Genomic DNA, 56078 nt, shown 5'->3' with positions numbered 1-56078 from the left:
CCGCCGGCCGCATTTCCGCGACCAGCAGCGGCCAACAAGACGCGGCCATCGCCACCCGTATCCGCGACATCATGGATGCATTAAGCCAAGGCGAGGATATCACAGTCATGGTCGAAGACGGGGTCGTGACCCTGCGCGGCACCGTGATTTCCGCCGCCGAAATCAAACAAGCAGGCGAAGTTGCAGGCCGGATCGAAGGCGTCGTCGCCGTGCGCAACCAGATCGCAGAAACAGCCGAGCTCGGACGCAGGCTTGACCCCGCCGTGACCCGTTTCCGCACACGCATCGACCAATTCATCGCATTCCTACCAATCGCTGCGATTAGCCTCGCGATTTTCATCGGCATCCTGACACTTGGCATCGTCGTCTCGCGTAGCAAATACCCGTGGGACCGCATCGCGCCCAACAGCTTTATCGCGAACCTCTACCGGCAACTGGTGCTGCTGGTGTTTGTGATAGCCGCCATCGTGATCGCACTTGACGTCATGGACGCCACGGCGCTGCTCTCGACCATCTTGGGGGCAGCTGGGATCATCGGTCTGGCATTCGGCTTTGCGGTGCGCGACACGGTCGAAAACTACATCGCCTCGGTCATGCTCTCGCTGCGGCAACCGTTCAAGCCCAACGATACAGTGGAAATCAACGGTGACGAAGGACGCGTCATCCGCCTGACCAGCCGCGCCACGATCCTGCTGTCTTTCGACGGCAACCATATTCGCATCCCAAACGCGACCGTCTTCAAAAGCCGGATCGTGAACTACACCGAAAACGCCGCACGGCGGTTCACGTTCAACATGCTCATCGACCGCGACTCCGATCTCGCCTCGACCCGCGACCTGATGGAACAAACCGTGCAAGACCTCCCCTTTGTGCTGGCCGAGCCCGCCGCCTTGGTCTGGATCGACTGCTACGGGACGTCCGGGGTCGACATGGTCGTCACCGGCTGGGTCAACCAAAACGACACCTCGCTGGCGCTGGCGAAAGGCGAAGCAATCCGTTTGGTCAAACGCGCACTCAAGGCCGCCAATGTGACCCTGCCCGACGCAACCCAAACCGTCGAAATCAACCGCGAACAAAAAAACCAATCCATCGCGCCCGAAACTGGCACCGTCACCACCGTGACCCCCAAATCCGACGACGCCCTGACCCGCATCGTCGAGGAGAGCGCGGCGAAAAAAATGGCGAAGACTTGCTGCTTGAAAATGACAGCAAACCCTAAGCCACACCCAACGTGCCTCCCTCTGGCCGCAGGGGTGCTACCCCCGTCGGTTCTCGTCAAATGGTGAACACGCCGCCAAATTGCTTGCAGTCACCGCCAATATGCACGACCCCTGTTTCATCCCAATGAGATCACAGCACCCGTCAGGACACGCCCCATGACCCGCCTCCTCGCCCTCATCGCCCTATTAACCTTTGCCCAACCCGGCATCGCCCAAACCCGCCAAACCATCGACGCCAATTTCCAAACATGGCTGACCACCACCATCTGGCCGCGTGCACAGGCCAATGACGTCAGCGCGCAAACCTTCCAAAATGCCTTCAATAGTGTCACAATCGACTACGACCTGCCCGACCTGCGTATCCCCGACGCACGCCCGCAAACCCAAGCCGAATTTCGCCCGCCCGCTAATTACTTCGCCCCGAATGTGGTTAACGGCGCAGCCTCAACAGGTCGCAATCTTCTCACCCAATACCAAACCACACTCGACCAAATCACCCGCCAAACAGGCGTCCCCGCACGCATCATCCTCGCGATCTGGGGCCGCGAAAGCAGCTATGGTCAGGCCGCAATCCCCCACGACGCCTTCCGCATTTTAGCGACAAAAGGATTCCTCAGCACCCGCGCCGACTACTTCACCGACGAGTTAATCGCCGCCCTGCAAATCCTCGAACGCGGCCACGCCACACGCGACCAAATGAAAAGCAGTTGGGCGGGCGCACTGGGTCAACCGCAATTCATGCCCTCCAATTTCCTCGCCTATGCGGCGGACGGAAACGGCGACGGACGGGCCGACATCTGGACCTCCGCACCCGACACACTGGCCTCCATCGGCGCCTACCTGCACCATCACGGCTGGGACGGAACCCGCGATTGGGGCTTTGAAATCGCCCTGCCCCCTGCTCTCTCCTGCGCCCTTGAAGGCCCCGACAACCGAAAATCCATCGCCGACTGGACCGCCCTCGGCGTCACCCGCGCCTCCGGTCGCCCCTTTCCCGCATCCGAACTATCAAAGCCCGCATCCCTGCTCTTACCCGCCGGTCGCTACGGCCCAGCCTTCCTTGTGACACCCAACTTCTACGTCCTCAAAGACTACAACGAAAGCGACGCCTACGCGCTGTTCGTCGGCCATGTCGGCGACAAGATTCAATACGGCACAGGCCCATTTCAAGCAGGCTGGGCAAACCTTAGCGGATTGTCCCGCACCACGATTCAGACTCTACAACAGGGTTTAGTCGCTCAAGGCTTCGACGTTGGCGGCGCAGACGGGCTTATCGGATTTAAAACGCGGCGCTCTATCGGCGCATGGCAGGCACAAAACGGCATGACACCCACGTGTTACCCAGACCGATCAGTCACAGCTCGGAACTAGGCGCTGCCAAACTCTCTCGCATCACAATCGTCGCAGGCAGTTCCACGCTTTGCAACGACACACCATCCGTCACCGCTGCCACCAAAGCCAGCGCCGCCCGCCGCCCCATCTCGCGGTGCGGCACATGCACCGTCGTCAATGGCGGGTCCGAAATCTGCGCTAACTCGATATCATCAAAGCCTGTGATAGACACTGTATCAGGCACTAATAAGCCCATTTGCTTGGCGCGACGCACCGCCCCCACCGCCAAGACATCATTGCCACAAAATACCATCGTCGGGCGCGGATCCAACCGCATCAACGTCTCAAGCGCAGCAGCACCGTTATCGATCCCATAATGTGTCTCTAACAAGGCCAAATCAGCCGGGTCTAACCCACCTGCCACCATCGCAGCACATAATCCCTCATACCGCCCACGAGCACGATCATTCTCAGCCATAGGCGCAGAAATGAACGCAATTTTGCGATGCCCTAACCCGATGGCCCGCGCAGCCAGCGCCTGCATCGCCGCATAGTTGTCGAACCCCACCGACGCCCGCCCCGCTGCCGCATCAAACGCCCATGTTACCATCACAGGCACACTTTGTATCTTAAGGAAGTCATAAATTTCAGGCGCACGGTCATGCCCGATCAACAACAACGCGTCTGCCCCGCGGGCCACAAGTGCGCGAATCTGTTCCTCTTCAATTTGCGCACTATAGGACGTGCTGGCGATCAACATCGTGAACCCCTGTTCCCGCAGCGTTTCTTGAAACGCCTGCAACCCCCGCGCAAAAATCGCGTTCTCCATCGTTGGAATCACCGCGCCAATCGTATGGGTCCGTCGCGCCGCCATCGCCTTTGCCCCGAAATTTGGCGCATACCCCAAGACACCAATGGCATCGTGCACACTCATTTTGGCTTTATTAGACACTTGATCCGGAAAATTCAGACACCGCGACACCGTCGCAGTAGACACCCCAGCAAGCCGCGCCACATCCAGCAGGGTTGGCGAATTAATGCGTTTCATCATAATTGCTCCCGTCCCTTTCGGCTAAACCTAAGTGTAAACTCTTGCAAATTTCAAATGTAACGGCTTACATTGCTGCATAGTCCCTGATTAGAGCTGGTTACACATGACGCGCTACTACCTCAAGACCGCACAACTTTCCGCGCATTCAGGCGCGCCAGAGTTGCATGGTATAGTCGCTGACATCTTGGCCGACATAGAGGCGGGTGGTGACGCCGCGGCGCGGAAATATGGGGTGCAGCTCGATGGTTATCACGGAAATATAGTGCTGACCGAGGCCGAGATCATCGCGGCCTGTGCGCGGGTGCCGCAGCGCATCAAAGACGACATCGACTTTGCCCATGACAATATCAAACGCTTTGCGACGGCCCAAAAGGCGACGCAGACTGACGTCACATACGAGGTCGCTACAGGCTTTGTATTGGGGCAGAAATCCATCCCCGTGGCTATCGCTGGCTGTTATATTCCGGGGGGCCGTTACAGCCATATTGCCAGCGCGATAATGACCGTGACCACGGCAAAGGTGGCCGGTTGCAAACATATCATCGCCACCACGCCGCCGCGCGAAGGCGGGGTGCCGGACGCGCTTGTTTATGCGGCGCATATTGGTGGGGCCGATCACATCATGGCGCTTGGTGGAGTGCAGGGCATTGCGGCGATGACCTTTGGGCTGTTTGGCCTGCCCCGCGCAAATATCCTTGTGGGACCGGGAAATCAGTATGTCGCAGAGGCCAAACGGATCCTGTTCGGACGTGTTGGCATCGACATGGTTGCAGGGCCGACGGATAGCTTGGTTTTGGCCGATAAGACCGCAGATCCGCATATCATTGCCACCGATTTGGTCAGTCAAATGGAGCACGGATATAACTCACCGGTTTGGCTGGTCACTGACGACCGCGCCTTGGCGCGTAATGTCGTGGCGCGCGTGCCTGATTTGATCGACGCCCTGCCCGCCCTGAACCGTGAAAACGCCGTTGCCGCATGGCGCGATTATGCCGAAGTTATAGTCTGTAATGACCGTGCCGCGATGGCCGCTTGTTCGGATGAGTACGCCCCCGAACACCTGACGGTGCAGGCCGCTGATCTTGATTGGTGGCTTGAGAACCTGACCAACTACGGCGCGTTATTCTTGGGCGAGGAAACCACCGTGGCATATGGCGATAAAGCCGCTGGGACCAACCACGTGCTGCCGACATCGGGTGCGGCGCATTACACCGGCGGGTTGTCGGTGCATAAGTTTCTAAAGGTCGTGACTTGGCAACCCGCCACCGCTGAGGGCAGCAAAAACATTGCCCGCGCCACGGCGCGCATTTCTAGGCTGGAGGGCATGGAAGGCCATGCACGGGCGGCGGATGCGCGGCTGGCAAAATACTTTCCGACCGAGACCTTTGACCTTGCATGAAAGTGAAACCCATTGAGCATTGATAAACAAATCGTGGACGACCTGGTAGCGAATGGCATCTCGTTTGTGACCACCGTGCCGTGTAAACAACTGGCTGGCGTGATCGACGAGGTCGAAAACCGGCCAGAGATTTTCCACATCCCGTCCAACAAAGAAGACGAGGGTATGGGACTATGTGCGGGTGCGTGGATGGGCGGCAAACGGCCCGCGATCATCATGCAAAACACCGCGATTGGCGTCACGATCAACACGCTGGCGACCTTGATCCAATACTACCGGATGCCATTGCCGATGCTGATTTCGTACCGTGGCGCGTTACGCGAACCTGTGGCGTGTCAGGTCGAAATGGCGGTGCATACCAAGGCGCTGCTGGCGCAGATGAACATTCCGACCTACCATTTTCACAAACAGTCGGACGCGGACGAATTGGATGCGATCCTGAAATATACCTTCATGTGCAACAAACCTGTCGCGATCCTGACCGACGCGAATTTCTGGGGAGGCTACGGCGACCAATGATCAGATCAGACATCCTGCGCGCCATAGCGCCAATCATCCGTGACCATCTGGTCGTTTGTAACATCGGCCTGCCAAGCCAAGAACTGCACATGATCGACGATCAACCGACGAATTTTTATATGCTGGGGACCATGGGTCTGGCGTCATCTATCGGGCTGGGGCTGGCATTATCGCAACCCAAGACGGTGATTTCCATTGATGGGGACGGGTCGGTTCTGACCAACCTTGGCACCCTGCCGACCATCGCCAATAACGTGGCCGACAACTATATCTTACTGATTATCGACAACGGATCCTACGGCTCCACTGGTGATCAGCCGACCTACGCGGGCAAGAAAACCTCACTTAGCGCCGTGGCGCGGGCTTGCGGTTGTGACAACGTGATCGAGGTGCAGGATGTTGATTTGGGGCCTGTGTTGCAGGGCGCGATTGATGGCAAAAAACAGACCGTGATTGTGTGCAAATGCGACAGTGGCAACATCAAACTGCCTGTAATCACCATGGATCCCGTGATTATCCGTGATCGGTTCATGAAAGCGGTTGCCAGCTAAAACTGACCTAAATGCCTGATAGACATGAAAAAATGCGGCCCATAACGGTGCCGCATTTTTTGTGTGTTTTGCAAAACCTTATCCGCGGATAAGGTTTTTAGTCCAAACCGTCGATCAAAGCCTCGATCGCGCGTTCCAGTCGTGCGCGATCCATGGTTGAAAAGTCGCGATCAAACTTGATTTCCAACCGCCCCACGGCGGCAGTGCATTTCACACGGCCCCGCGAGCTGCGCAGATCAAAGGTGGTTTTGGTCTTGGCGGGATCGGCGCCAGCACCCCCAGAACGTTTTGCGGGCTTGGCAGCCTCGGCTGGCTGGTCAAAGCTATCTGCCTTGGCAAACCGGCGCAGGACTTCCATCTCGTCCTGCAAGGAGCGGTTTTCCCATGCGTCCAGTTCAGCAATGATATGTGCGGTCAGCGACGGGTTGTCCTCTAGCTGCTTGGCCACGGCCACGCCCAAAGCGCGCGGCAGTTCGGTCGGGTAATACAGGCTAGGCCCGATCAATTCGAGCAGGCGCGCAAAGGTGCGGATATAGCTACGCTTTGAGTAGGGCGCGGATTGGAACAGCGCCTTGACCGCACCTTTCAGGTCGTCGACACCTGTTGCCGGATCAGAGGCAAAGTTGTTCGCAGCGGCGGCCATTTCGGCAAAAGACAGGTCCTTGCGGATGATGTTTTCGTCGACCATGCGCCGGTATAGCCCAGCCACATCTTCCCCGCGGGGAAGAACCAGCGCGGGAATACGCCCCCATTTGTCGTCGCCCGTTGCCGCCCGCAGATTGCGGTAGGCCGAGAGACGGCGAAATCCTTGGATCAGCTCGAAGCCGGTGCCGTCTGCGCGCGCCTCGACACGTATCGGATTTGACAGACCAACCTCGCGGATCGACGTCATCAGGTCGACCAGTTCGGCGTCATCGCCCGGAAAGCGGTCGCGCACCAGAAGGTGGGTGAACACCTCTTCCAAGGGTACGTTTTGCACCACTTGGCCGGCGTCCCGCAGCGCGACAAACTCATGCGCCAGCGCGTCGTTTTCATCGCGGATCGCTTGGGCGGCAGAGTGGCGGGCGGTCAACGCCTCGGCGTTTTCCGCGATTGCGCTGGCCATTGGGCCGCGACGTGCGGGCGCATTGGTTTTCTCAACTACCGGATCTTCGGGCATTTCGATATCAAAGATACGTTTCTTACGGCTCATTTTTCATCTCCTGTGCGGCAAAACCTTATCCGCGGATAAGGTTTTAGGAATTACGCTCGTTCATATTTTCCCATGCGGTCAGCATGGTGCCACGGAATTCACCGTAGGCTTGGTCAAAGCTAGTGCGCGCGCGGCGCCATGTTTCACGGGTCATATCGCGGTAGTCCATCTCGTAAACCGAGGCGAGGAACCGGCCTGATTGTTCCACGGCGCGGGTCATCTCGACGGGGTGTTCGGCGAGTTTGTCACCAAAAACCTTACCAAATGCATCAAACATCGCGCGGTGCAATTCGTTGCCAGGCTCGTAGCGGGTCAAAAGGAAGCGCACGTCTTCGAACACCTTGGGCAGAGAAACCTTATCCGCGGATAAGGTTTTGCCGAAACCGTGGGCGAGATCTTCGAGGGCTTCTGAGAGTTGGCCGATGAACGATGTGGTCGAATCGTATTCCCAATAACCGGGGCCAGAGGGGATATAGAGCATGTCGGCAGCGAAAACCGCGTTCATGGATTGGTAGCCGATGGCGGGCGGGCAGTCGAAGATGATCACGTCCCAGCCGTCGTCGGGGAGTTGGTCGAGGTAGCGCGACACGGCAGCAAAGAACGACCATTCGGGGTTGAGGTGGCGGTATTGCGCAGAGGCGAACTCGACGAAGGCCGCGTTGGCACAGGACGGGATGATATCGATTGTCGGCCACGCGGTCGGCTGGATGAAGTCGGCGATGCGCAGATCTTGCAAGCCCATGTCAGTGATCGAAGACGGAATCGCGCGGCGGGGAAGGGCGGTGCCTGAGGCGGCGGCGGTGGGGGCGTTATTGGCGGCTTCGGTTTCGCGGACGAGGTCGCGGGCCATGATACCCCAGACGGTTTGTTCTTCCGAGACGTCGGTCAGGCCCATTGAGTGGGAGAGCGTGGCTTGCGGATCAAAGTCGACGCAGAGCACGCGGTAGCCGTCAAGAGCGGCGGCGTGGGCGAAGTGCAGCGCGACGGTCGATTTGCCGGCACCCCCTTTGAAGTTCGCGACAGCGGTGCGGAAAGCGCGACCTTTGGGGCGCGGCGGCATCAGCGATTTACCTTTGACTTTGAGTTTGCGGCGCAGGGTGTTGACCTCTTCCAAGGTAAACCAGCGCTGGCGGCCGTCAGGTTCGACCAGTCCCGCGGGTAAGGTCGGGTCGGAAGCCAGCCGGCCCCGGAAGGTCGATTGGTTCATACCCAAGATCAGCTCGGAGACTTCCCAAGACGAGAAGCGGCGCAGGCTTTTCACATTCTCCGGAGAGAAGGTTTGCTGCCTGATCCAGCTTTGCATCTTGAGGGATTTGTTTTGCATTTCGCGTAGGTCTGCGTGAGTAAGCATGGTGCCTCGGACGTTAAATCTATGATATTTCTGATTTACGCTGAAAATGCAGGTTTTGTCTATTATTAAGTTTCAGGTATAAAACCTTATCCGCGGATAAGGTTTTGGGGGTGTGGCGGTATTGGGGTGTTGAGGGAGGGGTGATTCGAGGCTGAAGCGGGGTTTACCAGATTTGGGGGACGCGGTGAGGGGGGCTGCTACCTGTTGGGGGGACATCGTGGGGATTTGGGGGGTCGTACAGGATGTCCCCTAATACCATTAATATACCAGTTTTGATTTATTGGGAGTGAAGGGGGGGACGGTGGGGTAAGGAATCCTTGACAAGAGTTGGGGTAACAACGCTAATGAGGAAAATGTTTGGAAGAGCGTTGTGTTTTGAAGAACCGGTGCTAAAAGATCGTGATACACGGCGACTGAATGTGAGGATGTGATTCTGGGGTTCCAGAGCAGGAGTGCCGATGCAGGTTGAGAACAGGGTACAGGTGAAACGCGCGGTTGGGCAGGGCGCGCATGTTCTGAAGTATGATATTCTGTCGGCATTGCTGGTTTTGGCGGCGCAGGGTGATGCGGGCGAGGGGCGGCTGGCGTTACGGTTGTCGTTGCTGATTACGGCGAGATACGATTGGCAACGGGATCGGTTTAATGTTGGTCTGCGCGAGATTGCCCGGATGTGGGGTGTGACCGAGCGGACCGCAAAACGTGATATGGCGCAGTTGCGGGTACTGGGGTGGATTACGGTTTCGAAAGCTGCGGCGCGCGGACGGGTGACAGAGCACAAGATCAATATGGATGTGGTGCTGCGCGCGACGATGCCGTTTTGGGAGCAGATCGGGCCGGATTTTGTGGCGCGGTTGACCAAGGCACCAGAGCCCGCGTCGAGCAATATTGTGTCGTTGCATCAGGGTGCGGCCCCAGCTGAGGATGGGTCGCTGTGGGGCAGGGCGGCACAGCGGTTGCATAAGGTTGATCCCCAAACCTATCAGGCGTGGTTTGCGCGGTTGCATCAGGTCGAGCGTGAGGGTGATGTGCTGACGGTGATGGCACCGTCGGTGTTCATTGCCAATTATATCAAGACGCATTTTTCGATGTATTTGCTTGCGCATGTTGTGGCCGAGGATGCAACGGTGCGGCGCGTCCAGGTGATTGCGCATTAGATATCGGAGGTGAAGCCTTCGATGAGTTGGCGCAGACCAATGTAGGCGCCAAGTACGATAGCGGCGAGGGTCAGCGGGGCGGAGACGGACAGGACCGAGAAGGCTGAGAGACCTTGGCCGATGCTGCATCCGTTAGCGAGGACAGCGCCGACCCCCATTAAGGCGGCGCCGAGGATTTGGCGGCGTAATTCGCGCGGATCATCGCAGGCTTCCCAGCGGAAGTGACCTTTGATCAGGCTGCCGAGGAAGGCACCGAGGAGAACCCCTGTGACAGAGCCTATTCCGAAGCTCATGTTGCGAGCTGATGACGTCATGGCAAACAGCATGGTTTCGCCTAACGGGGCTGAGAATGTGTGCGAAACCACTGCAATAGAGCCGAATCCAGTGGCGGCAACATAGCTTGTGCCGACCCAACCAGAGGTAATGGCAAGCCCTGCGATGACGCCCCAGAAAATGCCTTTGTTCGAGACTATTCTGCGCCGCGATAACAGGCTGAGGAAGAGAATGGCGCTGCCGATCACCATACCTGTGAGGGGGATGCTAGCGCCGAGTGTTTGGCCCAGCATATGTGCGATGCCTGTGGGGGTGGTTTGGATCTGCGGGAACAGGGAAACGCGGAGGTATGCCAAGGGGCCGCTGAGGGTGATATAGGCTGACAGGCCCATGACCAGCACGATCAGCAGAGAGCGCAGATCGCCGCCCCCCAGACGCGCCAATGCGCCGAACCCGCAGTTGCCTGCAAGGGCCATGCCGTAGCCGAAGAGCAGGCCGCCGAGGATCGCGGCAGGGATATTGAGCGAGAGTGTCAGGTAATGAGTGGCGTTAATATTTGCGAGGCCAAGGGCCGTGGCGCCAAAAGTGGTGAGGATTGCCGTGCCGATGGCGATGCCCCACATACGCACCCGTCGGGTGCTGTCGCCGTAGAACATGTCTTCGAGAGCGCCGAGTGTGCAAAACCGCCCGAGGCGCGCAGCAAGCCCGAGCAGAATGCCGCCGCCTGCGCCAACAAGTGCGGCGAAAACGGGATCACTGATGGGGATCATGCCGGTTTGCAGAACAGGTCGTAGACGACTTCCATGATTTGTTTGGGACGGTCGTCGGCGAGGCGGTAGAATATGACCTTGCCTTCGCGGCGCGGGATTACCAGTCCTTCGAGGCGCAGGCGCGAGAGTTGTTGTGACACGGCGGCCTGGCGTGCGGAGAGCAGGTCTTCTAGCTCGGTGACGGATTTTTCGCCTGTGGTCAGGTGGCACAGGATCATCAGCCGTCCTTCATGGCTGATCGCCTTGAGGAAATTGGCGGCGGCTTGTGCGTTGTGCATCATTTTGTCGATGTCAGCTTCGCAGAGTGTTTCGTCGAAAACCGGAAGTCCCATGATAATACGCCTTGTTTCTATCTGTTTGGTCTTAGCCAACCTACGCGTAAAGGTCTACTTTAACTTGAGCTATTCATCTTTTGGCAATGTTGGTGTGCCAGCCTGTTCGAGCATCATGCCTAAAACGCCCCAGAAAAAATCTTCGCCCGGGTATCCTTCGAGGCGCGAGATCTCTGTTCCGCTGTCCATCAGGATAAAGGTGGGAGTGAAGACGGGTTTAATGTCGAAGGTCAGGTCGTCAGGCAGCGGGTCGTTGATGTCGATGCGGCGCAGCGGCGCGGCCTGTCCTTCGGAGGTTTTGGGATAGATGGGCGCGATTTCTTTGTCCCAGCGCGCGCACCAGATGCAGCCGTGTTCTTCGACCATGACGAGAGACAGCTCTGCCTGTGCGGGCAGGGCGAACAAAGTCAGGGCAAGGGCGTAAATCAGGTTGCGCATGGGAATCCGAGTTGACGTAACGTATTCATAATACATAATGTGAAAAGATTGATTACTCAAGTCTCAGGTGGTTTGCGAATGTTCGACATTTCTGTTTCGGGTGCGTTTATTGCGGGGCTGCTGTCGTTTTTGAGCCCCTGTATTTTGCCGATTGTTCCGTTTTATCTGTCGTATCTGGCGGGTGTGGGGATGAACCAGATCAGCGAGGATGCCGAGATTTCGCCTGCTGTGCGCAGGCGTGCCGTGCTGGCAGCGCTATGTTTCGCGGCGGGTGTGATCACGATTTTCATGGCGCTTGGGGCGACGGCCAGTTTGTTTGGGCAGGTCGTGCGCGAGTGGTTTGATGTGCTGCGCTGGGTGGCGGCGGCGATTATCATTGCGATGGGTCTGCATTTTCTGGGGGTTATTCGCATCGGTATTTTATACCGGCAGATGCGGGCCGATGCGGGCGATACCAGTAATATGAGTTATTTGGGGGCCTATGTGATTGGCCTCGCGTTTGCCTTTGGCTGGACGCCTTGTGTCGGGCCTGTGTTGGCGGCGATTTTGTTTATGGCGGGTGGCACGGGCACGGCGGGGCAGGGGGCATTTTTGCTGTTTTCTTACGGGCTGGGGATGACCTTGCCGTTCGTGGTGGCGGCGTTGTTTATCGGGCCGTTTATGCGCTGGATGAAGAAGTTTCGCAAACATCTAGGCACGATTGAAAAGATCATGGGTGTTTTGTTGATTGTGTTTGGCGTGTTGATCGGGACCAATTCGATCAACTACATCGCGCAGTGGATGTTGGAAGTGGCACCTGATTTATGGTTCTTATTGTGAGGGGAAGGTCGATGATGAGACGTCTGTTTGCGAGTTTGGTGATGATGGTTTTTGCGGGGGCTTTGGCGGCTGCGGAACTGGGGGATGACGGGCTGCACAAGGCGCCTTGGATGCGTGATACGTTCAAGGATCTGAGCGAGGATTTCGCGGAGGCTGCGGCTGAGGGGAAACGCTTGATGGTGATTATCGAGCAGCGCGGCTGTATTTATTGCAGCAAGATGCATGAAGAGGTTTTCCCTGATCCGACGATTGCCGCGTATATCGAAGAGCATTTCTTTGTGGTGCAGTTGAATATGTTTGGCGATGTGGAGGTTACGGATTTTGATGGCACGACTTTGCCCGAGAAAGATATGATTAGCCGTTGGAATGTTATGTTCACGCCGTCGATGATATTTTTGCCTGACGTGATGCCCGATGATTCGACGGCAATTCAGGCGGCAGCGTCGGTTGTGCCGGGTGCGTTTGGGAAATGGACCACATATAACATGCTACGCTGGATCGTTGAGAAGGGTTACGAAACGGACGAGCCGTTTCAGAAATACCATGCCCGTATGATCGAAGCGGGGGGAATGTCGGATTAAATTAACGGGATGTTAAGTTGCTGCACCGCAGAAACATGCAGATATGTGAATTTGTGTTTGCGTTGGCGGTGCATAGCAGGTTAGTTTGTTTGAATAACAAAGCGAACATGCAGGGGAGGTGTCATGAGACTCACGCTAATTCTTGCCGCGGCGTTGATCGGATCAGGGGCTGTTGTATCAGCGCAATCCGTTTCAGCAACTGACGTGGCTTTCGACGAATACGGATCAATCGCAGAGTCATTGTCCGGTGCGGCAGGTGACCCTGAAGCGGGCATCGAGGTGTTTGTCAGCCGTGGCGCTGGCAATTGCGTTGCATGTCACCAGGTCTCGAGCGTTACAGCAGAGTTCCCCGGGAATATTGGCCCTAGCCTTGATGGGGCAGGGGGTCGTTGGGACGAAGCGCAATTGCGTGGCATTGTAGCAGACGCCAAGATGACGTTTCCTGAATCAATGATGCCGAGCTTTTACAAGGTTGAAGGCTACACCCGTCCGGGTAATGCCTACACAGGGAAAGCGGCGGATGACACACTTACGACGTTGCTCACCGCCCAACAAATCGAAGATGTCGTCGCATATATTGCGACGCTCAAAGAGTAATATCTCGCAGGTCTTGTGAGATCGAAAGAATAGTGGCCGAAAGGAGTGGCGACACAATGAAGTTTACACGCAGAAATACAATGCTGATGGCATTTGGTGCGACAGCGGCGGCAATGTTACCTGCTGCTGCGATGGCCAGTGTTGAAGAAATCGTCGCGGCCTTTACCGGTGGTGCCGAGGTTGGGTCCGAAGGTCTGACGTTGACCGCGCCGGAGATTGCCGAAAACGGGAACACTGTGCCGATTGAAGTATCCGCACCGGGTGCTGTTTCGATCATGGTTCTGGCGACGGGTAACCCGACACCGGGTGCAGCCACGTTCAACTTTGGTCCGTTGGCCGGTTCGCAGATGGCGTCCACACGTATCCGCCTTGCGGGTACACAGGATATTTTGGCGATTGCAAAGATGGCTGATGGCAGCTTTGTCGAAGTCCGCCAAGAAGTGAAGGTTACCATCGGCGGCTGCGGCGGCTGATCAGGAGAATATGAAAAATGGATAACGTAAAACCAAAGGTCCGCGTCCCCAAGACAGCAACAGCTGGCGAGGCGTTCGCGATCAAGACACTGATTTCGCACCCGATGGAATCTGGTCAGCGCAAAGATGGCGATGGCAACATTGTGCCGCGCTCGATCATCAACCGCTTTACCTGTGAGTATGACGGCGAGATGGTGCTGGACATGGCGATGGAGCCAGCGATTTCAACAAATCCGTATGTCGAGTTTGAAGCTGTTGTTCAGGCGTCCGGCACGATGACGTTCACTTGGTATGACGATGACGGGTCTGTCTATACCGATACCTCGGACATCGAAGTCAGCTAAACGCTGTAAAAGCAGGGGAGGAATGAAAATGAAAAGAACCGGTCTTTTGCAAACCGCAGGGTTGATTGGTCTGGCAGCGTTCGGGTCAACAGCCTATGCGCAAGACGATAACCAGCTTGTCATCAATGGTGATATCGAGGTCATCACGGAGGCACCGGCCCCCGACAATATCGATGGCCTGAGCACGATCTATTCGGGGTGGCGTTTCCGCTCGTCCGAGTTGCAGGTCATGCAGATGGACGACTTTGAGAATCCGGCGGCGTTTGCTGTTGATGCCGGATTGGCGAGTTGGGAAGAGGTTGACGGGTCCGAGGGCAAGTCATGTGCGTCGTGTCACGACGATATCGAGACATCGATGTCTGGTGTTCGGGCGGTTTATCCAAAGTGGAACGAGGCCAAAGCCGAGGTTCGCACATTGGCCCAGCAGATCAATGATTGTCGTACCGACAACATGGGCGCCGAAGCGTGGAAGTATGACGGCGGCGATATGACTTCTATGGAAGTTGTGATTGCCATGCAGTCGCGCGGGATGCTTGTGAATGTTGCGACGGATGGTCCTGCTGCCGAGACTTGGGCCAAGGGTGAGGAAATGTATTACACCCGTTATGGTCAGCTGGAGTTGAGCTGTGCGAATTGCCATGAAGATAACTATGACAATTATATTCGCGCCGACCATTTGAGCCAAGGCCAGATCAACGGTTTCCCTGCGTTCCGTATCAAGAACGGTGGTTTGGTGCAGAGCCACAACCGTTTCAAGGGCTGTATCCGCGATACACGCGCCGAGACTTTTGCTGCTGGTAGCGAAGAGTTTGTCGCACTTGAGCTGTATGTTGCGTCACGCGGCAATGGTCTGTCGGTCGAAGCACCGTCAGTTCGTCCATAAACAATTTGTAAGGCCCGTCTTGGTACACCAAGGCGGGCCTTAACTTTCTGATAACATTCATCTATCTGCATGTGTTGCATCCAAAGGATACTCTTATGATTTCTCGTCGTCATTTTGTGCAAGCCAGTATGGCTACAACCGCGCTATATGGTGCGTCTGGTTTTGGGACGATGGGTCGTTTGGCGGCGCAGCAAGGCTTGACCCAGAATGATTTGCTGGATTTCGAGACCTCTGGCAATGTCACGTTGATTCATATCACTGATATTCACGCGCAGTTAAAGCCGGTGTATTTTCGTGAGCCGGAGATCAATATTGGTGTGGGTGGTGTGATTGGTTTGCCGCCGCATGTGACCGGTGCGGATTTCCGCAAGCTGTACGGAATCGAAGATGGCACACCGGCGGATTACGCGCTGACCTATGACGATTTCACTTCGCTTGCGCAGACCTATGGTCGCATGGGTGGCATGGACCGCATTTCGACGGTGGTGAAGTCGATCCGTGCCGATCGGCCCGATGCGTTGCTGCTGGATGGTGGTGATACGTGGCAGGGGAGTTTGACCGCGCTGCGCACCAATGGTCAGGATATGGTGAATGTTTTCAATGCGCTTGGCACGGATGCGATGACGTCGCATTGGGAGTTCACGCTGGGCATTGATCGCGTGATGGAGATTGTCGAGAACGAGTTGAATTTCCCGTTCTTGGGCGCGAATATTTTTGACACGGAATGGGATGAGCGCGCGTTTGAGCCGTACCAGATGTTCGAGCGTGGCGGTGTGCAGATTGCTGTGATTGGCCAAGCGTTTCCGTATATGCCGATTGCGAACCCGTCTTGGATGTTCCCTGATCTGTCGTTTGGTGTGCGTCAGGAGAATATGGCCGAAGTGGTTGCAGAAGTGCGTGCCGCGGGTGCGGACTGTGTCGTGTTGTTGTCGCACAATGGTTTTGATGTGGACCGCAAACTGGCGGCGAATGTTGACGGGATTGACGTGATTTTGACGGGGCATACCCATGATGCGCTGCCTGAGCCTGTATTGGTGAATAAGACGTATTTGATCGCGAGCGGCAGCCACGGTAAGTTTGTGACCCGTTTGGATCTGGATATTTCTGATGGCGAGATGAAGGGTATCAAGCATCGTCTTATTCCGATTTTCAGTGATGTGATTGCGGCTGATCCCGAGATGACGGCCTTGGTTGAGGCGCAGCGTGCGCCTTATCAGGACGAGTTGTCAGAGGTGATCGGCAAGACGGATTCGTTGTTGTATCGTCGTGGTAATTTCAACGGCACATGGGATGATCTGATTTGTAATGCGCTGATTGACGAGCGCGAGGCGGATATTGCGTTGTCGCCCGGGTTCCGTTGGGGCGCGTCGTTGTTGCCTGGTGATGACATTACCCGCGAGGATATTTTCAACGCGACGGCGATGTCGTATCCGGAGGCGTACCGGTCCGAGATGACGGGTGAGAATCTGCATCTGATTATGGAAGATGTGGCCGATAACCTGTTCAATCCTGATCCGTATTATCAGCAGGGTGGCGATATGGTTCGCGTGGGTGGCATGGGCTACCGCATTGATATTAATCAACCACAGGGCAAGCGCATTACCGAGATGACGTTGCTGAAAACCGGCGAGTTGATTGATCCTGCCAAGACCTATGTGGTTGCCGGCTGGGCCAGTGTGAACGAGGGCACCGAGGGGCCTGCGATTTGGGATGTGGTTGAAAACTACGTCAAACGCCAAGGCACCGTAACTGTAGATCCCAACACATCTGTGAAGGTTGTGGGCGCTTAAATTTACTGACGTTTCAAACGAAAGAGAAAACTGATGATAGACCAGTTTAAAGGAATGAAGCCTTCGCGTCGCGCGTTTTTGCGGGGCGCAACGGCTGCCGGTGTTGCGGCTGTTGGTACAAAGGTTGCTGCCGAGGGCGACAGTCTGATTTTGGATAAACAACCCTGGTCCCAGTTTTTGGGCGCGGGTGTGGACGAGGCGCCTTACGGGATGCCGTCGCCGTTCGAGAGCCATGTTGTGCGTCAGACCGTGCCTTGGTTGACGGCGGAATCGATCTCTTCGATCAACTTTACGCCGTTGCACGAGCTGGACGGGATTATCACGCCAAATGGTCTGTGCTTTGAGCGTCACCATGGCGGTGTTGCCGAGATCGAACCGGCGGACCACCGTATTATGATTAACGGGTTGGTGGACCGCGAGTTGGTGTTCACCATGGAGGATTTGATGCGGTTCCCCCGTGAGAACCATGTTTATTTTCTGGAATGTGCCGCCAACTCTGGCATGGAATGGCGTGGATCGCAGTTGAACGGTGCGCAGTTCACCCACGGCATGATCCATAACGTGATGTATACTGGTGTGCCGCTGCGTCTGCTTTTGGAAGAAGCTGGCGTGAAAACCGAGGGCAAATGGTTGCTTGCTGAAGGCGCTGATGCGGCGGGGATGACCCGTTCTATTCCGATGGAAAAGGCGTTGGATGACTGTCTGGTTGCGTTCAAGATGAACGGCGAAGCGTTGCGCGCCGAGCAGGGTTATCCCGTGCGCTTGGTTGTTCCCGGTTGGGAAGGCAATATGTGGATCAAGTGGTTGCGCCGTTTGGAAGTGGGCGATCAGCCTTGGCATCACCGCGAGGAAACCAGCAAATATACCGACCTTTTGGGTGACGGTCAGGCGCGTCGGTTCACTTGGGAAATGGATGCGAAGTCTGTGATTACCAGCCCAAGCCCGCAAAAGCCGATCACACATGGCAAGGGTCCACTGGTGATTACCGGTGTGGCATGGTCCGGTCGTGGCACGATTCCGCGTGTGGATGTGACGATTGATGGCGGTGTGAATTGGTTTGAGGCCCGCATGGATGGTCCGTCGATGGATAAATCGATGCACCGTTTCTATTACGAGATTGATTGGGATGGCTCGCCGATGCTGTTGCAAAGTCGTGCCCATGATAGCACCGGCTATGTGCAACCGACCAAAGATCAACTGCGTGCGGTGCGGGGCCTGAATTCTATTTACCACAACAACGGCATCCAGACCTGGGCTGTAAATTCTGACGGGGTGACTGACAATGTCGAAATTTCTTAAAACGATTGCAGGAATTGCCCTGCTGACGGCCACATCTGTGCAGGCTCAGACCGGTTTGGGTCGTGAGGCGACGTCCGAGGAAGTGGCCGCGTGGAACATTGATATTCGCCCTGACGGTCAAGGCTTGCCAGTGGGCAGTGGTGATGTCGAGACGGGTGACGAATTGTGGGTGGAGCATTGCTCTGTCTGTCACGGTGATTTTGCCGAGGGCGTTGATCGCTGGCCGGTTCTGGCGGGTGGCTTTGGGACGTTGACCAATGATCGTCCTGTGAAAACGGTCGGGTCCTATTGGCCGTATTTGTCAACGGTTTATGACTATATCAACCGTGCTATGCCGTTCGGGAATGCGCAGTCACTGACCTCGGATGAGGTTTATGCGCTGACGGCCTATCTGATGTATTCCAACGATTTGGTCGACGACGATTTTGTGTTATCAAACGAGACATTTCTTGACGTTGAAATGCCCAATGTTGATAATTTCATGGATGACGATCGTTTGGAAACCGAGTTTCCATTGTTCTCGGTCGAGGCTTGCATGGAAGGTTGTAAGGACGGTGTCGAGATCACTGGCCGCGCGGCTGCGATTGGCGTGACCCCTACGGGTGGCGGTGATCTTGAAGGTGGTGGTGCGTCTGCTGTCGAGGCAGCTCCGGTGGAGGAGGCTGCGGTTGTCGAGCCAGTTGCTACCGAGCCTGCGCTGGATATGGCGATGGTTGAGCAGGGCGAAAAAGATTTCCGTCAGTGCAAGGCCTGTCACGAAGTAGGCGAGGGCGCGACGAACCGTGTTGGTCCGATGTTGAACGGGGTTGTTGGCCGCACGGCTGGCACGGTTGAGGGGTTCCGGTATTCGAACCCGATGGCTGAAGCCGGTGAGGGTGGTCTGGTCTGGAGTGTTGAGGAGCTGACGACGTATCTGGCGGATCCTAAGGCCTATATGCCCGGCACGAAAATGACGTTCCGTGGTGTTCGAGACGAGGAAGACACGCTGGGGATCATCGAGTATCTGAAGAGCTTTCCAGAGTAATTAAGGGCGCGCGGCGGGGGACTGTTGCGCGCTGTAACATCAAGGGAGAAAGATATGAAACAGTATATAGTTGCTGCCGCGATGGTCGTTTTTGCACAGGTTGCTGTGGCTGAAAACGAGACGCATTATGTGTTTGACGGAAGTTTCGATGATGCGACGTTTAGCGTTGAAAACGCTATAATCGGGCGCGGTCTGGTGATCGATTATACCAGCCATACCGGCGAAATGTTGAACCGCACAGCTGCGGATATTCAGGGTGCGCAGCCGCTTTATGATGAAGCGGATATTTTTGTGTTCTGTTCGGCCGTGTTGTCGCGCAAAATGATGGAAGCTGACCCGCTGAATATCGCGCATTGCCCATACGGGATTTATGTGGCGGATCGCGATGGCGAAGTGACAGTGGGATACCGTCATTATCCGGAGGGTGCGATGCAAGAAGTTCAGTCGTTTCTGGACGAAATTGCACGTGAGGCTGTTGGAGAGTAATGCGTTATGAAGACTTTTTTCAGGGGCAACTGACGCGTTTGCACGAGGAAGGCAATTACCGTGTTTTTGCCGATCTGGAGCGTCATAAAGGTGCGTTTCCGAGCGCTACAAACCGTGTGGGCGAGGCTGTTCGCGAGGTGACGATTTGGTGTTCCAATGATTATTTGGGCATGGGTCAGCATCCGGATGTTTTGGCCGCAATGCATGAGGCGTTGGAGGTGAGTGGTGCGGGTGCCGGTGGCACGCGCAACATTTCTGGCACCACCCATAACCATGTTGTGTTAGAGCGCGAGTTGGCGGATTTGCATGGCAAGGAAGATGCGTTGCTGTTCACGTCCGGCTATGTGTCAAATTGGGCGGCGTTAAGCACGCTTGCGTCGCGGATGCCGGATTGTCTGGTTTTGTCGGATGCGTTGAACCATGCGTCGATGATCGAGGGTATTCGTCATTCACGTGCCAAGTGTCAGGTGTGGCGGCATAATGATGTCGCGCATTTGGAGGAATTGCTGGCCGCGCAACCGTTTGATCGCCCGAAGTTGATTGCATTCGAGAGCGTTTATTCGATGGACGGGGATATCGCGCCGATTGCCGATATTTGTGCATTGGCCGAGAAGTATAATGCGATGACCTATTTGGACGAGGTCCATGCGGTTGGCATGTATGGTCCGCGTGGTGGCGGGATAGCCGAGCGCGAGGGGCTGATGCACCGCGTCACATTGATCGAGGGGACGCTGGGAAAAGCGTTTGGCGTTGTTGGTGGATATATCACCGGCAGCCGTGCGATTTGTGATTTTGTGCGCAGTTTTGCCAGCGGTTTCATTTTTACCACCGCGTTGCCACCTGCGGTGGCGGCGGGGGCTGCGGCGTCGATCCGGCATCTCAAGCAGAGCCATATCGAGCGTCAGGATCATCAGGACCGTGTGGCCGAGGTCCGTGCGCGTTTGACTGCGGCAGGAATTCCGCATGTTGATAACCCAAGTCATATCATTCCGGTGATGGTGGGCGATCCGGTGAAATGTAAGTTTATTTCTGATACATTGATGGATGAATACGGGATTTATATTCAGCCGATTAACTATCCGACTGTGCCAAAAGGCACCGAGCGGCTGCGCATTACGCCTTCGCCGGTGCATAGTGGCGATGATGTCGATCGCTTGGTGTCGGCTTTGGCGACATTGTGGACCCGTTGTCAGTTGTCTCGCGTGCAGATGGCGGCGCAATAAGAGGCTGATCTACAGTAACGTCGCACATCCTGACATGGCGTGAGGGTGTTTGGCGAAGATGCGGTTTAATGGCCGCAGGGGCGATGTGGGTTGGCGCGATGGCCACCCACATCTTTTTGCTGCGATGCCCTGAGGCGCAGGTGGTCCGGATTTATTCGAATTCCATTGCTTCAAAGACGCGGCCTGCGTTTTTGGTCGCCAGTTCTTCGAATGTATCAAGGTGCGTGTAGGGCGTTTGGTCGACGTAATAGGCCTCTGCCAAGCTGCCGCCATCGTCCAGTAGCGTGCCGATTTGGTCGCGCAGATAGACAAGGTAGTCTTTGGTGTAGCGCCGCACTTGGTCCATATTTGTGGGATGGCCGTGGCCAGGGATCACGTAGGTGGCGCCTAGCGGTTCGAATGCGGTGTCCCATGTTTCGATCCACGCGGCGGTGTCGGTTTCGGGGAAGATGGGGAGCATCCGTTCGTGGAAGGCCACGTCGCCCGAGATCACGAGGCTTTGGTTTGGCATCCACAGGATAATGTCGCCGACGGTGTGGGATGGACCGATGTAGCGCGCCTCGATGCGGAAATCGCCAAGCTCGACGATGTATTCGTCCTCGAATGTTTCGGTTGGGCCTTGCAGGATTGTGCCTTCGGCTTTTTCGAGGTTGGTTTTTTTCATGGCTTCGAGGATGTTGTAGCCATTGCTTTCGAAATCTTCGGCGGCGTCGACGTGCGCGATGATTGGCACGCCTTGTTCTGCCCAGTAGCCATTGCCGAGCATTGCGTGCCCTTGGCCGTTTTCGTTGACGACCAGAACGACGGGTTCATCGGTGAGCGTTTTGATTTCGTCGTGCAGGGCTTTCGCCAGAATGTATGCGCCGCCTGCGTTCATAACCACCACGCCTTCACCTGTGATGATGAAGGAGAGGTTGTTGTTATGGCCTGAATTTTCGTAGGTGGCGGGGGCGGTGGCACCTGTAGCCGAGAACACATGCGGGATGAATTCGACGGGTTTGGCGTAGAGAGCCGAGGCCGGATATTGGTCCGCGATGTCCTCGCTCGCGAGGGCGGAGGTGCTAGTGAGGATCAGGGCGGTTGTGAGTTTAAGCGGCGATAAAGACATAGCCGTCTCCTTTCTTTTCTGCGCGGCCAATGCCGGGGGAGGGGAGGTGGAAGCCGATGAGGTGCATTTGCTCGGCGGCGAGTTGGTCGAGCAGCATGGTGCGGGTTTTGATGCCCATGTCGGGGTCTTGGTCCGAGCCAGCCGCCCATTCGGGTGCGGCGAAGGCTATGTGGTGGTTGCCGATGCAGTCGCCCAAGATCATCACGCTGTCAGAGCCTGATCCGACGTGCAGCGACATGTGACCCGGAGTGTGCCCGAAAGTGGCGCGCGCGGCGATGTTGGGTAGGATTTCTTCGCCGTCGTGAAAGAAGGTGATATTGTCTTCGATCAGTTCCAGCCGCCGTTTTGCGCCGACTGCGAAGGTGGTGCGCCCTGCGTCAATGGTGTCAACGGTGGCGGGATCCATCCAGTAGTCCCATTCGACCTTGCCCATCAGGTAGGTTGCATTCGCGAAAACGGGTTCGTCGAAGTCGTCCAGCAGCCCCCAGAGATGGTCGGGGTGTGAGTGGGTGAAAATCACGTGGGTGATGTCGTCGGGAGTGATGCCAAGTGCGTCGAATGCGTCGATGAGTTTGCCAGCGCTAGACATGAAATCGGGACCTGCGCCGACATCGACGAGGATGGTCCGGTCGCCGTCGCGGATGAGCGTAATGTTGCAATCGGGCGTGACCGTGGCGGCAGGGTCGATGCCGTAATTTTGCAGGATCGGGCCAAGGTCGGTGGTGTTTAATCCGTCGAACGCGACCGAGGGCGGGAGTGTCAGGTGTCCGTCGCTCAGTGTGTCGATTTGCATGGTACCGATGGTCATGGACGCATTTGCCCAGACGGTTTGCGGCAGCATCATGGCCCCCGCGCCGATGGTAGTGTTGCGGATGAAAGTTCTGCGCGTGATCATAGTGTCCTCCCTCATATTCTGTGGGTTGAATGTGAAGGAAGGTAGACATTTAAGCAAGTGGCGTTAGCTGACGGATTTGGTTGCTTCAAACTGGGTCAGGTAGACGCCGCCGGTCAGGTCGTCGAGGAAATGCGCGCATTGCAGGCGGTCCATGACGGGGCCCTTGACCTCGGAGAGGTGCAGTTTCACGTCCATTTCACCAAGGCGGGTGTTGATGGTCTCTAGGGATTCGAGGGCCGAGAGGTCGATGTCGTTGATCGCGGTGCATTGCAGGATGACGTGTTTGATCGCCTTGTCCGTTGTGACGCGGTTGAAGATGTAGTCTTCAAGGAAGCGGGCATTGGCGAAATACAGGCTTTCGTCGACGCGCAGTGTCACGATTTCGGGGGTGGTTTGCACGGTGTGGCGTAGGATGTTGCGGAAGTGTTCGGTGCCCGGCACGAGGCCTACTTCGGCGATGTGTGGTTTTGAGGATTTGTAGAGGTGTAGCAGGATCGAGAGGGTGACACCTGCAGAAACGCCTGCCTCGACGCCGAGGCCGAGGGTGAGCAGGATGGTGGCAGAGACGGCGGCGAAGTCGGCTTTGGAATACGCCCAAGCGCGTTTGAGGATTGCGAAGTCAACGAGGCTGAGGACGGCGACGATGATGGTCGCGGCCAAGGTGGCGTTGGGCAGGAAATAGATCAGCGGGGTGAGGGCGAGGGCGGCGATGGCGAGGCCCACGGCGGTATAGGCGCCTGCGGCGGGTGTTTCGGCACCTGCGTCAAAGTTCACGACAGAGCGCGAAAAGCCGCCTGTGACAGGGAAGCCGCCGGTGAAGGCCGCGCCGAGATTGGCCGCGCCAAGGCCGATCAGTTCTTGGTCGGGGTCGATGCGTTGGCGTTTTTTTGCGGCCAAGGTTTGTGCCACGGAAATCGATTCAACAAACCCGATGATCGAGATGAGGAAGGCGGGGAGGAGCAGTTGTTTGATAACTTCGGGGGAAAAAGTGGGCATGGTTAATGGCGGAAGGCTTTGCGGTACCGCGCCTACGATTTGCACGCCTTTATCTGCCAAGCCGAACAGCCAGACCGAGAGCGTGGAGAGGACGACGACGGCGACGGGGCCTGCTTTGGTGGCGATATCTGCTGTGCCTGCGCTGACGCCTTTGCGTTTGAGGAGAGGTTTCAGGCCTTTGCGGACCCAGAACAGGAATGCTGTGGCGAGAATGCCGATGGTTGCGGTGTAGGGGTTTATGGCGTGCAGGTTGCTGGCGAGCGAGATCAGCAGGTCGAGCAGGTTATGCCCGTCTGCTTTTATGCCCAAGATGTGTTTGAGTTGGCTGGCAGCGATGATCACGCCAGAGGCGGTGATGAAGCCTGCGATGACGGGATGTGAGAGGAAATTCGCGACAAAGCCGAGGCGGAAGACGCCCATGCCCACGAGCATTGCGCCTGACAAAAACGCGAGGGTGAGCGCGTAGGCGGCGTAGACGGCTGGTCCTTGGTCGCCGACGATATTTCCCAAGGCGGCGGCGGTCATCAGTGAGATTACCGCGACGGGGCCGACGGCGAGGGCGCGGCTGGTGCCGAAAATGGCGTAGAGCACAATGGGCGCGATGGAGGCGTAAAGCCCTGCTTCGGGTGGGAGGCCCGCAAGCATGGCATAGGCCAATGATTGCGGGATCAGCATGATGGTGACGATCAGCGCCGCGATCAGGTCGTTGGTTAGGTTGGATTTTTTGTAGGTCCGCCCCCAAGTCAGGATGGGGAGGTAGCGAGAGAGCGAGGTGAGCATAAGGGGCGGCCTTGGGTGTAAGGTTTAGCTGTCGACGTTGGCGGCGGTTAGAGGGTGTTGATTGGCACTTTGAGCATCGGATTGCCGTCTTTGTCCGTTGGAACATGGCCTGCGCGCATGTTGACTTGCAGCGATGGGATAATCAGTTTTGGCATGTCGAGGGTCGCGTCGCGCGCTGTGCGGAACTTGATGAAGTCTTCGCGGGTTTTGTCACCGCCGACGTGGATGTTTTCGGCTTTCTGTTCCGCAACTGTGGTTTCCCAAGCGATGGCGCGTCCGTTTGGTCCGTAGTCGTGGCACATGAACAGGCGGATATCGTCGGGGAGTGATAATACTTTTTGGATGCTATCGTAGAGCGTGCCTGCGTCGCCGCCTGGAAAGTCAGCGCGTGCGGAGCCGCCGTCGGGCATGAACAGGGTATCGCCGGTGAAGACCGCATTGCCGATTACATGGGTGTTGCAGGCGGGGGTGTGGCCCGGTGTATAGATCGCAAAGCCGTCCATTTCGCCGATTTTATAGGTGTCGCCGTCTTTGAACAGGGCGTCGAATTGCGAGCCGTCGCGTTCAAATTCGGTGCCTTCGTTGAAGACCTTGCCGAAGGTTTCTTGCACGGTCAGGATATGTTCGCCGACACCGATTTTGCCGCCAAGTTCGCGTTGCAGGTAGGGCGCCGCAGAGAGGTGGTCGGCGTGCACGTGGGTTTCGATGATCCAGTCGAGGATTAGTGCTTCGGATTTGATTTGCGCGATCAGGGCGTCGGCGTGGTCGTAGGTGATCCGGCCTGCTGCGTAGTCGATGTCCATCACGCTGTCGATGATCGCGCAATGTTTGCTGGCAGGGTCGCGCACGATGTAGGTGATTGTGTTGGTCGCCGCATCAAAGTGTGCGGTGACGTCGGGGGTGACGGTCATGTTTACGGGGTAAGTCATGTGGTGCCTCCTGATGTGATTCTGTGTTGTCGCTTGATAGTGACGAATTTAGCCGAGGAACGGTGACATTGCCACTAACATATTCCATTTCTGTTATGTATTGCATTTTGCGGAATTCGCAAGGCCGGATGGGTTATCGTTGTATTTCAGCCGCGGATTATCGCGAGGGCGTTAAAGCGGTCGGTCCGGTTTGGCGTGTTCATGCGCGCAGCTCTAGTGGGGCGATGCGGTCGAGGAGTTGCGCCTTGTTGGCCGAAATGTCGGCGATGGTCAGGTCGTCGAGGACGGCCATAAAGGCGTCTGTTGCTTCTTGGATTTTGCGAGACAGGGTGCAGATGCCACGCAGCGGGCAGGTGTTTTTGACGGGGTTGAAACACTCGACCACGTCGAGCGGTCCTTCGGTAATCCGCACCACGGCGCCCACGGAAATATCGGCAGGCTGTGCACCGAGCCGGAACCCGCCGCCGCGTCCGCGCACGGTTTCCAAAAAGCCCGCTTTGCCCAGTTCATGCACGATTTTCACGATATGGGGGCGCGATACCTGATGGATTTGCACAACGTCATCGATCCGCACCAATGCCGGCGCTTTGATCGCGGCCAGTTGCAAGGCGCGCAGCGCGTAATTGGTGTAGCTGGTCAATTTCATGCTGCGTCCTGTTGTCACAATCAAAGCTATCTTCAAACTATTGATTTCATAAAAGTGCTTCTGATATGAGTCAATAAGATATAAAGTAAATATAGGTTTTCGCGCTGTTGTGGGCCGTTGGTGTCTCTACCCTTGATCCTGACTTGCCGCGCCTTAACTGACGCATGAAAAAGAGGTTGTTGTCATATGTTTGATAGTTTCACTGCTGAAATGTTGGCGCGGATGCAGTTTGCATTTACCATTTCGTTTCACATTATCTTTCCCGCGTTTTCGATCGGGGTGGCGAGCTATCTTGCGGTGCTGAACGGGCTATGGCTGTCGACCCGCGATCAGACGTATTTGACGCTGTTCAATTACTGGAAGAAGATTTTTGCGGTGGCGTTCGGCATGGGTGTCGTGTCGGGCATTGTGATGTCGTATCAGTTTGGCACCAACTGGGCGGTGTTTTCGGATAAGACGGGGCCGATTTTAGGGCCATTGATGGCGTATGAAGTGTTGTCTGCGTTTTTCCTTGAGGCCGGTTTCCTTGGTATTATGTTGTTTGGTCGCGAGCGGGTGGGCGACAAGTTGCATATGTTTGCGACGGCGATGGTGGCCTTTGGCACCTTGATGTCGGCCACGTGGATTTTATCGGTCAATTCGTGGATGCAGACGCCTGTGGGCTATAGCATCAACGATGTGGGACAGTTTGTTCCCGAGGATTGGTGGGCGATCGTGTTTAATCCGTCGTTCCCCTACCGGTTGGTGCATATGGTTTTAGCGGCGTATTTGACCACGGCACTGGTGGTTGGTGCGGTTGGTGCCTGGCATTTGCTGCGCGATCGCGCCGACGGGCCTGCGCGCCGTATGTTCTCGATGGCGATGTGGATGTTGGTGGTTGTGGCACCGTTGCAGATTTTAGCAGGCGATTTTCATGGTCTTAATACGCTGGAGCATCAGCCAGCCAAGGTAATGGCGATGGAGGGGCATTATGAAAGTCATCCAGATGGTGCGCCGCTTATTTTGTTCGGGATCCCTAATTCTGCAGAGCAGCGGATCGATTATGCAGTGCAGATTCCGAAGCTTTCGAGCCTGATTTTGAAGCATGACCTGAATGCGCCGCTGGATGGATTGGATACTGTGCCGCGCGCGGATCAGCCGCCTGTGAGCATCGTGTTCTGGAGTTTTCGTGTGATGGTCGGTCTTGGTTTTGCCATGTTGGGCCTTGGTGTTTGGGGGCTATGGCGGCGGTTCAGGGGCGGATTGCATGATGCGCCGATGTTGCAACGTGCAGCGCTCTTGATGGGGCCGATGGGGTTTGTCGCGGTTCTAGCGGGTTGGGTCACCACGGAAGTCGGGCGGCAACCCTGGACGGTTTATGGTTTGCTGCGCACGTCTGATAGCCTGTCGCCTGTGGCGGCGCCTGCGGTGGCGGCGTCTTTGATTGCCTTTATTATTGTCTACTTTTTCGTGTTCGGCGCGGGCACGATTTATATTTTGCTGATGATGAACAAGTCTGCCGGCCATCCGAAGATGGGTCTGCGTGACGGGCCAATCCGCACGACGGGGATGGTTGAAAAAGACGATTTGGAGAGTGCGCAATGATTATGGGTATGGAATTATCGTTTGTCTGGGCAGGGATTATCGCATTTGCTGTATTGACCTATGTGGTGCTGGACGGGTTTGATTTGGGGGTCGGGATTTTGTTTCCTTTCGCCCGATCAGAGCGGGATCGCGCCACGATGATGAATTCGGTCGCACCTGTCTGGGATGGCAACGAGACGTGGTTGGTTTTAGGTGGCGGCGGGTTGTTTGCGGTGTTTCCGCTGGCCTATGCGATTATTATGCCTGCGCTATATATGCCGATTATTTTGATGTTGCTGGCGCTGGTGTTTCGTGGCGTGGCGTTTGAATACCGCTGGCGCGGGGAGCGGTGGAAGCCGTTGTGGGATGTTGCGTTTTTCGGCGGGTCGGTCACGGCGGCGTTTATGCAGGGCATTGCGCTTGGCGCATTGGTGCAGGGGATCGAGGTCGCGAACCGTGCTTATGCGGGCGGCTGGTGGGACTGGCTGTCTGTGTTTTCTGTGCTGACTGGTGTGGCCGTTGTGGTGGGTTACGGCTTGCTAGGGGCGACATGGTTGATTTTGAAAACCGAAAATGAATTGCAGCGGCAGATGCAAGGGTATGCGTGGTTTTTGGGTGTCGGCACACTGGCGTTTATCGGGGTTTTGTCGGTGCTGACGCCGTTTCAGGATGCAGTGTATTTCAGTCGCTGGTTTGAATTTCCTGGCGTTGTTTTCAGTATGATCGTGCCGGTGTTGGTGGCGGTTTGTAGTTGGCTGTTGTTCACGGGGCTAAGCGCGGGGCGCGATGCGCAGCCGTTTTTGGCGACGCTGGGGTTGTTTGTGTTGAGTTTCATTGGGATCGGGATCAGTTTTTATCCCAACATCGTTCCACCGAGTTTGACGATTGTGGAGGCGGCAGCGCCTGATTCGAGTTTGAAATTTGCGCTGGTCGGCACGGTGGTGCTGGTGCCGCTGATATTGATTTATACCGCCTACGCCTACTGGGTCTTTCGCGGCAAGGTGGACCCTGACGAGGGGTATCATTGATGCGTAAGCTATTGTGGTTTGTTGGAATTTGGCTGGCAGGGGTGGCGGTTTTAACGGTTGTCGCCTTTGCCATTCGCAGCGTTATTTATATGTAGTGACATGAAAAAACCCGCCGCGATTGGTATCGCGGCGGGTTTTTGTATCGGATTTTACTTTGTTTTGCAGGTGTTGACCCCGACGAGCCGGTAAAGCGGGCAGAAGTTCAGCAGGGCGGTCGCAATCAGGATGATGCCGAGCCAACCCCAGACACCGATTGTGCCTGTCAGTGTCAGGATGATCAAAAGCGCGCCGATGACGAGGCGGGCGATGCGGTCGAGGGAGCCAATATTTTTAATCATGGGTTTGTCTTTCGTTAGGGTTACGTTGACGTCGCCGTATCACCAACGCGTTGAGCGTCGGTGACTTAGTTATCAAAGCTTAACGCATTGCGCGCGCGATGCTTTGTTCCAGATCATAAATCAGGTCGTCGGCGTCTTCGATCCCGATGGACAGGCGCAGCAGGCGCGGATGCACGGGGAAGCCGACACCAGAGACGGTTTTGCGGTGCTCGATCAGGCTTTCCACGCCGCCAAGCGAGGTTGCGGGGTAGAAAACTTCGCAGAACCGCGCCACGTCGATAGCGTTTTGCTCGGTGCCTTTGATGACGATGGACATCATGCCGCCGAATTGGTTGTCGGTTTGTTGTTTTGCGATCTCATAGCCCGGATCGGAGGGCAGGCCGGGGTAATGTACCGCCTCGACGTGTTTGTGCCCGTGGAAATGTTTGGCGACGGCCATGGCGTTTTGGCAGGATTTGTCGACGCGCAGGAAAAGGGTGCGCATACCACGGATCAGCATCCACGCGTCGAAAGAGTGCAGGACGGTGCCTTGCAGTTTGCGGATGAGTTCGATCTGCGACCAGTAATCGCCTGTCTCGCGCACGGAGAGAACGCCCGCCGTGATGTCGGAATGGCCGTTGAGGTATTTGGTAGCGGAATGAAAGGAAATGTCGGCCCCGAAGTCGAGCGCGCGGGTGATATTGGGCGGCGTGCCTGTGCAATCTGCGATCAGTTTTGCGCCTGCGTCATGCGCGATTTTTGCGGCGGCGGCAATGTCGGTGACTTCCCAATTCGGATTGTTGGGGGTCTCGATCCAGACCAGATCGGTTTTTTGCGCGGCGACAGCGTCGGCGAGGTTCGCGTGGTCGCCAGCGGTATAGTCGGAGAGCGTGATGCGTCCGTTTTTGGCGTAGGTTTGCAGCTGGTGCAACACGCCGTGATACATGACGCGGGGGGCCACGACATGTGCGCCTGTTGGCAGATGTTCGATCACAGCGGTGGCGGCGGACATGCCAGAGGCGAACAGCAGACTGTCGGTGGCGCCTTCGAGTTCGGCGATAATCGCCTCGGCGTGACAGGTCGCTTGGTTGCCGTCGCGGCGGTAAAAGTAGGGTTTGCGAATGTCGTAATTTTCGTCGCGTGCATAGGTCGCGGCGGGTTGGATTGCGGGAACCACGGCCCCTGTGTCACCCTCGATAAAATGCAGTGCTTGGGCAACACGGGTGCGGAGCGAGGTTTTACGATTGCTGTGATCGGTCACGGTAGTATCCTTTTTTGCTTGCGCAAAAATTGGCCCGTGCTGTCAGGATTGTCCAGCGCTCTCGCGCACGGCGGCGGTTATACGTTCGATGACATAGTCCATAAATAGGCGGGTTTTGGGGTCTTGCCTGCGGCGGTGGGTATAAAGGCATGCCATTTGGATCGGCTCGGGCGGCATGTGCGTGGCGACAGGCACCAAACGCCCCGCCTTGAGGTGGTCGGCGATTTCAAAGATCGGCTTCATCGCGATGCCGTTGCCCGCTAATGCCCAATCGGTCAGCACGTCACCGTCGTCGGATTCGTAGCGGCCTGCGATTGCGATGCGTTTGGGGCCGTCAGCGGTGGTTAGCCGCCATTGAAATTCGGGCGCGCCGGGGAACCGCAGGTTGAGACATTCGTGCGCGCCGGAAGTCAGGTCAGCGGCGGTTTCGGGCATGCCGTGGGCGGTAATATAGGCGGGCGAGGCGCACAACACGCGCGGCACGTCGGCAATTTTACGGATGCGCAGGGTCGAATCCTCGGGTTGTCCAAGGAAAAACGCCAGATCAAGTCCTTCGTTTGTCAGGTCAACTTTGCGGTCGGTCAGGCGCAGGCGAATTTTAACTTCGGGGTATGTGGCGAGGAATCCGGGGATTAACGGAGCAATCAGGCGGCGACCAACGCCCAAGGGAGCGGCAACATAAAGCGACCCTTTGGGGTTTTCGGTGATATTGACCACGCGGGCTTCGGCAGTTTCAACTGCTTCGAGGATCTCAGCGGCGCCGCCATAAAACGCTTTTCCCTGTTCGGTGGGCGTTAATGAACGGGTTGTGCGTTGGAACAATCGCACGCTAAGGTGCTCTTCGAGCTGGGAAATGCGCGACGAGGTTACGGCAGGCGAAATTCGCAGATCACGCCCTGCGGCGGACATGCTGCCCAGCTCGTAGACGCGGACAAACGTACGGATGTTATCGAGATAAGACATTATTTTGTTTTTTTTGATGCTGCTTGGTATTTTCTTAACATACCAGAGTAATACTGTCTCGGCTAGTGTCATGGTCAAGAGGATTTCGGAGGGATTTCACATGTATGATATGGCGATTCTATGGGAGTGGCTGGCATTTGTTGTCCGCTGGCTTCATGTTGTTACGGCGATGGCGTGGATTGGCGCGTCGTTTTTCTTTATCGCGCTTGATCTGGGATTGAAGAAAGCACCGAACATGCCTGCGGGTGCCAGTGGCGAAGAATGGCAGGTTCATGGCGGTGGTTTCTATCATATTCAGAAATATATGGTGGCCCCAGAAAACATGCCTGAGCACCTGATCTGGCACAAATGGCAGAGCTATATCACGTGGGTGTCCGGTGCGGCTTTGCTGATGATTGTGTATTGGGTGGGGGGCGAGTTGTTCTTGCTTGATCCGTCGAAGGCCGATTTGTCGCTATGGCAGGGGATTTTGATTTCGGGTGGATCGCTGACCATTGGCTGGTTGGCATATGATTTCATGTGCAAGTCGAAGCTAAGTGAAAAACCGACGCTTTTGATGTTATTGCTGTTTGTGATTTTGGTGGTGATGGCGTGGGGGTATGACCAAATTTTCACAGGTCGTGCGGCGCTGTTGCATCTGGGGGCGTTCACTGCGTCGATCATGACGGGTAATGTGTTTTTCCAGATCATGCCGAACCAGCGCATTGTTGTGGCCGATCTGCAAGCGGGGCGTAAGCCTGATCCGAAGTACGGTAAGATTGCTAAGGTGCGGTCGACCCATAACAACTATCTGACACTTCCAGTGGTGTTTTTGATGTTGTCGAACCATTATCCGTTGGCGTTCGGCACGGAATACGCGTGGATTATTGCGTCGTTGATTTTCTTGACCGGTGTTACGATCCGTCATTATTTCAACACGATGCATGCTACCGGGTCCGGTCCGTCATGGACATGGGGGGTGACGGTTGTGTTGATGATCGTGATTGCGTGGCTGTCGACGGTGCCTGCGATGGACACATATGAAGAAGCGGAGGCGCGGATATTGACTCCATACGAGCAGAAATTCGCGTCTGCCGAGGGGTTCGAGTTGGCGATGGACACGGTGATTGGCAACTGTTCCATGTGCCATGCCCGTGAACCGGTTTGGGGAAATATGCAGTGGGCGCCAAAGGGTGTTGTGTTGGAAACCAAGGGCGATGTCGCCCGTCATGCCAAGCAGATTTATCTGCATGCGGGCGTGTCCCACGCGATGCCGCCGCCCAATGCGGTGACGATGGATGAGCAAGCGCGCGCCACTTTGGTTGCGTGGTACCGTGCCGCTAACGAGGGCTGATCCGCCTAAGAGAGTTGGCAAACGCAGGTTTCCATGTCAGACCGCGCCTAGAGTTTACTGGCCGAGGCTGACATGATCCCTGTTTCGACGGAAAATACGGCGACGGCTGGTGTGGAGATCGCGCTGGCCGATGTGTGTTTCGAGGTCGATAGTAAGCAGATTTTGCGCGGGATTACGCACAAGACCGCCGCCCACCGCATTGGTATTGTTGGGCGGAACGGGTCGGGAAAGTCCACTTTGGCGCGGGTCATTGCGGGTTTGGTTGCGCCCACGGCCGGACGTGTGCGGGTGGGTGGTCATAACCTGAGCGCGGACCGTAAACAGGCGCTGCGAGAGATCGGGATTTTGTTTCAGAACCCTGATCATCAGATTATTTTCCCCACGGTGCGTGAAGAGATCGGATTTGGTTTACGCCAATTGGGGCAGGGTAAGCAGGCGACGGAAGAGAGCGTGCAGGATACGCTTGCGTTTTTTGGGAAATCGCACTGGGCTGACGCGCATGTTCATACGTTATCGCAGGGTCAGAAACATCTGGTTTGTTTGATGGCAGTGGTGGCAATGGCGCCGAGAATGATCATTCTTGACGAGCCGTTTACCGGACTTGATATCCCCACAAAGGCGCAATTGACCCGCGCGTTGGCGCAATATCGTGGTAGTCTGTTGCATATTACGCATGACCCTGCGGACCTTGCGGAGTACGATCATGTGATCTGGATCGAGCAGGGTGAAATTGTGCAGGCGGGCGAGGCGCGCGCTGTGCTAGATGCCTACGTCAGTGCAATGGAACAGCAGGGGGCATCGGATGATATCGCTATCCTCGCCGGTTAAAACACGCGCACATGGCTGGCCTGCGGGGGTGAAGTTGGCGGCGCTATGTCTGGCCAGCGTGGGATTGTTTTTTGTGGACAGCCTGCTGGTGCAGGGTTTTATTTTTACAGCAGTGGTGGTGGTCTATGCCTTGCCAGGCGGTGTCTTTTTCAAGGCGGGGATGCGCCAGTTGCGCGTGCTTTGGCCGTTTGTTTTGGTTGTTGCTGTCTGGCATTTCTGGACGGGTGATATGGCGCTGGGGCTGGTCATTGTTTTGCGGCTTTTGTCGGCGGTGGGGTTGGCCAATCTGGTCACGATGACCACGCTGTTGTCGGATATGATTGACGTGGTGCGCGTGTTGACAAGGCCCTTGACGCGTCTAGGTCTGAACACCGCTGCGTTGGAAATGTCGATGGCGCTGGTGATCCGTCTGACACCTGTTCTGGCACAAAAGGGCGGGTATCTTTCGCAGGCGTGGCGGGCGCGGTCGCCCCGACGTCCTAGCTGGCGAATTCTATTGCCCTTCACTGTTCTGGCGCTAGACGATGCTGATCATGTGGCGGATGCGTTGCGCGCGCGTGGCGGTTTTAACCCTCTAAAGGAGATCGAATAATGGAAAAGAATGTGGCGTTAATTGCGCTGTTTGCGGCATTGATCGCGGCGTTGGGATTGATCCCCAAGATCACCTTGGGGTTCGGGGTGCCGATTACGGCGCAAACCTTGGGCGTGATGATGTGTGGCACGGTTTTAGGATCGAAACGTGGTGCGCTTGCGGTGTTGTTGTTTTTGCTTTTGGTGGCGATTGGCCTGCCGTTGTTGTCAGGCGGGCGCGGCGGTTTGGGCGCGTTTGCGACACCTGCGGCGGGGTTCTTGGTGGGCTGGCCTGTGGGCGCGTTTGTGACTGGTTTGATCATGGAAAAGTGGCGCGGCGCGCCCCTTACTTTGGTCGGGATCACGGCGGCAACGGTTGGCTGTATTATAGTGCTGTATATTTTCGGTATCGTGGGCATGGCCATCGCGCTGGATAAAACCGTGATTGAAGCGACCGCGCTGGTTGCTGCGTTTATTCCCGGTGATCTGATCAAGGCGGGCATCGCGGGTATGTTGACGGCAGCATTGGCGCGCGCGCGTCCTGCCAGTGTTTTGTCGCGCAGATCGATTTAAAGTGGTGCGCCGCGACCTGTGATTGGTCGCGGCGCGTTTTTTGTTAGTCGATCAATGCGTTGAGTGTGGCCGAGGGCCGCATTACGGCGGCGGTTTTGGCCGCATCACCATTGTAGTAGCCACCCAGATCAACGGGCTTGCCTGCGCCTGACTTCAGCTCGGACAGGATGGTGTCCGCGTTATCGGCCAAGGCTTTGGCAAGTGGTGCGAAGGTTGCGGCCAAGTCGGCATCGTCCGATTGCGCAGCCAAGGCTTCGGCCCAGTACATTGCAAAGTAGAAGTGCGAGGCGCGGTTGTCGTCTTGCCCCACTTTGCGGCCCGGGGATTTGCCGTTTGCGAGCAGTTTCTCGGTGGCCAGATCGCTGGCTTGACCCATGATCCGTGACTTTGCAGTGCCTATGAAACGCAAGCTTTCGCTAAGCGCACAGAATTCGCCAAGGCTGTCCCAACGCAGGTGGTTTTCTTCCAGCAATTGCTGCACGTGCTTGGGTGCCGAGCCGCCAGCGCCGGTTTCAAACATGCCGCCGCCCTGCATCAGTTTCACGACCGAGAGCATCTTGGCCGATGTGCCAACCTCAAGGATTGGGTACAGGTCGGTGAGGTAGTCGCGCAGCACGTTGCCGGTGATCGCGATGCAGGTTTTACCCTCGCGGATGTCCTCGAAAGAGGCGCGAGTTGCGGGGGTTGGTGCCATGATTTCGAATTTGTCAGCCACGCCTTTTTCCTGCAACGCAGCTTTGACGTATTTGATTAGTTCTGCATCGTGGGCGCGGTTGGCGTCGAGCCAGAAGATCGCGCGGCAGTTTTCAGCGGCTTGACGCTCGATTGCCAGCTCGATCCAGTTCTCGATTGGCGCTTGGCGGGCCGATGCCATGCGCCAGATGTCGCCAGCCTCGACAACGTGGGATGTCAGAACGGTATCGCCGTTCATGACGCGCATTGTGCCACCTTGGGACAGCTCGAACGTGGTCGGGTGCGAGCCGTATTCTTCGGCTTTCTGCGCCATCAGGCCGACGTTTTGCACGGTGCCTGCGGTGGCTGGATCGAGTGCGCCGGTTTCTTTGAAATAGTCGATAGTTTCGGCGTAAACACCTGCATAAGAGCTGTCGGGGATCACGCAGGTTGTGTCTGCTTCGGAGCCGTCAGGACCCCACCCTTTGCCGCCAGCGCGGATCACGGAGGGCATGGATGCGTCGATGATCACGTCGGATGGCACGTGCAGGTTGGTGATGCCTTTGTCGGAATTCACCATGTAAAGCGGTGGGCGTTTGGCGAGTGTTTCGTTGATCTCGGACACGATCGCAGCACCGTTATCCATGTCGCCGATTTTGGCGAGCATGTCGCCAAGGCCCGCGTTCGGGCTAATGCCAGCGGCGTCAAAGGCGGCGCCGTGTTTTGCGAAAACAGGAGCGAGATACTGGCGCACAGCGTGGCCGAAGATGATTGGGTCGGAGACCTTCATCATCGTGGCTTTCATGTGCAAGGAATAGAGTGTGCCTTCGGAGGCGACATCAGCGATTGTTTTGTCGAAGAAAGCGGTCAGCGCTTTGGCGGACATGAATGTCGCGTCAACGATGGTGCCTGCGGGCATTGCAAGGCCGTCCTTCATGACGGTCACGCCATTGCCGGTGTCCAATTCAATGCGCAGGGTAGCTGCTTTGGCCAGTGTTACGGATTTCTCGTTGGAGAAGAAGTCGCCGCCGTCCATTGTGGCAACGCGGGTTTTGCTGGTTTTTTCCCATTTTCCCATGCGGTGCGGGTTGGCGCGCGCGAATGCTTTTACGGCGGATGGGGCGCGGCGGTCGGAGTTGCCTTCGCGCAGGACGGGGTTCACAGCGGAGCCTTTGATCGCGTCAAAACGAGCGCGCACGTCTTTTTCTGCGTCTGTTTGCGGATCTTCGGGGTAGTCGGGCAGTTTGTAACCTTGGGATTGCAGTTCTTTCAGAGCGGCGACAAGTTGCGGCACCGAAGCCGAGATATTTGGCAGTTTAATCACGTTGGCGTCAGGGGTTTTCACCAGTTCGCCAAGTTCCGCCAGCGCGTCGGACCGGGCCTGAGCAGGGGTCAGCGCCTCTGGGAATGTTGCCAGAATACGGCCCGCCAACGAGATGTCGCGGGTTTCGATGCTTAGGTCTGCTGCGCCCAGAAATTTTTGCAGGATCGGCAGCAAAGAGGCGGACGCCAGCTGTGGTGCTTCGTCAACTTTGGTGTAGATAATATCGGCCATGATGTTTTCTCGTTTCGGTTCGGTTGATGCTAGGGACCCTTTACACTCATTGTATACCATTGTCCACAATGACAGCGGCGGGGTCCGGTCTGTCGCAAGTGTATTATCAATTTTTGCAAGCGACACCCTTTTGCGCGGGGCTGCGCGGTTTTAGTTGGAAAAATGGCGGCAAAAGGGTTGGATGGTTGCAACCAAATCCGAAAGGCTGACCTATGTCCAAGAATTCATATTACGCGCCCGCTGGCGGCTTGTTGCCCCAAACGCAGATCACCACTGATCGGGCCATGTTTACCGATGCCTATGCCGTGATTCCCAAAGGCACGTTTAGCGATATCGTTACGAGTTTGCTGCCGTTTTGGGACGGTGCGCGATTCTGGGTAATGGCGCGTCCCTTGTCCGGTTTTGCCGAGACGTTTTCGCAGTATATTGGCGAGCTTGTTCCGAATGGCGGGTCGGATAAGCCAGAGACCGATATGACTGCGGAGGCGGTGATTTTTGTGGTGCAGGGTCAGGTGACGCTGACGATTGATGATGTTGTGCATGTGATGGAGGAGGGCGGTTATGCGTATTTACCGCCGACCTGCAATTGGACCATCCGTAATAAAACCGATGCGCTGGCGAAGTTTCATTGGGTGCGCAAGGCTTATGAATTTGTCACAGGGTTGGATGCGCCAGAGGCGTTTGTCACCAATGAGAACGATATTGCGCCCACTGTGATGCCCGATACCAATGGCGCGTGGGCGACGACGCGGTTTGTGGATGTGACCGATGTTCGCCATGATATGCATGTCACGATTGTGACGTTCCAGCCCGGTGGTGTGATCCCGTTTGCCGAAACCCATGTGATGGAACACGGGTTATATGTTTTGGAAGGCAAAGCGGTGTACCGGTTGAATCAGGATTGGGTCGAGGTTGAGGCAGGCGATTTTATGTGGTTGCGAGCGTTTTGCCCGCAAGCGTGTTATGCGGGTGGTCCTGGTCCGTTCCGCTATCTGCTCTATAAAGATGTGAACCGCCAGATGAAGTTTTCCGGCGGGTTTGCCAAATAGACTGCATCAAGCACGATCAACCCAATTTCAAGGAGATAGCGATGAGTGGATTTCTGACGACACATGTTCTGGATACGGCGCATGGTTGCCCTGCGCCTGATATGAAGATCGAACTGTTCAGGATTGATGGTGAGAGCCGCACGTTACTGAAAACAATGACCACCAACGCGGACGGTCGCACGGACGCGCAGATTTTGCCTGCGGAAGAGTTCGCGACCGGCACTTACGAGTTGATTTTCCATGCCGGTGACTATCTCGATAGCTGTGGCATGGGGTTGATCGAGCCCAAGTTTCTGGATCTGATCCCGATCCGTTTTGGCATGTCGGAGATGAGCCATTATCATGTGCCATTGCTGTTATCGCCCTATTCGTTCTCGACCTATCGCGGCAGCTAATTTAAAGCGCCTCGCGTTTGTGGATTTTCCTGTCTTATAAGGAGGTCTGAGACGATGATGGTTTTGGATCGGCCTTTAAGGCATGGGTAGATTCCGTTGTTTCTGGCAAGGGAACGATGACAATGATGCGTGTTAAAAATCAGTTGCAGTGGTTTCTGATACCGTTAACATCGTGTCATTCTCATCGGGGTTTGTCCCCGTGACATCACATAAAAGGATTGCCCCGTGACCCGTAATTCCATTTTAAGCATGAGCGCGATTGTCGCCATGGCCCTGAGTGCGACTGTTGCAAATGCACAGGACGCCGATATTTCCGGCTCTGATCTGGTGGTTTATACCCCCAATGAAGAAGGCATGTTGGATAGTTTGATCCCTGTTTTCGAGGCTGAATCCGGTGTGACGGTGCAGTTGATCACCGCTGGCACGGGCGAGTTGTATCAGCGTATTCGCAGCGAGGCGGGCAATCCGCAGGGCGATATTATGTTTGGTGGCGGGGCTGCGCAGGCGAGTGCGAATAGCGAGCTTTGGGCGGAATTTGTGTCGGCCAATGACGGCGATATGGTGGAAGCTGGCAAGAACACTTCTGGAAATTTCACGCCTTATCAGGCGGATGGATCCAACTTGCTGGTGAACCTTGAGGAAGCGGAAGAGTTGGGTGTTTCAATCACCAGCTATGCCGATTTGTTGCAGCCGGAGTTGTTTGGCAAGATTGCCTTTGGTGACCCGACGGCGTCTTCGTCTGCCTTTGCCCAGTTGACCAATATGTTGAAGGCGGTTGGCGGCGATTATGAGAGCGATGCGTCGTGGGACTATGTTGCCGCGCTTGTGAAGCAATTGGATGGCGTCACGATTGGGTCGTCGACGCAGGTTGCACAGGATGTGGCCAATGGTGAGTATGTTGTTGCGTTGACCTATGAGCCGCTGTCGTTGAATTTTGTGCGCAGTGGTGCGCCTGTCGAGATTGTTTATCCGAGTGAGGGTGCGGCGTTTTTGCCAGCGACAATTCAGGTGATTAAGGACGGGCCAAATGCGCCGGCGGCCGAGGCGTTTATTGACTTTATCACGTCGGACGTGGCCCAGACGATCATTGCCGAAGATACGGCAGGGCGTCCGTTGCGTGAGGGTGTTGTGAAGCCTGGTTTGCCAGCGTTTTCCGAGTTTGCCACCATTACGGAGGACGGTGAATATGTTGCCGGGAACCGGGATGCGATTGTTGCGCGGTATAAAACTATCCTTGAGGCGCAGTTTTAATGCATCGATTTAAGACGTTGAGGTTTGCACGATGACGACGATCACGCTGCGCGATTTGCGCAAGGAATATGGCGATCAGGTTGCCATTCCGAACCTCAATTTGGACATTCGCGACGGCGAGTTTTTCACGTTACTTGGCCCTTCGGGCTGTGGGAAAACCACGCTGTTGCGGATGATTGCCGGATTCAATTCGATCGAATCCGGCACCATTTCGTTTGATGACGCGGTGGTGAATGACCGATCACCTGCCGCGCGCAATATCGGGATGGTGTTCCAGAACTATGCGCTGTTTCCGCAGATGACGGCGGGCAAGAACGTGGCGTTTGGGTTGCAGACACGAAATGTTGGCAAAGCCGAGAATACGCGCCGCGTTGGTGAGGCGTTGGATGCGGTGCATATGGCGCATTTGAAAGACCGGATGCCCGGTGCGATGTCGGGCGGGCAGCAGCAGCGTGTTGCCTTGGCGCGTGCCTTGGTCATTCAGCCTGCGGTGTTGTTGATGGACGAGCCATTGTCGAACCTTGATGCCAAGTTGAGGGTGGAGATGCGCGATGCTATTCGTGATGCACAGCGGGCTTCGCAGATCACGACGGTTTATGTGACCCATGACCAAGAGGAAGCGATGGCGGTGTCGGATCGCATTGCGGTGATTAACCTTGGTGTGGTGCAGCAGGTGGGGTCGCCTGCCGAGATTTATCGCACGCCTGCCAATACATTTGTGGCGCAGTTTATTGGCAAGACAAATTTACTGGATCGCGAGATTGTGGCGCGTGATGGGGTGAGTGTAATTGATTTGGGCGATGGTGTGTTGCGCGATGTGACGACCATGGTGCAGGACGGTTTTTTAGGGTCTGTCCAAGTGTCTGTGCGCCCTGAAGCGGTGCATGCGTCGGGTGACGGGGTGAGTGCTGAAGTGATTGACGAGACGTTTTTGGGGTCTCATTCGCAGGTGCGTGCGCGGTTGAATACCGGTGAGATCGTCGAGTTTTTGGAGTTTTCGCATCGTCCGTCGCGGTGGGCGCGCGGCGATACCGTGGCGCTAGCGCTGGATCTGGAGATGCTGACGTTTTTTGATGCCAAGACGGGTGAAACGGTGATGCGCGGACCTGTGTCGTGAAGTTGCCGGGCGAACGTTATGACGGATGGACGTCGATTGCGCTAGCGCTGACGGCGGGATATTTGCTGATGGTGATCTGGCCGTTGTGCATGGTTTTGGTCGATAGTGTGCAAAGCGAAGACCAGTTTACTTTGGAAGGTTTCGCCAAGTTTTTCTCGTCACGATTGTATTACGGCACTTTGGTCAACAGCATGATGGTGACAGTTTGCGTGACTGTGCTTGCGTTGATGATCGCGTTTCCGCTGGCGTATTTCATGACGATGTTTCGTATTCGCGGTAATCGCACGATACAGATGTTGATTTTGGCGTCGATGATGTCGCCGCCGTTTATTGGCGCTTATTCGTGGATCTTGTTGCTGGGCAATAATGGCATGATTACCAAATGGGTCGAGACGACATTCGGGATTGATGCGCCGAGTATTTACGGATTTCCGGGGATTGTATTGGTGTTGACGTTGCAGTTGGTGCCGCTGATTTTTACCTATCTGATGGGCGCGTGGCGCACGATTGATGTATCGCTTTTGGAGGCTGCCGAGAGCATGGGTGTGACCGGTTGGCGGCGTGCCTTGCAGGTGATTTCGCCGCTGTTGTTTCCGACGGTTTTGGCCGGCAGTTTGTTGGTTTTTGTACGTGCCTTTGCCGATTTTGGCACGCCTATGTTGATCGGGCAGGGGTTTCGCACAGTGCCGGTGTTGATCTACAGCTCGTTCATTGGCGAGGTCAGTATCGATAAAAACTTTGCGGCGGCCGTGTCGGTGATTGTGATTATGGTTACGCTGGCGGTGTTTTTGGTGCAAAAATATATCGTCAACCGTCGCCAGATTTCGATGACCGCGTTGCGCACGATTGAGGCGGTGCCGTTGCGCGGGTGGCGCGGTGTCGCGATGCATGCTTATGTTTACGGGTTTCTTGTGCTGGCGCTTGCGCCGCTGGTTGTGGTGGTTGTCAGTTCGTTTCGCAAGACGCTGTATGGGCAGTTTGTGGCGGGATACACGCTTGATAACTATGTGGATTCGCAGCGTGATATCATCCGTTATGCCACAAATACCTTTAGTATCGGGTTGAGTGCGCTGGCGACTTTGGTCGTGATTGCGGTATTGGTGGCCTATCTGACTGTGCGCCGCAAAGGTGCGTTGAGCAATACGCTCGATACGATGACGATGGTGCCATATGTTGTGCCCGGGTTGGTGATCGGGATTGCCTTGGTCACAACGTTTAGTCAGGGGCCGTTGGTATTGACGGGGACGTTTACCATTATGGTCTTGGCGTTGACGCTGCGCCGGTTGCCTTATGCGGTGCGGTCCACCACGGCGTTGATGTATCAGATTAGCCCGAGTATCGAGGAGGCCGCGATCAGTTTGGGGGCGTCCAAGACTCGCACATTGCTGCGTATTATTGTGCCGGCCCTTGCGCCGGGTATCTTGGCGGGTGCAGTGTTGAGTTGGGTCACGATTATCACCGAGCTAAGCACGACGTTGTTTTTGTATAATACCTCGACGCAGACCTTGTCGTTGGGGATTTATGCCGAGGTGATCCGTGGGCAATTGGGGACGGCTGCGGCGCTGTCTACGCTATTGTTGGTTCTGACAATGGCCTCTTTGTTCTTGCTGATGCGCTTGCCTGGTAGTCGCGAAAATATGGTTTGATAAAGGCTCGAAAATTTTTGCGGAAGAGATGAAAAAACTCTTGGGAACGTTCCCACGGTATGCTAGCATTCTGTAAGCGCAGATCGGGGAGGTCTCTTGTCATTATGAAAAAGCACCGCCAGCAGATCACGATACTGGATGTGGCGCGTTTGTCGGGCCTGTCGAAAAGCACCGTGTCGCGTGCATTGTCGGGTGCGACGAATATCTCGCAGGATGCGCAGGATAAGGTGGCGCAAGTTGTCGCCGAGACCGGCTATCGCCCCAATGATATCGCGCGCAGTTTGCGGTCGGGTCGCACGGGGATTGTCGGGTTATTGATCCCTGATATTGCCAACCCGTTTTGGGCCGATGTGGCACGTGGTGCGCAGGATGCGGCGGCAGAGGTCGGGATTTCGGTTTTGATTTTCAGCTCTGACTGGGATCCCGCGCGTGAAAAACAGCATTTGCAAGCGCTGGTGCAGGCCCGCGTGGACGGGGCGATTGTGAACCCTGTGCGTGATGGGTTGTCCGAGATTGCGCATTTTGATTTGCCAACGGTTTTGATTGGCTCGTCTGCCAGCCGGTTTCCCGCGTTGACGTCTGTGTCGAGTGATATTGATCAGGGTGTAGCGATTGCGTTGGACCGGATTGCCGCCAGTGGGTTGGGGGTGCCTGCGTTTTTGGTCGGCGATGAGGAGCGCAGTGCGCGTGCGCGGTTTTTAAAGGCGGTGCAGGCGTGGGCGGACCTCGCTGGCGTTGTTTGTGATGATCTGGTGCTGGCAAATGGTAAGTATAGTGTGGACGGGGGCCGGATCGCGACGGAAGCGTTGCTGGATGGCGGTGCGGTGCCGCGCGCGATTTTTGCGGCGAATGATTTGATGGCTTTGGGGGCGATGCAGGCCCTGCGAAATCGCGGAATTTCCTGCCCTGATACGGTGGCGGTTTTGGGGTTTGACGGGATTGCAGCGGGTGAGGTTACGACCCCTGCGCTGACGACTGTGGAGAAACCTTCGCGTCAGATCGGCGAGGAATCGTTCCGGTTATTGATCAAGGCGATCAAGGGCGAGCAGGGTGCGCATGTGACGCTACCGTGCCGTTTGCGTGAGCGTGGCACGTTGCCGGACCTTGCGCAGCCGCGCCGTCCTGCGTTGGTGGGATAGAAAATGGACAAAGTTTTGCGTGAAGGTGGGAACGGTCCCATGACGGCGGATCGCGGTGCGGAGCATGACAGTCGGTTTATGCGGCTGCGCGACAGTTTTGCAAAGTGGTGGCCCTATTATTTGATGATGTTGCCGGGGTTGGTATACTTTGGCGTGTTTCATTATTTGCCCGTTTGGGAAGCAAAGTTGGCGTTTGAGGATCTGCGGATTATCGGGCCGAATATCTGGGTCGGGATGAAGCATTTTGCGCAATTATTTGCGTCTCCTGCGTTTGCGCAGGTGTTGTGGAATACATTGATTATTTCGGCGATGAAGATCGTGTTTGTGTTTCCTTTGCCGATTTTTCTGGCGCTTTTGATTAACGAGGTGCGCAATCCACGGTTTCGCCAATCGGTGCAGTCAGTGATTTACCTGCCGCATTTCCTATCGTGGGTGGTGATTGCGGGGATTTTCATTGGTGCACTGTCGCCTGCGGATGGGGCGGTGAACGATTTGCGTGATGCTGTTGGCTTGGACCGTCGTAGCTATATGACCGATTACGGTGCGATCCGTTGGGTGTTGGTCTGGTCAGAGGCGTGGCGTAGTTCGGGGTGGGATTCGTTGTTGTATTTCGCGGCTATCATGTCGATCGACCCGCAACTTTACGAGGCCGCGGAGATGGACGGGGCCAGCCGTTGGCACAAGATGCGTCATATCACTTTGCCGGGTATTGTGCCGACAATTGCCACGCTGTTTATCCTGAATGTGGGCCTGTTTTTGAATGCCGGGTTTGATCAGGTGTTCAACCTGACCAATGACGCCATTCGCGACCGGATCGATATTATCGACACCTATGTTTACCGCCTTGGGATTACGGGTGGGCAGTTCAGCCTCGCCACTGCGGCGGGCCTGTTCAAGGGTGTGATTGGCATGGTGATGATGCTTGGTGCGCATTTCCTGTCCAAGCGTTTGACAGGCAAGGGGGTCTGGTAATGGCATCGCAAAACCGCACAGGGCTTGAACGGGTTGAGGGCGTGATTATTGTATCGGTGCTGCTTGCGCTGGTGGTGATCACTGTGCAGCCGATTTTGAACTTGCTGGCGATATCGCTGTCCGACCCTGCGAATGTGCCGGGTATGAGCGGACTAGCGGTGATCCCCGAGGGGTTGTCGTTTGATATCTGGACCCTGCTTGCCAATCATCCGGCGGTGCAGCGCGGGCTGGTGAATTCGCTGTTTATCACGTTGGCCGCCACGTTGTTGAACGTGACGTTTACCGCGTTGATGGCCTGGGCGTTGTCGCGTCAGCGTTTGCCGCTACGCCGTACGATTTTCATTCTGGTCTTGATTACCATTGTGTTCGAGCCGGGTATTATCCCCGACTATTTTGTGATGCGCCGCTTGGGTCTGCTGGACGAATATGCCTCTGTGATCATCTTTAAGATGGTGAATGCATGGTATCTGATTATTTTGATCCGGTTCTTTGAGGAGGTTCCCGAGGAGCTGATCGAGGCCGCCGAGTTGGATGGGGCTAACCCGTTTCAGGTGTTCTGGCGTGTGGTTTTGCCGCTGGCCAAGCCTGCGTTGGCGACGATCACCCTGTTTTACATCGTCTATCACTGGAACGACTTCCTGCGCCCGATGATCTATTTCAACGATCAGGATAAATGGCCATTGCAAGTAGTTTTGCGCCAGTTTGTTCTGGTCGGTGACAAGGCGGCGATTGTCGGGTTGGAATCTATGGGCAGCTATACGGGTGCCAGCCAGATTGATTTCAAAGCGTTCCGTGCGGGCATGATTTTGTTCACGATTTTGCCAGTGCTGATGATTTATCCGCTGATTTTGAAGTATTTCACTAAAGGCACCATGTCAGGTGCTTTAAAATAACCGCATCAAAGGGAGGACCACGATGCCTAGAATGACCACAACCCGCCGCGCCCTACTTGCTGGCGTTTCAGCCCTACCGTTTCTTGGCATGTTGCCAAGTATGGCGATGGCTGCGTCCGGCACCGTCCGGATCGTGATGAAGGATCTTTTGACGTCCAACCCCGAAGATGTGGATCACATGGCCCGCATCGAGGAAGCGCTGCGCGCGCAGGGTCATGATATCACGCTCGAGATTGTTGACCTGCCGTCCGAGGGTTATGCTGAAAAGCTGAACCTGATGCTCTTGTCGGGTGATATTCCGGATTTGATTTATTTTCAGGGCGGTGACGAGCAGATTTCCCAGCAGGGTGTTTTGCAGGATTTGAATCCGCTGATTGCGCAGACGACATACCTGAAAGATGCGCTATGGCCGCATAATGAGGCGCGTTTGGCGAACTATCCTTACCTGCTTTATGTCTATCCGCCGCGCACTAAATCGCCAGTGATGCGTGCCGATTTGCTGGCCGCGACGGGCGTGCCTGCGCCGACTGACCTGGACACGTGGGACGCGATGTTGCGTGCTATTCCAGGTGCCCAAGCGGGCGATACGACTTTCAAATACGGGATTATTGCGCCTGATAATACGGCTGAGTTGGATGCGGTGTTTGACCCTGCGTTTGGGATCGAGACCACATGGATGCAGGACGAAACAGGTGCATGGACCAATTCGCGTGTCAGCGCAGGTGAACGTGCCAAGTTGGCGTGGTATGCCAGCCTGTTTGCCGACGGCGTGCTTGACCCCGAGTTTGTGACCACGAACTGGGAAGCGAAAGAGGACAAGTTTTACACCGGTGGCGTTGGTGTTGTGATGGGCTCTGCCGGTCCTGTGATCGGGATTTACGAGAACAAGATGGCACAGGTTAATCCGGGTGCCGAGATGGTGTTGTTGGAGCCTGCAGCAGGTTTGCAGGCAGTTGACGTGTCCAAAGAAAGCCGTGGGTTTGCGGTGCCTGTGACCTCGGAAAACCCCGAGGCTGTGATGGCGTTTCTGGACTTTGTCGCCAGTCCTGACGGGCAGTTCCTTGACCGTCTGGGGTTCGAGGGCAAGCATTATACCCGTGACGGTGACACGCTGACGGCGACTGCGGAATTTGGCGCATGGTATCCGCGGTTCATCATTGCCGATCCGTCGGAATACACGCCACCGATTAATGCTTTGTCAGATCTGGCGCAGGGATCGCTGGATCAGGGTGTTACGCATTTCCGTCCTGATAATGCGTTTGTCTGGCCGTCTGAACTGGCCGCTGCTGTGGACGGCGCGGAGAGCTATTACCGCACGGCTGTGTTCCGTTTTGTATCGGGCAATTTGTCGATCGAGGATGATTGGGATGCCTATGTACAGGGCTGGTTGGATGCTGGTGGTCAGGCGATGACCGATTATGCACGGACACTGATGTAATGGGTAAGACGGAAAATAAAGGCGGCTCCGCATTGCGGGGTCGTGTCCGTGCGGTGGTTCATGGCGTTGCTTATGGCGACGCTATGGGCGCGCCTGTCGAGAAACTGTCTGCCGCTGAAATTCGCGAGCGCTATGGTCGTGTGACGTCACTGCGTACCAAATGGCACCGCGACGGGCAAAGCGAAGCGGCGCGCAATGGCCGTGTCAGGGGCAACGGCATTGTCACCGATGACACCGCCATGACGCTGGGCCTGATGCGGATTTATCAGCGCGAGCTGCGGCATCTTGATGCTTGGGACATGGGTGATGGCATGGTCCGCGAGATCACCTGGGAGCGGCTTTGGGTGCCAGAGTTGCAACGCGAAGCGCCGCTGATTGAGCGGTTGTTCTACCCCGAAAAGTGGATTTTTCAGCGGCATCAATTGTCGGGCTGTGATCCGCGTCAGGGTGGTGTTGGCAATATGGTGAACTGCGGTGCTGCGATGTATATCGCGCCTGTGGGTGTGGTGAATGCGGGTGATCCCAAGGCGGCCTACGACGAGGCGATCAATTTCGCGATGGGCCACCAGCAAAGCTATGGCCTTGAAGCGGCAGGGGTTTTGGCGGGCGCAATTGCGCAGGCCTTTGTGCCGGATACGACGGTAGATGATATTGTGCGTGTGGCCCACGACCTAGCGCATGACGGCACCCGCACGGCGATTGCGGCGATTGTCGAGGCTGCCGAGGACCTGCGCCAGAAAGGTGCGGACGCCGATGAGGTCACTGATGTGTTCCATAAGATCATCGCGCAATTTTCGGTGATGGGCGACGATCTGGTGCATACGCCCGAAAAGGCGGGTCGTGCGACCGATGCTTATCAGCCGTCACGTTTGCTCTCTATTGAGGAGTTGCCGCTGGCGCTGGGGTTCTGCATCACGACTGCTGGCGATTTCAAGCAGGCGGTTGAGGACGGGATCAATTCGGGTCGCGATACGGATTCTATCGGAGTCATGGCGGGGGCTGTTTTGGGCGCGCTGCATGGCGAGCGGGTGATTGATCCTGAGGACGCGGCATTGCTTGATGAATCTAACAGGCTAGACCTGACCGCGCTTTCTGACCGCTTTACTGACACTGTGACGGATATTCACACCGCTGACGCGGCGCGCGCTGAACTGGCGCAATCCACACGTAGCAAACTGACGACAAAGGCCACTTAATGACACCTGACCAAATCCGCGAAAAAATCTATGCTGGCATCTTAGGCAAAGCTGCAGGCGTGCGTTTGGGCGCGCCGGTTGAGCCGACCGCATGGACCCATGACCGCATCCGCGACACCTACGGCGAATTGACTGGATACGTCCGTGATTACCGCAACTTTGCAGCGGATGATGACACAAACGGGCCGTTCTATTTTGTTCGCCCGCTGTGGGATGAGGGTACGTTGACACCAGCGTCGGCTGGCCGGAACTGGTTGAATTATATAGCAGACGGGCATGGTATGTTGTGGTGGGGCGGCTTTGGCATCTCGACCGAGCAGACTGCTTACACGCATTTGCAGGCGGGGATTGTACCGCCCGAGACGGGATCGATTGCGCGCAATGGTTTGATTTCTGCCGAGCAGATTGGCGGTCAGATTTTTAGCGATTGTTGGGGTTGGGTCAATCCGGGTGATCCGGCAAAAGCCGCGGAGATGGCACGAATTGCGGGGTGTGTATCGCATGATGGCGAGGCGTTGGAGGGGGCTGCGTATGTTGCGGCGGCCACTGCTGCGGCGTTTACCGCGAGTGATATTCAGGAAGTGCATGAGATTGCCCGCAGTTATGTGGCTGATGGCACTGCGTATGCTGCTGTTTTGGATGCGGTTGTGGCGTGGCATAAGGCACACCCTGACGACTGGCGGTCGTGTTTTGCGATGCTGGAGCGTGATTTTGGTTATGATAAATGGACCGGCGTTTGCCATGTGATTCCCAATGCGGGGGTTGTCGTTTTGGGGCTGCTATACGCGCAGGGCGACATGCCGCGCGCGATTGAGATTACCTCGATGTGCGGTTGGGATACCGATTGTAACGCGGGCAATGCGGGTAGCATTGTAGGCATTTTGCAAGGTGTGCAGACCGATTGGGACAGATATCGCCGTCCGATCAATGACACGCTGATTGTGTCTGGTGTGACGGGGGCGATGAATATTGTAGATATCCCCAGCTTTGCGCGCGACCTGACGGTGCTGGCCTTGCGCCAGATCGGCGGCGCGGTGCCTGACGGGTGGGAGGCGCAGGCGCATATGCGCGGCGTTGATTTCGATTTCACCCTGCCGGGTGTTACTCATGGCATCAGGGCCGAAGGATCGCACCGTTTGCGGGTGATGCCGGGGTTGCGTGAGGATGCGTTGGCGGTTCAGATTGACCGCTGGGCAGGCGGCGAAAACGGTCGCGTGTTTTGGAAACCGTTCTACCGCCAGGCCGATTTTGACGATAACCGCTATCGTCCGATGCTGTCGCCAGTGGCAGCGAACGGGCAAGAGGTGACGTTATCGTTGCGCGGGACAGAGCCTATTGAAGGCCCGCGTGCGGTGCAATTCGTGCCATATATCCGCCGCGCGATGTCTGGCGAGATCGAGGAATTGGGTGCTTGGCAGGACTTGCCGCGCGACTGGAAAGAAGTCAGCGTAACCTTGCCTGAGGGCGATGAGGCGATTGACGAGATTGGCATCAAGCTAGAACAGCAGGATGAGAAACGCGTCTTGATGTATGTTGAGTTGCGTCATCTGCGGATTTCGGGGCTGGGGCATACGGTGATTGATCCACGGCTTGAGGCCGAAGAATGGGGTGTTGTCAGTCGCTTTACGTTCAACCGTGGGGTGTGGGGTTTGCAGGATGGCTGTATCACGGGGACGACGCAAACAGACGCCGACCTGTGGACTGGCCACCATTTTGCTGCTGACCAGATTGTGACGGCGAAAATCACGCGCAAGATGGGTGATAGTCATCTGATCGTGGCCCGTGCCAGCGGCAACGCGCGTTATTATGCGGCCGGTATCGAGGATGGGCAGGCCGTGATTGTTGCCGAGGATTTTGGTACCACTGTGCTGGCACGCGGCGAGATTGATGGGGCGCTGGACGGTCAGATCACGCTTGTTTTCTCGGCTATCGGGGATCAACTGACGTTGCAGGTCAACGGTGAAACCGTCCTGACCACCACCGATACCCGTCATCCAAGGGGTATGTCGGGGCTGCGCATGGCAACGGCGGGCCAGATCCTTTGTCACCACTTTGAAATTATGGAGAGCTAAGCGATGGGCCAAATCACCTTAGACAATATCGGCAAAAGCTATGGCAAGGTCGAGATATTGTCGGGCATTAACCTAGAGATTACCGAGGGTGAATTTGTGGTGCTGGTTGGCCCGTCCGGTTGCGGAAAATCGACCCTTTTGCGGATGATTGCGGGGTTGGAGGATATCAACAAGGGGCAGATCATCATTGATGGTGTGACCGCCAATCGTATCCCTGCAAAGAAGCGTGGGCTTGCGATGGTGTTTCAATCTTATGCGCTATATCCGCATATGAATGTGGCGGATAACATGAGTTTTGCGCTGCGTTTGGCACGTGCGCCCAAGGCGGAAATCGCGCAAAAGGTAAAGCATGCGGCGGATATTCTGGGGCTGACCGATTATCTGGACCGTGTGCCGCGCGAACTGTCGGGCGGCCAGCGGCAGCGCGTTGCGATGGGCCGCGCGATTGTGCGTGATCCAGAGGCGTTTTTGTTTGACGAACCGCTGTCGAACCTTGATGCCAAGCTGCGGGTGCGGATGCGGTCGGAGATCAAAAAGCTACATCAGCGTTTGGGCAAGACGATGATTTATGTGACCCATGACCAGACGGAAGCCATGACAATGGCCGACAGGATTGTTGTGCTGAATGACGGGGGAATTGCGCAGGCTGGACCGCCAAAAGAGCTATACGCCAATCCTGAGTCGCAGTTTGTTGCCAGCTTTATCGGGTCGCCCGAGATCAATATTTTGCCAGCAAAATCGCATGGTCCCGAGGCGTTGCATGTCACGTTGGATGACGGCACTAAATTGCCGTTGCCACGCGGTTTAAATCTGCCCGCCGGCACATCCGTGAATTATGCGGTGCGCCCGCAGACGATTGCGTTAGATCCCAGCGGGACGCCGGCAAAGGTTGTTCTGGTTGAGCCGACAGGTGAGGTGGTCGAAGCATCATTGACCTTGGCGGGTCATGATATTGTGGCCGTGTTGCCAGAGGCCGCAGGGCTAAAGACCGGCGATGATATTCACATCGGGATTTTGCCTGACCGCATTTTTGTGTTCGATGCGCAGACTGGCGGCCGTTTGATATGACATGGGCGCGTGCAGACTGGTGTGATGATAAGCGCGGGCCAATGGTGGGCTTGCGGGTATTGGACCTGTCGCGCCTTGTAGCGGGTAATATGACCTCGCTTCAGATGGCGGATTTTGGAGCTGAGGTCATCAAGGTCGAACCTTTGCCGCGCGGTGATCCACTGCGCGCGTGGCAGCAGCAGGGCGTGTCGAGTTTCTGGAAAGCCTACGCGCGCAACAAGCAATCGCTAGGTCTTGATTTTCGCACTGACGGGGCCGCGCAGGTGTTGGAAGCGCTGATTGCGGGTGCTGACGTTGTGATCGAAAACTTTCGACCTGGCACGTTCGAGCAGATGGGGTTTGCGCCTGAGGACTTGCTAAAGCGTTATCCTGAATTGATTATTCTGCGGATTTCCGGTTTTGGGCAGGTCGGTCCTTATGCCAAACGTCCGGGATTTGGCACGTTGATCGAAGGCATGTCGGGGTTTGCTGCGCGTAATGGTCCGGCGGGCGGCGAGCCGTTACTGCCGCCGCTGGCGCTGGCTGATATGGTTGCAGGGCTTTACGGGGCCAATGCGGTGTCGATGGCGCTGCGTGCGCGCGATGCAGGGCAGGGGGGGCAAGCGATTGATCTATCCCTGCTAGATGCGATGACCTCTGTTTTAGGACCGGAGGCACTTGATTTTGCGATCACTGGCGCGCCTAAGCCGCGTGTTGGCAACGGGTCCAATACGTCGTCGCCGCGCAATGCATATCTGACGTCTGATCAGCATTGGATTGCGGTGTCAGGGTCGATGCAGTCGATGGCAGAGCGGTTATTTCACGCGATTGATCGGGCCGATATGATCAGTGATCCTCGTTTTGCGACCAATGCCGATCGTCTGGCGCATCGCGGGCAGGTGGATGATATTGTGGCCGCGTGGTTTGCTGCGCGGACCCGTGCGGAGGCGATGGACGTCATGACGCAAGCTGGTGTGACGGCTGCGCCGTTGTTTGATATTTCTGATATTTCCAAGGATATCCATTTTGTCGAGCGCGGCATATTTGTCGAGGTGCCAGATGCTGATCTGACGCGTGCCGCGATTCATGCGCCTGTGCCACGTCTATCAAAAACGCCAGCCAGTTTGCGCCATGCCGCGCCTGAATTAGGCCAACATACCGATGCTATTTTAACGGCGGCTGGTTATGACAGCGCCGCGATTGCGGATTTACGTGGCAGGGGGGTGGTCGCGTGACGTGGCGGTCTTTGCTTTATGTGCCTGCAAACATGCCCCGGTTTTTGGATAAGGCGCAGTCGCGCGGTGCGGATGCACTGATCCTTGATCTGGAAGATAGTGTGCCGGATGCGCGCAAGGTTGAGGCGCGACAGATATTGGCGGCACATTGGGAAGCGTTGCGTGGTGGACCGTCCGATCTGATTGTGCGGATTAACGGCGATATCCGCCGTGCGGTGTCTGATCTGGAGGCGGTCGTCAAAGACGGGTTGGCCGCAATTTATGTGCCGAAGGTTACCGGACCTGAGATTATCGTGCATTTCGACGGGTTGATTGCGGAACTGGAAGCAGAGCGGGGCATCACAGTAGGCACGGTCAAACTTGTGCCGATGATCGAGACGCCAGAGGCGTTGGAGTTGGCATTCGAGATCGCGTCGGCGGTGCCGCGTGTCGTGGGGTTGACGCTTGGGTCGGAAGATTTTGCGACCGCTTGCGGTATGCAGCCCACGCCTGAGAACCTGTTTTCTGCGCGCCAACGCGTTGTCTTTGCGGCGAGTGCGGCGGGGATTGGTGCGTTTGGACTACTCGATTCTGTGGCGGACCTGTCGCGGGATGGGTTGCCTGAACTGGTCGTGCGGGCCAAGAATTTCGGGTTTGTCGGCGCATCGGCAGTGCATCCTGACGCGATTGCATGGCTGAATGCGGGATTTGAAGAAACTGCGGCAAGTCGCGATTGGGCGACAAGCGTGATTGAGGCGCTTGATTTGGCTGAATTGCAGGGGACGGGGGCTGCACGGCTCGATGGGCGGATGATTGACCGGCCTATGCGCTTGCGTGCAGAGGCGATTTTGCGCAAGACCTAGCGGTGGGTGATCGGCTGATCGCCAATGACAAGGAGACCGCCAGATGAAAGTTTTTATTCTTGATGATAGTGCCGCGGCGATTGCCCGTGCAGCGCAGATTGTCGCGCAGACGGTGCGTCATAAACCGGATGCCGTATTGGGGTTGGCCACGGGAGGCACGATGTTGCCGCTATATGCGCAGTTGCGTGCGCGGCATGTGTCCGAAGGATTGTCGTTTGCAAAGGTGACCACGTTTAATCTGGACGAATATATCGGCCTCGCCCCTACGCATCCGCAATCCTATCACAGCTACATGCGCGAGGCGTTGTTTGATCATATCGACATTGATCTGGCTCGCACCCATTTGCTGCGTGGTGATGCCGCTGATCCCGTGTGCGAAGCGGAGCGTTATGAGGAGAAGATTGCACAGAGTGGAGGCATTGATTTGCAATTGCTCGGCATCGGGAGAAACGGCCATATCGGGTTCAACGAGCCGACATCGAGCCTAGCGTCGCGCACCCGTATCAAGACACTGGCGGAGGATACCCGCAATGCCAATATGGCATATTTCAGCGCCGCAGACGAAACCCCGCGTTATGCGCTGACGATGGGTGTTGGTACGATCCTTGCCACAAAGGCATGTGTGCTTGTGGCTACAGGTGCGGCGAAAGCGGAAGCGGTGATGCAGATGATTGAGGGTCCGGTAAGCGCATTCTGTCCCGCATCGGCGCTGCAAATGCACCCCCATGCGACGGTGGTACTGGATGCGCAGGCTGCTGCATTGTTGAAATTCACGGCTTACTATCAGCATGTTCATCCGGATGGCCGCGACAATGAATTTGATGCGCGTGACGGGTAGATCTCCTATTTCCCTCAGCCCTGCTAGCTGCCACAATGGGTTATGAGGCACCTTGAAAGGGTATATGATGACATCAAAAGCAATCTTTTTCGCAGTCGGGTTCGGCGCACTGGCCGCTTGCGAGCCAGTTACTTTGGACTCTGCGCCGCAAGTTCCGACACTGCAGGAGCAGGTTTTGACGCAGCTCGCCGAGGTAGCGGGTCCAAATCAGGACATTCAGACCGCCCGCTTGAGCCCTGAGGACAACTGCTATTGGTTCCAATATGTGGGTCCGGTCGAGACAACAGAGTTGCCTCTTTTGAACAAACAGGGCGGCCGGATTTGTGGTTCGACACCGGAGCCGGTTGAGGCCGCCAGTTAAGTTCTGGCGCTCGCTCCGTCTTCTGGTGCGTAAAGGATTGCCTGAGATCCGGTTTCCACCTGATCATAAAGCCCGATGATATGGGCCATGACCATACGCACGCAACCCGAGCTGGCACGCTGCCCGATCGAGCGGGGCGAAGGTGTGCCGTGAATGCGTAGGTAGGTGTCGCGGTTGCCCACATACAGATACAAGGCGCGTGACCCAAGCGGGTTGTTCGGCCCTGCGTCCACGCCCTCGCTATGCCGTTCATAGGACGCCGGATCGCGTTCGATCATTGCAGGAGTTGGCGTCCATGTCGGCCATTTCACCTTGCGCTTGATCGTATAAGTTCCCGGCTCGTAGAGATTGCCTTTTGCGATGGCGACGCCGTAACGCATGGCAGTCCCATCGGGCTGGATATGGTAGAGATAACGCGCGACCGCATCGACGTGGACATCACCCGGCACCAGCCCGTCATTGGCCTGCACGCGTTGCGGCAAGAACCGCTCGTGAAAGCCCCAAGGATTGGTTTTCGCCGGATCATAATTCGCTGGAGTGACCCGTGCGTCCCATTGCGCCCATTTTGAACTGGGCGATGTAGGGGCGGCAAGCGCGGGGCCTGCGATGGGCAGCGAAAAAAGCGCGCCGGTGGTCTGGATAAAATGGCGTCTAGTCAGCATGTTCGAATTCCTGTTCAAGTAGGGCGCCAATAGCGTCGATGTGGCCATTGGCGTCCGTTTTGAGTGTAAACAATTATTGTCCGGTGTCCAACTCAAGTCTTTGTTCGTGCGAGTTAGGAGGGGCGCATGTTGTTTTAGTGTGATGACATCGCGGATTTATGGCAAATAGATTGCTTTGACGTTCACGAATTCTTTAATGCCAAAACCGCCGTGTTCGCGCCCGTAACCGGAATTTTTAACGCCGCCAAAGGGCATGTTCGGGTCAGCAGCGCCAAAGGAATTGATCCTTACCATACCGGTGTCGAAATGGTCCCGCGCCAGTTTTATCGCGTGATCTTCGTCTTTACAAAAGATGCCACCGCCAAGGCCATAGCGGCTCTCGTTGGCGATACGCATGGCGTCCACGTCGTCGCGGGCTCTGATCACCGAGGCCACTGGGCCAAAGATTTCATCGTCGTATGCGGGCATACCTGCCGTGAGTTCGGTCAGCACGGTGGGCGGATAAAAGGCCCCTTTGCGGTCGGGCGCTGTGCCGCCGCACATGATTTTGGCGCCTTTTTCTACACTTTCCTCCACTTGCTTTTTGACCGTGTCGAATTGGTCCTGACTTGAAAGCGGACCGAGTTGTGTGGATTTATCGGTCGGATCGCCCATTTTCATCGCGTCCATTGCCGCCACGAATGCATCAACAAAAGCGTCGTAGTTTTTGTCAGTTACGATGAACCGTTTGGCTGAAACGCAGGTCTGGCCATTGTTATAAAGCCGTCCCATGACCGAGAATTTTACGGCCGTCTCGATGTCGGCGTC

General features: G+C 56.1%; 57 protein-coding genes (2 of these 57 only partly in view). 40 read left to right on the top strand and 17 right to left on the bottom strand.

The genetic code is table 11. The annotated features are described in order from the left end of the window. Positions 1-1286, top strand: partial view of a mechanosensitive ion channel domain-containing protein gene (locus ACXLHR_RS18300; protein WP_458792905.1) — the 3' portion only. It extends 61 nt beyond the left edge of the window; 1286 of the gene's 1347 nt are visible here — the last part of the coding sequence; its start codon lies beyond the left edge, outside the window; its stop codon occupies positions 1284-1286. A 90-nt stretch (positions 1287-1376) separates the two neighbouring features. Then, on the top strand, positions 1377-2591 hold the full coding sequence (locus ACXLHR_RS18295; protein ID WP_458792904.1) for a lytic murein transglycosylase: 1215 nt from the start codon (positions 1377-1379) through the stop codon (positions 2589-2591). Here ACXLHR_RS18295 and ACXLHR_RS18290 read toward each other — a convergent pair. Further along, complete coding sequence (locus ACXLHR_RS18290) at positions 2575-3603, bottom strand: LacI family DNA-binding transcriptional regulator (protein WP_458792903.1); 1029 nt, start codon at positions 3601-3603, stop codon at positions 2575-2577. The two genes, ACXLHR_RS18295 and ACXLHR_RS18290, sit on opposite strands and share 17 nt — an antisense overlap. A 103-nt stretch (positions 3604-3706) precedes the next feature. Here ACXLHR_RS18290 and hisD point away from each other — a divergent pair, with 103 nt between their 5' ends. Genes hisD through comE form a run of 3 tightly spaced genes read left to right on the top strand, consistent with a single transcriptional unit; the run spans position 3707 to position 6072 of the window. Beyond that, positions 3707-5002 carry a histidinol dehydrogenase gene (hisD, locus tag ACXLHR_RS18285; protein ID WP_458792902.1) on the top strand — a complete coding sequence of 432 codons (1296 nt, stop codon included), beginning with the start codon at positions 3707-3709 and terminating at the stop codon, positions 5000-5002. A 12-nt stretch (positions 5003-5014) separates the two neighbouring features. Further along, on the top strand, positions 5015-5521 hold the full coding sequence (gene comD, locus ACXLHR_RS18280; protein WP_458792901.1) for a sulfopyruvate decarboxylase subunit alpha: 507 nt from the start codon (positions 5015-5017) through the stop codon (positions 5519-5521). After that, positions 5518-6072 (top strand): sulfopyruvate decarboxylase subunit beta, encoded by a 555-nt coding sequence (gene comE, locus ACXLHR_RS18275; protein ID WP_458792900.1) that lies wholly within the window; start codon positions 5518-5520, stop codon positions 6070-6072. Before comD ends, comE begins: the two co-directional genes overlap by 4 nt. A 97-nt stretch (positions 6073-6169) precedes the next feature. Here comE and ACXLHR_RS18270 read toward each other — a convergent pair whose 3' ends face one another. Together ACXLHR_RS18270 and ACXLHR_RS18265 are read right to left on the bottom strand one after the other, a co-directional pair. After that, positions 6170-7264: a ParB/RepB/Spo0J family partition protein gene (locus ACXLHR_RS18270; RefSeq protein WP_458792899.1), complete on the bottom strand. Its 1095-nt coding sequence runs from the start codon at positions 7262-7264 to the stop codon at positions 6170-6172. Positions 7265-7307: 43 nt separating this feature from the next. Further along, positions 7308-8615, bottom strand: a complete 1308-nt coding sequence (locus ACXLHR_RS18265) for an AAA family ATPase (RefSeq protein WP_458792898.1) — start codon at positions 8613-8615, stop codon at positions 7308-7310. Positions 8616-9073: 458 nt separating this feature from the next. On the opposite strand from ACXLHR_RS18265, the gene ACXLHR_RS18260 reads away from it, so the two are divergent. Further along, positions 9074-9769 (top strand): DnaA N-terminal domain-containing protein, encoded by a 696-nt coding sequence (locus ACXLHR_RS18260; RefSeq protein WP_458792897.1) that lies wholly within the window; start codon positions 9074-9076, stop codon positions 9767-9769. Here ACXLHR_RS18260 and ACXLHR_RS18255 read toward each other — a convergent pair. The 3 genes from ACXLHR_RS18255 to ACXLHR_RS18245 all read right to left on the bottom strand — a co-directional run bounded on the left by ACXLHR_RS18255 (position 9766) and on the right by ACXLHR_RS18245 (position 11582). After that, positions 9766-10812, bottom strand: coding sequence for a YeeE/YedE family protein (locus ACXLHR_RS18255; protein WP_458792896.1), 1047 nt, complete (start codon positions 10810-10812; stop codon positions 9766-9768). The two genes, ACXLHR_RS18260 and ACXLHR_RS18255, sit on opposite strands and share 4 nt — an antisense overlap. Continuing rightward, positions 10809-11144 (bottom strand): ArsR/SmtB family transcription factor, encoded by a 336-nt coding sequence (locus tag ACXLHR_RS18250; RefSeq protein WP_458792895.1) that lies wholly within the window; start codon positions 11142-11144, stop codon positions 10809-10811. Before ACXLHR_RS18250 ends, ACXLHR_RS18255 begins: the two co-directional genes overlap by 4 nt. A 69-nt stretch (positions 11145-11213) precedes the next feature. Then, positions 11214-11582, bottom strand: a complete 369-nt coding sequence (locus ACXLHR_RS18245) for a hypothetical protein (RefSeq protein WP_458792894.1) — start codon at positions 11580-11582, stop codon at positions 11214-11216. 78 nt (positions 11583-11660) lie between these two features. Here ACXLHR_RS18245 and ACXLHR_RS18240 point away from each other — a divergent pair, with 78 nt between their 5' ends. From ACXLHR_RS18240 to hemA, 11 genes are all read left to right on the top strand, one after another. Further along, positions 11661-12401, top strand: coding sequence for a cytochrome c biogenesis CcdA family protein (locus ACXLHR_RS18240; protein WP_458792893.1), 741 nt, complete (start codon positions 11661-11663; stop codon positions 12399-12401). A 14-nt stretch (positions 12402-12415) separates the two neighbouring features. Then, the gene (locus ACXLHR_RS18235; RefSeq protein WP_458792920.1) at positions 12416-12982 is read left to right on the top strand and encodes a thioredoxin family protein; all 567 of its coding nucleotides are present in this window, start codon (positions 12416-12418) and stop codon (positions 12980-12982) included. Positions 12983-13105: 123 nt separating this feature from the next. Beyond that, complete coding sequence (gene soxX, locus ACXLHR_RS18230; RefSeq protein WP_458792892.1) at positions 13106-13579, top strand: sulfur oxidation c-type cytochrome SoxX; 474 nt, start codon at positions 13106-13108, stop codon at positions 13577-13579. 56 nt (positions 13580-13635) lie between these two features. Beyond that, the gene (soxY, locus tag ACXLHR_RS18225; protein WP_458792891.1) at positions 13636-14052 is read left to right on the top strand and encodes a thiosulfate oxidation carrier protein SoxY; all 417 of its coding nucleotides are present in this window, start codon (positions 13636-13638) and stop codon (positions 14050-14052) included. A 17-nt stretch (positions 14053-14069) separates the two neighbouring features. Next, positions 14070-14396, top strand: coding sequence for a thiosulfate oxidation carrier complex protein SoxZ (gene soxZ, locus ACXLHR_RS18220; RefSeq protein WP_458792890.1), 327 nt, complete (start codon positions 14070-14072; stop codon positions 14394-14396). Between the two features lie 28 nt (positions 14397-14424). Then, complete coding sequence (soxA, locus tag ACXLHR_RS18215) at positions 14425-15279, top strand: sulfur oxidation c-type cytochrome SoxA (RefSeq protein ID WP_458792919.1); 855 nt, start codon at positions 14425-14427, stop codon at positions 15277-15279. 95 nt (positions 15280-15374) lie between these two features. After that, a complete protein-coding gene (gene soxB, locus ACXLHR_RS18210; protein ID WP_458792889.1) occupies positions 15375-17069 on the top strand; it encodes a thiosulfohydrolase SoxB in 1695 nt (564 codons plus the stop codon). Between the two features lie 33 nt (positions 17070-17102). After that, entirely contained in the window at positions 17103-18368 is a 1266-nt protein-coding gene (gene soxC, locus ACXLHR_RS18205) for a sulfite dehydrogenase (RefSeq protein WP_458792888.1), read from the top strand. Further along, a complete protein-coding gene (locus ACXLHR_RS18200; RefSeq protein WP_458792887.1) occupies positions 18352-19392 on the top strand; it encodes a c-type cytochrome in 1041 nt (346 codons plus the stop codon). Before soxC ends, ACXLHR_RS18200 begins: the two co-directional genes overlap by 17 nt. Before the next feature lie 54 nt (positions 19393-19446). After that, positions 19447-19878, top strand: coding sequence for a DUF302 domain-containing protein (locus ACXLHR_RS18195; protein ID WP_458792886.1), 432 nt, complete (start codon positions 19447-19449; stop codon positions 19876-19878). Then, positions 19878-21101 (top strand): 5-aminolevulinate synthase, encoded by a 1224-nt coding sequence (gene hemA, locus ACXLHR_RS18190; RefSeq protein WP_458792885.1) that lies wholly within the window; start codon positions 19878-19880, stop codon positions 21099-21101. Before ACXLHR_RS18195 ends, hemA begins: the two co-directional genes overlap by 1 nt. Positions 21102-21252: 151 nt before the next feature. On the opposite strand, the gene ACXLHR_RS18185 is transcribed toward hemA, so the two are convergent. The 5 genes from ACXLHR_RS18185 to ACXLHR_RS18165 all read right to left on the bottom strand — a co-directional run bounded on the left by ACXLHR_RS18185 (position 21253) and on the right by ACXLHR_RS18165 (position 26455). Next, positions 21253-22209 carry an MBL fold metallo-hydrolase gene (locus ACXLHR_RS18185; protein WP_458792884.1) on the bottom strand — a complete coding sequence of 319 codons (957 nt, stop codon included), beginning with the start codon at positions 22207-22209 and terminating at the stop codon, positions 21253-21255. Next, complete coding sequence (locus ACXLHR_RS18180) at positions 22190-23104, bottom strand: MBL fold metallo-hydrolase (protein ID WP_458792883.1); 915 nt, start codon at positions 23102-23104, stop codon at positions 22190-22192. The genes ACXLHR_RS18185 and ACXLHR_RS18180 overlap by 20 nt, the downstream gene beginning before the upstream one ends. A gap of 63 nt (positions 23105-23167) precedes the next feature. Further along, a complete protein-coding gene (locus ACXLHR_RS18175; protein ID WP_458792882.1) occupies positions 23168-24880 on the bottom strand; it encodes a SulP family inorganic anion transporter in 1713 nt (570 codons plus the stop codon). Between the two features lie 47 nt (positions 24881-24927). Continuing rightward, on the bottom strand, positions 24928-25809 hold the full coding sequence (locus ACXLHR_RS18170; RefSeq protein WP_458792881.1) for an MBL fold metallo-hydrolase: 882 nt from the start codon (positions 25807-25809) through the stop codon (positions 24928-24930). A 199-nt stretch (positions 25810-26008) separates the two neighbouring features. Further along, positions 26009-26455 carry an RrF2 family transcriptional regulator gene (locus ACXLHR_RS18165; RefSeq protein ID WP_458792880.1) on the bottom strand — a complete coding sequence of 149 codons (447 nt, stop codon included), beginning with the start codon at positions 26453-26455 and terminating at the stop codon, positions 26009-26011. 186 nt (positions 26456-26641) lie between these two features. Here ACXLHR_RS18165 and ACXLHR_RS18160 point away from each other — a divergent pair, with 186 nt between their 5' ends. From ACXLHR_RS18160 to ACXLHR_RS18150, 3 genes are read left to right on the top strand one after another with little or no spacing between them, the layout of a single operon-like run. Continuing rightward, on the top strand, positions 26642-28039 hold the full coding sequence (locus tag ACXLHR_RS18160) for a cytochrome ubiquinol oxidase subunit I (protein ID WP_458792879.1): 1398 nt from the start codon (positions 26642-26644) through the stop codon (positions 28037-28039). Between the two features lie 2 nt (positions 28040-28041). Beyond that, the gene (cydB, locus tag ACXLHR_RS18155; RefSeq protein WP_458792918.1) at positions 28042-29046 is read left to right on the top strand and encodes a cytochrome d ubiquinol oxidase subunit II; all 1005 of its coding nucleotides are present in this window, start codon (positions 28042-28044) and stop codon (positions 29044-29046) included. Then, positions 29046-29141 carry a DUF2474 domain-containing protein gene (locus tag ACXLHR_RS18150; RefSeq protein ID WP_458792878.1) on the top strand — a complete coding sequence of 32 codons (96 nt, stop codon included), beginning with the start codon at positions 29046-29048 and terminating at the stop codon, positions 29139-29141. The genes cydB and ACXLHR_RS18150 overlap by 1 nt, the downstream gene beginning before the upstream one ends. A 54-nt stretch (positions 29142-29195) precedes the next feature. Here the strand turns inward: ACXLHR_RS18150 and ACXLHR_RS18145 are convergent, their stop codons facing one another. The 3 genes from ACXLHR_RS18145 to ACXLHR_RS18135 form a co-directional block, all read right to left on the bottom strand. Further along, on the bottom strand, positions 29196-29384 hold the full coding sequence (locus tag ACXLHR_RS18145; protein ID WP_458792877.1) for a YgaP family membrane protein: 189 nt from the start codon (positions 29382-29384) through the stop codon (positions 29196-29198). Between the two features lie 79 nt (positions 29385-29463). Beyond that, complete coding sequence (locus ACXLHR_RS18140; RefSeq protein ID WP_458792876.1) at positions 29464-30624, bottom strand: trans-sulfuration enzyme family protein; 1161 nt, start codon at positions 30622-30624, stop codon at positions 29464-29466. Between the two features lie 42 nt (positions 30625-30666). Continuing rightward, on the bottom strand, positions 30667-31587 hold the full coding sequence (locus ACXLHR_RS18135) for a LysR family transcriptional regulator (RefSeq protein ID WP_458792875.1): 921 nt from the start codon (positions 31585-31587) through the stop codon (positions 30667-30669). Positions 31588-31687: 100 nt separating this feature from the next. Here ACXLHR_RS18135 and ACXLHR_RS18130 point away from each other — a divergent pair, with 100 nt between their 5' ends. The 4 genes from ACXLHR_RS18130 (at position 31688) to ACXLHR_RS18115 (ending at position 34891) form a co-directional block, all read left to right on the top strand. Continuing rightward, positions 31688-32920: a urate hydroxylase PuuD gene (locus tag ACXLHR_RS18130; RefSeq protein WP_458792874.1), complete on the top strand. Its 1233-nt coding sequence runs from the start codon at positions 31688-31690 to the stop codon at positions 32918-32920. A gap of 72 nt (positions 32921-32992) precedes the next feature. Further along, positions 32993-33748 (top strand): energy-coupling factor ABC transporter ATP-binding protein, encoded by a 756-nt coding sequence (locus ACXLHR_RS18125; protein ID WP_458792873.1) that lies wholly within the window; start codon positions 32993-32995, stop codon positions 33746-33748. Beyond that, complete coding sequence (locus tag ACXLHR_RS18120) at positions 33723-34340, top strand: energy-coupling factor transporter transmembrane component T family protein (RefSeq protein WP_458792872.1); 618 nt, start codon at positions 33723-33725, stop codon at positions 34338-34340. The genes ACXLHR_RS18125 and ACXLHR_RS18120 overlap by 26 nt, the downstream gene beginning before the upstream one ends. After that, positions 34340-34891 (top strand): biotin transporter BioY, encoded by a 552-nt coding sequence (locus ACXLHR_RS18115; protein WP_458792871.1) that lies wholly within the window; start codon positions 34340-34342, stop codon positions 34889-34891. Before ACXLHR_RS18120 ends, ACXLHR_RS18115 begins: the two co-directional genes overlap by 1 nt. Positions 34892-34934: 43 nt before the next feature. Here the strand turns inward: ACXLHR_RS18115 and ACXLHR_RS18110 are convergent, their stop codons facing one another. Then, positions 34935-37118, bottom strand: coding sequence for an NADP-dependent isocitrate dehydrogenase (locus ACXLHR_RS18110; RefSeq protein WP_458792870.1), 2184 nt, complete (start codon positions 37116-37118; stop codon positions 34935-34937). 212 nt (positions 37119-37330) lie between these two features. On the opposite strand from ACXLHR_RS18110, the gene ACXLHR_RS18105 reads away from it, so the two are divergent. From ACXLHR_RS18105 to ACXLHR_RS18030, 16 genes are all read left to right on the top strand, one after another. Next, positions 37331-38167, top strand: coding sequence for a bifunctional allantoicase/(S)-ureidoglycine aminohydrolase (locus ACXLHR_RS18105; RefSeq protein WP_458792869.1), 837 nt, complete (start codon positions 37331-37333; stop codon positions 38165-38167). 41 nt (positions 38168-38208) lie between these two features. Then, positions 38209-38562 (top strand): hydroxyisourate hydrolase, encoded by a 354-nt coding sequence (uraH, locus tag ACXLHR_RS18100; RefSeq protein WP_458792868.1) that lies wholly within the window; start codon positions 38209-38211, stop codon positions 38560-38562. Positions 38563-38787: 225 nt separating this feature from the next. Beyond that, positions 38788-39813, top strand: a complete 1026-nt coding sequence (locus tag ACXLHR_RS18095; protein ID WP_458792867.1) for an extracellular solute-binding protein — start codon at positions 38788-38790, stop codon at positions 39811-39813. Between the two features lie 31 nt (positions 39814-39844). Continuing rightward, positions 39845-40930 (top strand): ABC transporter ATP-binding protein, encoded by a 1086-nt coding sequence (locus ACXLHR_RS18090; RefSeq protein ID WP_458792866.1) that lies wholly within the window; start codon positions 39845-39847, stop codon positions 40928-40930. Next, positions 40927-42576, top strand: coding sequence for an ABC transporter permease (locus ACXLHR_RS18085; protein WP_458792865.1), 1650 nt, complete (start codon positions 40927-40929; stop codon positions 42574-42576). Before ACXLHR_RS18090 ends, ACXLHR_RS18085 begins: the two co-directional genes overlap by 4 nt. Positions 42577-42680: 104 nt before the next feature. Next, positions 42681-43715 carry a LacI family DNA-binding transcriptional regulator gene (locus ACXLHR_RS18080; RefSeq protein WP_458792864.1) on the top strand — a complete coding sequence of 345 codons (1035 nt, stop codon included), beginning with the start codon at positions 42681-42683 and terminating at the stop codon, positions 43713-43715. 3 nt (positions 43716-43718) lie between these two features. Further along, positions 43719-44687, top strand: a complete 969-nt coding sequence (locus tag ACXLHR_RS18075; RefSeq protein WP_458792863.1) for an ABC transporter permease — start codon at positions 43719-43721, stop codon at positions 44685-44687. Further along, on the top strand, positions 44687-45580 hold the full coding sequence (locus ACXLHR_RS18070; protein ID WP_458792862.1) for a carbohydrate ABC transporter permease: 894 nt from the start codon (positions 44687-44689) through the stop codon (positions 45578-45580). Before ACXLHR_RS18075 ends, ACXLHR_RS18070 begins: the two co-directional genes overlap by 1 nt. Before the next feature lie 22 nt (positions 45581-45602). Beyond that, on the top strand, positions 45603-47018 hold the full coding sequence (locus ACXLHR_RS18065; protein ID WP_458792861.1) for an extracellular solute-binding protein: 1416 nt from the start codon (positions 45603-45605) through the stop codon (positions 47016-47018). Then, on the top strand, positions 47018-48214 hold the full coding sequence (locus ACXLHR_RS18060; RefSeq protein ID WP_458792860.1) for an ADP-ribosylglycohydrolase family protein: 1197 nt from the start codon (positions 47018-47020) through the stop codon (positions 48212-48214). Before ACXLHR_RS18065 ends, ACXLHR_RS18060 begins: the two co-directional genes overlap by 1 nt. Continuing rightward, positions 48214-50286, top strand: a complete 2073-nt coding sequence (locus ACXLHR_RS18055) for an ADP-ribosylglycohydrolase family protein (RefSeq protein ID WP_458792859.1) — start codon at positions 48214-48216, stop codon at positions 50284-50286. Before ACXLHR_RS18060 ends, ACXLHR_RS18055 begins: the two co-directional genes overlap by 1 nt. A 3-nt stretch (positions 50287-50289) precedes the next feature. Next, positions 50290-51354, top strand: a complete 1065-nt coding sequence (locus ACXLHR_RS18050) for an ABC transporter ATP-binding protein (protein ID WP_458792858.1) — start codon at positions 50290-50292, stop codon at positions 51352-51354. Then, positions 51351-52568, top strand: a complete 1218-nt coding sequence (locus tag ACXLHR_RS18045) for a CaiB/BaiF CoA transferase family protein (RefSeq protein ID WP_458792857.1) — start codon at positions 51351-51353, stop codon at positions 52566-52568. Before ACXLHR_RS18050 ends, ACXLHR_RS18045 begins: the two co-directional genes overlap by 4 nt. Then, complete coding sequence (locus tag ACXLHR_RS18040; protein ID WP_458792856.1) at positions 52565-53410, top strand: HpcH/HpaI aldolase/citrate lyase family protein; 846 nt, start codon at positions 52565-52567, stop codon at positions 53408-53410. The genes ACXLHR_RS18045 and ACXLHR_RS18040 overlap by 4 nt, the downstream gene beginning before the upstream one ends. Positions 53411-53453: 43 nt before the next feature. After that, on the top strand, positions 53454-54248 hold the full coding sequence (nagB, locus tag ACXLHR_RS18035; protein ID WP_458792855.1) for a glucosamine-6-phosphate deaminase: 795 nt from the start codon (positions 53454-53456) through the stop codon (positions 54246-54248). Between the two features lie 67 nt (positions 54249-54315). After that, positions 54316-54609, top strand: coding sequence for a hypothetical protein (locus ACXLHR_RS18030; RefSeq protein WP_458792854.1), 294 nt, complete (start codon positions 54316-54318; stop codon positions 54607-54609). Here the strand turns inward: ACXLHR_RS18030 and ACXLHR_RS18025 are convergent. Continuing rightward, a complete protein-coding gene (locus ACXLHR_RS18025; RefSeq protein ID WP_458792853.1) occupies positions 54606-55271 on the bottom strand; it encodes a L,D-transpeptidase in 666 nt (221 codons plus the stop codon). The genes ACXLHR_RS18030 and ACXLHR_RS18025 overlap by 4 nt on opposite strands. Positions 55272-55427: 156 nt before the next feature. Further along, positions 55428-56078, bottom strand: the 3' portion of a protein-coding gene (locus tag ACXLHR_RS18020) for an NAD-dependent succinate-semialdehyde dehydrogenase (RefSeq protein WP_458792852.1). The gene runs 726 nt beyond the window's last position; 651 of the gene's 1377 nt are visible here — the last part of the coding sequence; the start codon falls outside the window, past its right edge; its stop codon occupies positions 55428-55430.

Source organism: Yoonia sp. MH D7, from assembly GCF_054439475.1.
This window is presented reverse-complemented; position numbering and strand designations above follow the sequence as displayed.

Bases quoted from the DNA above. Each gene is read 5' to 3' on its own strand.
- soxZ (WP_458792890.1), top strand. From the start codon at position 14,070: ATGGATAACGTAAAACCAAAGGTCCGCGTCCCCAAGACAGCAACAGCT.
- ACXLHR_RS18290 (WP_458792903.1), bottom strand. From the start codon at position 3,603: ATGATGAAACGCATTAATTCGCCAACCCTGCTGGATGTGGCGCGGCTT.
- ACXLHR_RS18150 (WP_458792878.1), top strand. From the start codon at position 29,046: ATGCGTAAGCTATTGTGGTTTGTTGGAATTTGGCTGGCAGGGGTGGCG.
- ACXLHR_RS18070 (WP_458792862.1), top strand. From the start codon at position 44,687: ATGGCATCGCAAAACCGCACAGGGCTTGAACGGGTTGAGGGCGTGATT.
- ACXLHR_RS18250 (WP_458792895.1), bottom strand. From the start codon at position 11,144: ATGGGACTTCCGGTTTTCGACGAAACACTCTGCGAAGCTGACATCGAC.
- soxY (WP_458792891.1), top strand. From the start codon at position 13,636: ATGAAGTTTACACGCAGAAATACAATGCTGATGGCATTTGGTGCGACA.
- soxX (WP_458792892.1), top strand. From the start codon at position 13,106: ATGAGACTCACGCTAATTCTTGCCGCGGCGTTGATCGGATCAGGGGCT.
- ACXLHR_RS18110 (WP_458792870.1), bottom strand. From the start codon at position 37,118: ATGGCCGATATTATCTACACCAAAGTTGACGAAGCACCACAGCTGGCG.
- ACXLHR_RS18045 (WP_458792857.1), top strand. From the start codon at position 51,351: ATGACATGGGCGCGTGCAGACTGGTGTGATGATAAGCGCGGGCCAATG.
- ACXLHR_RS18245 (WP_458792894.1), bottom strand. From the start codon at position 11,582: ATGCGCAACCTGATTTACGCCCTTGCCCTGACTTTGTTCGCCCTGCCC.
- ACXLHR_RS18235 (WP_458792920.1), top strand. From the start codon at position 12,416: ATGAGACGTCTGTTTGCGAGTTTGGTGATGATGGTTTTTGCGGGGGCT.
- ACXLHR_RS18175 (WP_458792882.1), bottom strand. From the start codon at position 24,880: ATGCTCACCTCGCTCTCTCGCTACCTCCCCATCCTGACTTGGGGGCGG.
- ACXLHR_RS18295 (WP_458792904.1), top strand. From the start codon at position 1,377: ATGACCCGCCTCCTCGCCCTCATCGCCCTATTAACCTTTGCCCAACCC.
- ACXLHR_RS18260 (WP_458792897.1), top strand. From the start codon at position 9,074: ATGCAGGTTGAGAACAGGGTACAGGTGAAACGCGCGGTTGGGCAGGGC.
- ACXLHR_RS18055 (WP_458792859.1), top strand. From the start codon at position 48,214: ATGACACCTGACCAAATCCGCGAAAAAATCTATGCTGGCATCTTAGGC.
- ACXLHR_RS18065 (WP_458792861.1), top strand. From the start codon at position 45,603: ATGCCTAGAATGACCACAACCCGCCGCGCCCTACTTGCTGGCGTTTCA.
- ACXLHR_RS18195 (WP_458792886.1), top strand. From the start codon at position 19,447: ATGAAACAGTATATAGTTGCTGCCGCGATGGTCGTTTTTGCACAGGTT.
- ACXLHR_RS18080 (WP_458792864.1), top strand. From the start codon at position 42,681: ATGAAAAAGCACCGCCAGCAGATCACGATACTGGATGTGGCGCGTTTG.
- ACXLHR_RS18120 (WP_458792872.1), top strand. From the start codon at position 33,723: ATGATATCGCTATCCTCGCCGGTTAAAACACGCGCACATGGCTGGCCT.
- ACXLHR_RS18130 (WP_458792874.1), top strand. From the start codon at position 31,688: ATGTATGATATGGCGATTCTATGGGAGTGGCTGGCATTTGTTGTCCGC.
- ACXLHR_RS18105 (WP_458792869.1), top strand. From the start codon at position 37,331: ATGTCCAAGAATTCATATTACGCGCCCGCTGGCGGCTTGTTGCCCCAA.
- soxB (WP_458792889.1), top strand. From the start codon at position 15,375: ATGATTTCTCGTCGTCATTTTGTGCAAGCCAGTATGGCTACAACCGCG.
- hemA (WP_458792885.1), top strand. From the start codon at position 19,878: ATGCGTTATGAAGACTTTTTTCAGGGGCAACTGACGCGTTTGCACGAG.
- ACXLHR_RS18135 (WP_458792875.1), bottom strand. From the start codon at position 31,587: ATGTCTTATCTCGATAACATCCGTACGTTTGTCCGCGTCTACGAGCTG.
- ACXLHR_RS18170 (WP_458792881.1), bottom strand. From the start codon at position 25,809: ATGACTTACCCCGTAAACATGACCGTCACCCCCGACGTCACCGCACAC.
- cydB (WP_458792918.1), top strand. From the start codon at position 28,042: ATGGGTATGGAATTATCGTTTGTCTGGGCAGGGATTATCGCATTTGCT.
- soxC (WP_458792888.1), top strand. From the start codon at position 17,103: ATGATAGACCAGTTTAAAGGAATGAAGCCTTCGCGTCGCGCGTTTTTG.
- ACXLHR_RS18050 (WP_458792858.1), top strand. From the start codon at position 50,290: ATGGGCCAAATCACCTTAGACAATATCGGCAAAAGCTATGGCAAGGTC.
- ACXLHR_RS18030 (WP_458792854.1), top strand. From the start codon at position 54,316: ATGACATCAAAAGCAATCTTTTTCGCAGTCGGGTTCGGCGCACTGGCC.
- nagB (WP_458792855.1), top strand. From the start codon at position 53,454: ATGAAAGTTTTTATTCTTGATGATAGTGCCGCGGCGATTGCCCGTGCA.
- ACXLHR_RS18060 (WP_458792860.1), top strand. From the start codon at position 47,018: ATGGGTAAGACGGAAAATAAAGGCGGCTCCGCATTGCGGGGTCGTGTC.
- ACXLHR_RS18025 (WP_458792853.1), bottom strand. From the start codon at position 55,271: ATGCTGACTAGACGCCATTTTATCCAGACCACCGGCGCGCTTTTTTCG.
- soxA (WP_458792919.1), top strand. From the start codon at position 14,425: ATGAAAAGAACCGGTCTTTTGCAAACCGCAGGGTTGATTGGTCTGGCA.
- ACXLHR_RS18255 (WP_458792896.1), bottom strand. From the start codon at position 10,812: ATGATCCCCATCAGTGATCCCGTTTTCGCCGCACTTGTTGGCGCAGGC.
- ACXLHR_RS18125 (WP_458792873.1), top strand. From the start codon at position 32,993: ATGATCCCTGTTTCGACGGAAAATACGGCGACGGCTGGTGTGGAGATC.
- ACXLHR_RS18185 (WP_458792884.1), bottom strand. From the start codon at position 22,209: ATGTCTTTATCGCCGCTTAAACTCACAACCGCCCTGATCCTCACTAGC.
- ACXLHR_RS18115 (WP_458792871.1), top strand. From the start codon at position 34,340: ATGGAAAAGAATGTGGCGTTAATTGCGCTGTTTGCGGCATTGATCGCG.
- hisD (WP_458792902.1), top strand. From the start codon at position 3,707: ATGACGCGCTACTACCTCAAGACCGCACAACTTTCCGCGCATTCAGGC.
- ACXLHR_RS18075 (WP_458792863.1), top strand. From the start codon at position 43,719: ATGGACAAAGTTTTGCGTGAAGGTGGGAACGGTCCCATGACGGCGGAT.
- comE (WP_458792900.1), top strand. From the start codon at position 5,518: ATGATCAGATCAGACATCCTGCGCGCCATAGCGCCAATCATCCGTGAC.
- ACXLHR_RS18145 (WP_458792877.1), bottom strand. From the start codon at position 29,384: ATGATTAAAAATATTGGCTCCCTCGACCGCATCGCCCGCCTCGTCATC.
- ACXLHR_RS18090 (WP_458792866.1), top strand. From the start codon at position 39,845: ATGACGACGATCACGCTGCGCGATTTGCGCAAGGAATATGGCGATCAG.
- ACXLHR_RS18270 (WP_458792899.1), bottom strand. From the start codon at position 7,264: ATGAGCCGTAAGAAACGTATCTTTGATATCGAAATGCCCGAAGATCCG.
- ACXLHR_RS18240 (WP_458792893.1), top strand. From the start codon at position 11,661: ATGTTCGACATTTCTGTTTCGGGTGCGTTTATTGCGGGGCTGCTGTCG.
- ACXLHR_RS18160 (WP_458792879.1), top strand. From the start codon at position 26,642: ATGTTTGATAGTTTCACTGCTGAAATGTTGGCGCGGATGCAGTTTGCA.
- ACXLHR_RS18200 (WP_458792887.1), top strand. From the start codon at position 18,352: ATGTCGAAATTTCTTAAAACGATTGCAGGAATTGCCCTGCTGACGGCC.
- ACXLHR_RS18180 (WP_458792883.1), bottom strand. From the start codon at position 23,104: ATGATCACGCGCAGAACTTTCATCCGCAACACTACCATCGGCGCGGGG.
- ACXLHR_RS18165 (WP_458792880.1), bottom strand. From the start codon at position 26,455: ATGAAATTGACCAGCTACACCAATTACGCGCTGCGCGCCTTGCAACTG.
- uraH (WP_458792868.1), top strand. From the start codon at position 38,209: ATGAGTGGATTTCTGACGACACATGTTCTGGATACGGCGCATGGTTGC.
- ACXLHR_RS18265 (WP_458792898.1), bottom strand. From the start codon at position 8,615: ATGCTTACTCACGCAGACCTACGCGAAATGCAAAACAAATCCCTCAAG.